Source organism: Pseudomonas sp. B21-028 (genome assembly GCF_024749045.1).
In the GTDB taxonomy this organism is placed as follows: Bacteria; Pseudomonadota; Gammaproteobacteria; order Pseudomonadales; family Pseudomonadaceae; genus Aquipseudomonas.
In genome coordinates this window covers 2,176,607-2,232,832 of the sequence record NZ_CP087184.1, presented here as the reverse complement: position 1 = coordinate 2,232,832, position 56,226 = coordinate 2,176,607, and the positions used below count along the sequence as shown (strand labels likewise).

The 56,226-nt window shown below is 61.5% G+C and carries 56 protein-coding genes and 1 pseudogene (1 of these 57 running past the window's edge); 36 read left to right on the top strand and 21 right to left on the bottom strand.

All coding sequences use genetic code 11. The features are described 5' to 3' along the window. Positions 1-417: the start of a DNA polymerase II gene (locus tag LOY35_RS10185; RefSeq protein WP_258632194.1), read on the bottom strand. It extends 1,947 nt beyond the left edge of the window; 417 of the gene's 2,364 nt are visible here — the first part of the coding sequence; it begins with the start codon at positions 415-417; its stop codon lies off the left edge, out of view. 335 nt (positions 418-752) lie between these two features. On the opposite strand from LOY35_RS10185, the gene LOY35_RS10180 reads away from it, so the two are divergent. The 5 genes from LOY35_RS10180 (at position 753) to LOY35_RS10160 (ending at position 4,703) form a co-directional block, all read left to right on the top strand. Further along, positions 753-1,193, top strand: a complete 441-nt coding sequence (locus tag LOY35_RS10180; RefSeq protein ID WP_041020645.1) for a CBS domain-containing protein — start codon at positions 753-755, stop codon at positions 1,191-1,193. A gap of 70 nt (positions 1,194-1,263) precedes the next feature. After that, a complete protein-coding gene (locus LOY35_RS10175) occupies positions 1,264-1,860 on the top strand; it encodes a paraquat-inducible protein A (RefSeq protein WP_258632192.1) in 597 nt (198 codons plus the stop codon). Beyond that, positions 1,857-2,519, top strand: coding sequence for a paraquat-inducible protein A (locus LOY35_RS10170; protein ID WP_258632190.1), 663 nt, complete (start codon positions 1,857-1,859; stop codon positions 2,517-2,519). The genes LOY35_RS10175 and LOY35_RS10170 overlap by 4 nt, the downstream gene beginning before the upstream one ends. Beyond that, positions 2,500-4,149 (top strand): intermembrane transport protein PqiB, encoded by a 1,650-nt coding sequence (locus tag LOY35_RS10165; protein ID WP_258632189.1) that lies wholly within the window; start codon positions 2,500-2,502, stop codon positions 4,147-4,149. Before LOY35_RS10170 ends, LOY35_RS10165 begins: the two co-directional genes overlap by 20 nt. Before the next feature lie 17 nt (positions 4,150-4,166). Beyond that, positions 4,167-4,703, top strand: coding sequence for a membrane integrity-associated transporter subunit PqiC (locus LOY35_RS10160; protein ID WP_258632187.1), 537 nt, complete (start codon positions 4,167-4,169; stop codon positions 4,701-4,703). 14 nt (positions 4,704-4,717) lie between these two features. On the opposite strand, the gene LOY35_RS10155 is transcribed toward LOY35_RS10160, so the two are convergent. The 6 genes and pseudogenes from LOY35_RS10155 to LOY35_RS10130 all read right to left on the bottom strand — a co-directional run bounded on the left by LOY35_RS10155 (position 4,718) and on the right by LOY35_RS10130 (position 10,831). Further along, positions 4,718-5,347, bottom strand: coding sequence for a glutathione S-transferase family protein (locus LOY35_RS10155; protein ID WP_258632186.1), 630 nt, complete (start codon positions 5,345-5,347; stop codon positions 4,718-4,720). Positions 5,348-5,474: 127 nt separating this feature from the next. Continuing rightward, a complete protein-coding gene (locus tag LOY35_RS28530) occupies positions 5,475-6,188 on the bottom strand; it encodes a pentapeptide repeat-containing protein (RefSeq protein ID WP_258632185.1) in 714 nt (237 codons plus the stop codon). A 12-nt stretch (positions 6,189-6,200) separates the two neighbouring features. After that, positions 6,201-7,295: a DUF1615 domain-containing protein gene (locus LOY35_RS10145; protein ID WP_258632183.1), complete on the bottom strand. Its 1,095-nt coding sequence runs from the start codon at positions 7,293-7,295 to the stop codon at positions 6,201-6,203. Positions 7,296-8,189: 894 nt separating this feature from the next. Next, a complete protein-coding gene (gene hemB, locus LOY35_RS10140) occupies positions 8,190-9,164 on the bottom strand; it encodes a porphobilinogen synthase (RefSeq protein WP_258632182.1) in 975 nt (324 codons plus the stop codon). Between the two features lie 115 nt (positions 9,165-9,279). Continuing rightward, positions 9,280-10,137: a PhzF family phenazine biosynthesis protein gene (locus LOY35_RS10135; RefSeq protein ID WP_258632181.1), complete on the bottom strand. Its 858-nt coding sequence runs from the start codon at positions 10,135-10,137 to the stop codon at positions 9,280-9,282. Further along, a pseudogene (locus LOY35_RS10130) lies at positions 10,134-10,831 on the bottom strand (glutathione S-transferase family protein). Before LOY35_RS10130 ends, LOY35_RS10135 begins: the two are co-directional and overlap by 4 nt. 394 nt (positions 10,832-11,225) lie before the next feature. On the opposite strand from LOY35_RS10130, the gene LOY35_RS10125 reads away from it, so the two are divergent. Next, positions 11,226-11,900: a histidine phosphatase family protein gene (locus LOY35_RS10125; protein ID WP_258632180.1), complete on the top strand. Its 675-nt coding sequence runs from the start codon at positions 11,226-11,228 to the stop codon at positions 11,898-11,900. Positions 11,901-12,125: 225 nt separating this feature from the next. Then, positions 12,126-13,178, top strand: coding sequence for a permease (locus LOY35_RS10120; RefSeq protein WP_258632179.1), 1,053 nt, complete (start codon positions 12,126-12,128; stop codon positions 13,176-13,178). A 162-nt stretch (positions 13,179-13,340) separates the two neighbouring features. Here LOY35_RS10120 and mnmH read toward each other — a convergent pair whose 3' ends face one another. Beyond that, positions 13,341-14,444 carry a tRNA 2-selenouridine(34) synthase MnmH gene (gene mnmH / locus LOY35_RS10115; RefSeq protein WP_258632178.1) on the bottom strand — a complete coding sequence of 368 codons (1,104 nt, stop codon included), beginning with the start codon at positions 14,442-14,444 and terminating at the stop codon, positions 13,341-13,343. Continuing rightward, complete coding sequence (gene selD / locus LOY35_RS10110) at positions 14,444-15,478, bottom strand: selenide, water dikinase SelD (protein WP_047703702.1); 1,035 nt, start codon at positions 15,476-15,478, stop codon at positions 14,444-14,446. Before selD ends, mnmH begins: the two co-directional genes overlap by 1 nt. Before the next feature lie 234 nt (positions 15,479-15,712). Here selD and LOY35_RS10105 point away from each other — a divergent pair, with 234 nt between their 5' ends. Together LOY35_RS10105 and LOY35_RS10100 are read left to right on the top strand one after the other, a co-directional pair. After that, positions 15,713-15,997 carry a hypothetical protein gene (locus LOY35_RS10105; RefSeq protein WP_258632177.1) on the top strand — a complete coding sequence of 95 codons (285 nt, stop codon included), beginning with the start codon at positions 15,713-15,715 and terminating at the stop codon, positions 15,995-15,997. A gap of 90 nt (positions 15,998-16,087) precedes the next feature. Further along, on the top strand, positions 16,088-16,675 hold the full coding sequence (locus LOY35_RS10100) for a hypothetical protein (RefSeq protein ID WP_258632176.1): 588 nt from the start codon (positions 16,088-16,090) through the stop codon (positions 16,673-16,675). Positions 16,676-16,970: 295 nt separating this feature from the next. On the opposite strand, the gene LOY35_RS10095 is transcribed toward LOY35_RS10100, so the two are convergent. The 4 genes from LOY35_RS10095 to LOY35_RS10080 all read right to left on the bottom strand — a co-directional run bounded on the left by LOY35_RS10095 (position 16,971) and on the right by LOY35_RS10080 (position 20,425). Then, positions 16,971-17,687: an alpha/beta hydrolase gene (locus LOY35_RS10095; protein ID WP_258632175.1), complete on the bottom strand. Its 717-nt coding sequence runs from the start codon at positions 17,685-17,687 to the stop codon at positions 16,971-16,973. A 62-nt stretch (positions 17,688-17,749) separates the two neighbouring features. Beyond that, positions 17,750-18,862, bottom strand: coding sequence for a M14 family metallopeptidase (locus LOY35_RS10090; RefSeq protein ID WP_258632174.1), 1,113 nt, complete (start codon positions 18,860-18,862; stop codon positions 17,750-17,752). A gap of 101 nt (positions 18,863-18,963) precedes the next feature. Continuing rightward, on the bottom strand, positions 18,964-19,743 hold the full coding sequence (locus tag LOY35_RS10085; RefSeq protein WP_258632173.1) for an ABC transporter substrate-binding protein: 780 nt from the start codon (positions 19,741-19,743) through the stop codon (positions 18,964-18,966). A 247-nt stretch (positions 19,744-19,990) separates the two neighbouring features. Beyond that, complete coding sequence (locus LOY35_RS10080; protein ID WP_053191523.1) at positions 19,991-20,425, bottom strand: rhodanese-like domain-containing protein; 435 nt, start codon at positions 20,423-20,425, stop codon at positions 19,991-19,993. A 101-nt stretch (positions 20,426-20,526) separates the two neighbouring features. On the opposite strand from LOY35_RS10080, the gene ftrA reads away from it, so the two are divergent. Continuing rightward, positions 20,527-21,486 (top strand): transcriptional regulator FtrA, encoded by a 960-nt coding sequence (ftrA, locus tag LOY35_RS10075; protein WP_258632172.1) that lies wholly within the window; start codon positions 20,527-20,529, stop codon positions 21,484-21,486. Positions 21,487-21,698: 212 nt separating this feature from the next. Here ftrA and cobF read toward each other — a convergent pair whose 3' ends face one another. Together cobF and LOY35_RS10065 are read right to left on the bottom strand one after the other, a co-directional pair. Continuing rightward, positions 21,699-22,454 carry a precorrin-6A synthase (deacetylating) gene (cobF, locus tag LOY35_RS10070; RefSeq protein WP_258632171.1) on the bottom strand — a complete coding sequence of 252 codons (756 nt, stop codon included), beginning with the start codon at positions 22,452-22,454 and terminating at the stop codon, positions 21,699-21,701. Next, positions 22,451-23,029, bottom strand: a complete 579-nt coding sequence (locus LOY35_RS10065; protein ID WP_258632170.1) for a histidine phosphatase family protein — start codon at positions 23,027-23,029, stop codon at positions 22,451-22,453. Before LOY35_RS10065 ends, cobF begins: the two co-directional genes overlap by 4 nt. A 288-nt stretch (positions 23,030-23,317) precedes the next feature. On the opposite strand from LOY35_RS10065, the gene LOY35_RS10060 reads away from it, so the two are divergent. The 11 genes from LOY35_RS10060 to LOY35_RS10010 all read left to right on the top strand — a co-directional run bounded on the left by LOY35_RS10060 (position 23,318) and on the right by LOY35_RS10010 (position 33,412). After that, a complete protein-coding gene (locus LOY35_RS10060; RefSeq protein WP_258632169.1) occupies positions 23,318-24,172 on the top strand; it encodes a MurR/RpiR family transcriptional regulator in 855 nt (284 codons plus the stop codon). A gap of 2 nt (positions 24,173-24,174) precedes the next feature. Next, on the top strand, positions 24,175-24,819 hold the full coding sequence (locus LOY35_RS10055) for an isochorismatase family cysteine hydrolase (RefSeq protein ID WP_258632168.1): 645 nt from the start codon (positions 24,175-24,177) through the stop codon (positions 24,817-24,819). Further along, positions 24,816-26,165, top strand: coding sequence for a glutamine synthetase family protein (locus LOY35_RS10050; protein WP_258632167.1), 1,350 nt, complete (start codon positions 24,816-24,818; stop codon positions 26,163-26,165). Before LOY35_RS10055 ends, LOY35_RS10050 begins: the two co-directional genes overlap by 4 nt. Next, a complete protein-coding gene (locus tag LOY35_RS10045) occupies positions 26,149-26,901 on the top strand; it encodes an N-formylglutamate amidohydrolase (RefSeq protein ID WP_258632166.1) in 753 nt (250 codons plus the stop codon). Before LOY35_RS10050 ends, LOY35_RS10045 begins: the two co-directional genes overlap by 17 nt. Before the next feature lie 59 nt (positions 26,902-26,960). After that, positions 26,961-28,310, top strand: coding sequence for an APC family permease (locus LOY35_RS10040; protein ID WP_258632165.1), 1,350 nt, complete (start codon positions 26,961-26,963; stop codon positions 28,308-28,310). Between the two features lie 124 nt (positions 28,311-28,434). Further along, positions 28,435-29,451: an arginine N-succinyltransferase gene (locus LOY35_RS10035; RefSeq protein ID WP_258632164.1), complete on the top strand. Its 1,017-nt coding sequence runs from the start codon at positions 28,435-28,437 to the stop codon at positions 29,449-29,451. 49 nt (positions 29,452-29,500) lie between these two features. Next, a complete protein-coding gene (astA, locus tag LOY35_RS10030) occupies positions 29,501-30,535 on the top strand; it encodes an arginine N-succinyltransferase (RefSeq protein WP_258632163.1) in 1,035 nt (344 codons plus the stop codon). Between the two features lie 189 nt (positions 30,536-30,724). Next, the gene (locus tag LOY35_RS10025; protein ID WP_258632162.1) at positions 30,725-31,498 is read left to right on the top strand and encodes a hypothetical protein; all 774 of its coding nucleotides are present in this window, start codon (positions 30,725-30,727) and stop codon (positions 31,496-31,498) included. Next, entirely contained in the window at positions 31,495-32,154 is a 660-nt protein-coding gene (locus LOY35_RS10020; protein ID WP_258632161.1) for a transposase, read from the top strand. The genes LOY35_RS10025 and LOY35_RS10020 overlap by 4 nt, the downstream gene beginning before the upstream one ends. A gap of 19 nt (positions 32,155-32,173) precedes the next feature. After that, entirely contained in the window at positions 32,174-32,356 is a 183-nt protein-coding gene (locus LOY35_RS10015) for a hypothetical protein (protein WP_258632160.1), read from the top strand. A gap of 186 nt (positions 32,357-32,542) precedes the next feature. Next, complete coding sequence (locus LOY35_RS10010; RefSeq protein ID WP_258632159.1) at positions 32,543-33,412, top strand: oxaloacetate decarboxylase; 870 nt, start codon at positions 32,543-32,545, stop codon at positions 33,410-33,412. A 148-nt stretch (positions 33,413-33,560) separates the two neighbouring features. On the opposite strand, the gene LOY35_RS10005 is transcribed toward LOY35_RS10010, so the two are convergent. Further along, complete coding sequence (locus LOY35_RS10005; protein ID WP_258632158.1) at positions 33,561-34,790, bottom strand: acyl-CoA dehydrogenase; 1,230 nt, start codon at positions 34,788-34,790, stop codon at positions 33,561-33,563. Between the two features lie 189 nt (positions 34,791-34,979). On the opposite strand from LOY35_RS10005, the gene LOY35_RS10000 reads away from it, so the two are divergent. From LOY35_RS10000 to LOY35_RS09990, 3 genes are all read left to right on the top strand, one after another. After that, positions 34,980-35,909, top strand: coding sequence for a LysR family transcriptional regulator (locus LOY35_RS10000; protein WP_258632157.1), 930 nt, complete (start codon positions 34,980-34,982; stop codon positions 35,907-35,909). A gap of 171 nt (positions 35,910-36,080) precedes the next feature. Next, complete coding sequence (locus LOY35_RS09995; RefSeq protein WP_024779786.1) at positions 36,081-36,479, top strand: MerR family DNA-binding transcriptional regulator; 399 nt, start codon at positions 36,081-36,083, stop codon at positions 36,477-36,479. A gap of 155 nt (positions 36,480-36,634) precedes the next feature. Beyond that, a complete protein-coding gene (locus LOY35_RS09990) occupies positions 36,635-37,534 on the top strand; it encodes a hydroxymethylglutaryl-CoA lyase (RefSeq protein ID WP_258632156.1) in 900 nt (299 codons plus the stop codon). 640 nt (positions 37,535-38,174) lie between these two features. Here the strand turns inward: LOY35_RS09990 and LOY35_RS09985 are convergent. Beyond that, positions 38,175-39,872 carry an AMP-binding protein gene (locus tag LOY35_RS09985; RefSeq protein ID WP_258632155.1) on the bottom strand — a complete coding sequence of 566 codons (1,698 nt, stop codon included), beginning with the start codon at positions 39,870-39,872 and terminating at the stop codon, positions 38,175-38,177. Between the two features lie 210 nt (positions 39,873-40,082). On the opposite strand from LOY35_RS09985, the gene LOY35_RS09980 reads away from it, so the two are divergent. From LOY35_RS09980 to LOY35_RS09965, 4 genes are all read left to right on the top strand, one after another. Next, a complete protein-coding gene (locus LOY35_RS09980) occupies positions 40,083-41,246 on the top strand; it encodes an isovaleryl-CoA dehydrogenase (protein WP_258632154.1) in 1,164 nt (387 codons plus the stop codon). 90 nt (positions 41,247-41,336) lie between these two features. Next, positions 41,337-42,941 carry a carboxyl transferase domain-containing protein gene (locus LOY35_RS09975; RefSeq protein WP_258632153.1) on the top strand — a complete coding sequence of 535 codons (1,605 nt, stop codon included), beginning with the start codon at positions 41,337-41,339 and terminating at the stop codon, positions 42,939-42,941. Positions 42,942-42,954: 13 nt separating this feature from the next. Next, a complete protein-coding gene (locus LOY35_RS09970) occupies positions 42,955-43,803 on the top strand; it encodes a gamma-carboxygeranoyl-CoA hydratase (protein WP_258632152.1) in 849 nt (282 codons plus the stop codon). Further along, on the top strand, positions 43,800-45,749 hold the full coding sequence (locus tag LOY35_RS09965) for an acetyl/propionyl/methylcrotonyl-CoA carboxylase subunit alpha (protein ID WP_258632151.1): 1,950 nt from the start codon (positions 43,800-43,802) through the stop codon (positions 45,747-45,749). Before LOY35_RS09970 ends, LOY35_RS09965 begins: the two co-directional genes overlap by 4 nt. A 28-nt stretch (positions 45,750-45,777) precedes the next feature. On the opposite strand, the gene LOY35_RS09960 is transcribed toward LOY35_RS09965, so the two are convergent. Continuing rightward, a complete protein-coding gene (locus LOY35_RS09960; protein WP_258632150.1) occupies positions 45,778-46,425 on the bottom strand; it encodes a LexA family transcriptional regulator in 648 nt (215 codons plus the stop codon). Between the two features lie 128 nt (positions 46,426-46,553). Here LOY35_RS09960 and LOY35_RS09955 point away from each other — a divergent pair, with 128 nt between their 5' ends. Together LOY35_RS09955 and LOY35_RS09950 are read left to right on the top strand one after the other, a co-directional pair. Next, positions 46,554-46,892, top strand: coding sequence for a DUF6124 family protein (locus LOY35_RS09955; protein ID WP_258632149.1), 339 nt, complete (start codon positions 46,554-46,556; stop codon positions 46,890-46,892). A gap of 484 nt (positions 46,893-47,376) precedes the next feature. Continuing rightward, on the top strand, positions 47,377-48,528 hold the full coding sequence (locus LOY35_RS09950; protein WP_258632148.1) for a M14-type cytosolic carboxypeptidase: 1,152 nt from the start codon (positions 47,377-47,379) through the stop codon (positions 48,526-48,528). Between the two features lie 96 nt (positions 48,529-48,624). Here LOY35_RS09950 and LOY35_RS09945 read toward each other — a convergent pair whose 3' ends face one another. Together LOY35_RS09945 and LOY35_RS09940 are read right to left on the bottom strand one after the other, a co-directional pair. Beyond that, positions 48,625-49,167 carry a cytochrome b gene (locus LOY35_RS09945; protein ID WP_258632147.1) on the bottom strand — a complete coding sequence of 181 codons (543 nt, stop codon included), beginning with the start codon at positions 49,165-49,167 and terminating at the stop codon, positions 48,625-48,627. Then, the gene (locus LOY35_RS09940) at positions 49,164-50,258 is read right to left on the bottom strand and encodes a catalase family peroxidase (protein WP_258632146.1); all 1,095 of its coding nucleotides are present in this window, start codon (positions 50,256-50,258) and stop codon (positions 49,164-49,166) included. The genes LOY35_RS09945 and LOY35_RS09940 overlap by 4 nt, the downstream gene beginning before the upstream one ends. Positions 50,259-50,425: 167 nt before the next feature. Between LOY35_RS09940 and LOY35_RS09935 the strand changes: the two genes are divergently transcribed. Then, positions 50,426-50,932 carry a sigma-70 family RNA polymerase sigma factor gene (locus LOY35_RS09935; protein WP_258632145.1) on the top strand — a complete coding sequence of 169 codons (507 nt, stop codon included), beginning with the start codon at positions 50,426-50,428 and terminating at the stop codon, positions 50,930-50,932. After that, the gene (locus LOY35_RS09930; RefSeq protein ID WP_258632144.1) at positions 50,929-51,681 is read left to right on the top strand and encodes an anti-sigma factor; all 753 of its coding nucleotides are present in this window, start codon (positions 50,929-50,931) and stop codon (positions 51,679-51,681) included. Before LOY35_RS09935 ends, LOY35_RS09930 begins: the two co-directional genes overlap by 4 nt. Positions 51,682-51,866: 185 nt before the next feature. On the opposite strand, the gene LOY35_RS09925 is transcribed toward LOY35_RS09930, so the two are convergent. Then, a complete protein-coding gene (locus LOY35_RS09925; protein ID WP_258632143.1) occupies positions 51,867-52,703 on the bottom strand; it encodes an IclR family transcriptional regulator in 837 nt (278 codons plus the stop codon). 251 nt (positions 52,704-52,954) lie between these two features. Here LOY35_RS09925 and LOY35_RS09920 point away from each other — a divergent pair, with 251 nt between their 5' ends. The 4 genes from LOY35_RS09920 to LOY35_RS09905 are packed head-to-tail and all read left to right on the top strand — an operon-like array spanning position 52,955 to position 55,945. Beyond that, complete coding sequence (locus LOY35_RS09920; protein WP_258632142.1) at positions 52,955-53,980, top strand: ABC transporter ATP-binding protein; 1,026 nt, start codon at positions 52,955-52,957, stop codon at positions 53,978-53,980. Continuing rightward, positions 53,977-54,846 carry an ABC transporter permease gene (locus LOY35_RS09915; protein WP_258632141.1) on the top strand — a complete coding sequence of 290 codons (870 nt, stop codon included), beginning with the start codon at positions 53,977-53,979 and terminating at the stop codon, positions 54,844-54,846. The genes LOY35_RS09920 and LOY35_RS09915 overlap by 4 nt, the downstream gene beginning before the upstream one ends. A 6-nt stretch (positions 54,847-54,852) precedes the next feature. Continuing rightward, the gene (locus tag LOY35_RS09910) at positions 54,853-55,647 is read left to right on the top strand and encodes an ABC transporter permease (protein WP_258632140.1); all 795 of its coding nucleotides are present in this window, start codon (positions 54,853-54,855) and stop codon (positions 55,645-55,647) included. 7 nt (positions 55,648-55,654) lie between these two features. Beyond that, a complete protein-coding gene (locus LOY35_RS09905) occupies positions 55,655-55,945 on the top strand; it encodes a (2Fe-2S)-binding protein (protein WP_041020092.1) in 291 nt (96 codons plus the stop codon). The last annotated feature ends 281 nt before the right edge of the window (positions 55,946-56,226 follow it).

The following is a 56,226-nucleotide window of genomic DNA, read 5'->3' as shown; positions in this document are numbered from 1 at the left end:
GTCCAGCAACAGGCCGTCGGCGCCCGGCGTACCACTGAACCAGACCGGCGCGGTGATGAAGCGCTCCATCAGGTAGCGCTCAGGTGGTCGGATATCGGCCTCGAACACCTCCACGCCCGCACGCCGCAAGGTCGTGTCCAGGCGCATCAGTTGGGCATGCTGGCGGCAATACAGGCCCAGCACCGGTCGATGCTCGAAATCCAGCAGGTCGAGGGGGCGCAGTTCGATGTCCTTCTCCCCTTGCAGCAGGGCTTCGACCTGGCCACGCTGGAGCTGCGGCACGAACGCCACCGACGGCTGCACCGCCAGCCGCACGCGCCGCGGCCCGGCGTCTGTCGCCAGCCAGAATTCGACTTCGGTGCCCGCCGGGGTATCGCGCCAATGCCGGGTCAGGACGAAGCCCTGCTGTAAATCCACCGCGGTAACCTCGAATCTTGCGTGAAGGGGAGATTCTACCGCCATCTCCCAGACAAACAGCGAACCTGTGTGGCGAGGGGATTTATCCCCGCTGGGGTGCAGAGCAGCCCTAAAGCCCGCTAACTCAGTGTGTCAGGTTAATCGCGTCGACTGTTTTGGGGCTGCTTCGCACCCCAGCGGGGCGGTGCGACGTTTCGCTAAATCCCCTCGCCACAATGATAAATTCACCGCCGATGGCGTTTTTGGACGACTGGCCGCCGTTTTACCGCTTGCCCTGCGCCGCCGGGTCTACGATTCTTTAACAACACCTGCAAAAACACCCCCGAGGCTTCCCAATGAAAACCGTCGCGCAGTTGCTCCGGATGAAGGACGAGAAGAACCAGCATGTGCACACCATTTCACCGGACGACATGGTGTTGCAGGCCCTGATGCGCATGGCCGAGAAAAACGTCGGCGCCTTGTTGGTGGTGAAGAACGATGAAGTGCTGGGGATCATCAGCGAGCGTGACTATGCGCGCAAGATGGTCTTGCACGGCCGCTCCTCGGTGGGCACGAAAGTCAGCGATATCATGGTATCCCCCGTGATCACCATCGATCCGCACCAGACCGTCGAGACCTGCCTGAGCATCATGACCGAAAAGCACCTGCGGCATTTGCCGGTGGTGGATGACGGCAAGCTCGTCGGCCTGCTGTCCATCGGTGACCTGGTCAAGGAAGCCATTGCCGAACAGGCGAACCTGATCCAGCAACTGGAGCAATACATTCGCGGCGAATGATCGGCTCGCCAGGTTGCTCATTCCCAACCCACTTCTATATTGAAGGGGTTGTCCCTGCCCGAGCACCCTGATGGCCGACTCCGAGCGACTGATCATTTGCGAACATTGTGATGCGGTGTACGAGCCGGTGGAGCTCGTCCCGCATCAGAAAGCCTCGTGCGTGCGATGTGGCGCGGTGATCCAGCGCTATAACGGCCTGACCATCGAAAAACGCCTGGCCTTGAGCGTGACGGCCGCCGTGTTGTGGGCCTTCGCCAACGTCTACCCGGTGATGAGCATCCGCTTCCAGGGCCTGAGCAACAGCGCCACCCTGTGGGACTCCATCGTGGCCCTGAGTCAGGGGCCCATCACCTTCATCGCCCTGGTGGCGGCGGTGGCGATCATCATCGCGCCGGTCCTGCAATTGGCCCTGCTGCTCTGGGTGCTGGGCCATGCGTACGCCAATCGCCGTGCGCCGGGGTTCAACCTGTGCATGCGCAGCCTGGAAACGCTGCGGCCGTGGAGCATGCTGGAGGTCTGCCTGCTGGGTGCGCTGGTGGCGGTGATCAAACTCGCGGGGATGCTCGACGTGCTGCCGGGCATCGGTCTGTTCGCCCTGGCGGCCTTGAGCCTGCTGATGATCCGTATTGCCGGGCGCGATGTACGCGACCTGTGGAGCAGCCTGTGAACGGCAAACCGCAGGATACCCCGCCTCAGGCCAGTGATCTGGACCTGTGCCTGTGCCACGGCTGCGGCCTGGCCTGCGACATGACCGACGAGCCCCAGACCTGCCCGCGCTGCGACGCCCCCCTGCACCGACGCAAACCCGATGCCCTCACCCGCACCTGGGCCTACATGCTGGCCGCGCTGGTGTTCTATATTCCGGCCAACCTGCTGCCGGTGATGAACACCCGGATGCTCGGGGATGGCGCCGACAGCACGATCATCAGCGGCGTGATCGAATTCTGGCGCAGCGGTGCCTGGGACATCGCCCTGATCATCTTCATCGCCAGCATCGCCGTGCCCGGCATCAAGTTCGTGGTACTGACGCTGCTGCTGGTCACCGTGCAACGGCGCAGCAGCTGGGCCCAGCTCCAGCGGGCCAAGCTGTACCGGCTGGTGGAAGTCATCGGCTACTGGTCGATGCTCGACGTGTTGGTGGTGGCCCTGGTGGCGGCGCTGGTGAAGTTCCAGGCACTGAGCGATATCGAACCGCGACCGGGAATCCTGTTCTTCGGCCTCGTCGTACTGTTCACCATGTTGTCGGCCATGAGTTTCGATCCACGGCTGATCTGGGATACCCCATCACCATCGGAGGAGGCCATGGATGAAATCGCAAGCCACTGACGGGCAACAACCCACGCCGGGTCGCGCCCACGTCACCAGTCGTCGCTGGTCGGTGTCGCTGGTGTGGGTCGTGCCGATCATCGCGGTGCTGGTGGGCCTGTCCCTGGTGATCCACAACTGGCTGCAGGAAGGCCCGACCATCACCATTACCTTCAAGACTGGCGAAGGCCTGACCGCCAACAAGACCGCGGTGAAATACCGTAACGTGGTGATCGGCCAGGTCACGGACGTGCAGTTGAGCGACGACCAGAAGAACGTCACCGCCACGGTCAAGCTGGCCAAGAACGCCGATACGTTCACCCACGAAGATTCGGTGTTCTGGGTGGTCCGGCCGCGCATCGGTGCTGGCGGCATTTCCGGGATCGACACATTGCTGTCCGGGGACTTCATCGGGGCCGACGCCGGGCACTCGAAAGTACGCGCCAAGTCGTTCACCGGCCTCGAGGCACCGCCGCCGATCACCTACGGCGAACCGGGCAAGCGCTTTACCCTGCACTCCCAGGACCTCGGTTCGCTGGACATCGGCTCGCCGGTGTACCTGCGCAAGATCCCGGTGGGCCAGGTGGTGTCCTACGGGCTGGACGCCGACGGCAAGGGCGTCAATATCGAAGTGTTCATCAACGCACCGAACGATGCCTATGTCACCGAAAACACCCGATTCTGGAACGTCAGTGGCGTGGACCTGAATGTCGGCGCCAATGGCTTCGCGGTCAGGACCGAGTCGCTCTCGGCATTGCTGGTCGGCGGCATCGCCTTCAGGGCACCGGAATACAGCCCCAACGACACACCGGCGGCCGAAGACAAGAACTACGAACTGTTCGCCAACCAGCAAAGCGCCCTGGCGCCGCCCAGTGGCAAGGCGCAGTACCTGGCGCTGCGTTTCGACCAGGCGCTGCGGGGTTTGAAGGTCGACGCGCCGGTGGAATTCCTCGGTGTGGAAGTCGGCAGGGTCGTTGCCATCAACCTGGATTTCGACGAGAAACAACGCAGTTTTCCAGTTAACGTCGGCGTGGTGATCTATCCCCAGCGCCTGGGCAAAGCCCACGAGAAACTGCTCAAGACGCTTAATCACGACCCCGAAGACGAAGCCGCCTCGGCCCGCCTGATCGGCAGTTTCGTCGAACGTGGCCTGCGCGCCCAGGCCCGCAGCGGCAGTCTGCTGACCGGGCAGTTATACATTTCCCTGGACTTCTACCCCAAGGCTGAAAAAGTCGCTTTCGACCCCAGCGCTCGCCCCGTCCGCATCCCGACCATCCCCGGCAGCCTGCAACAGTTGCAGGAACAACTGCAGTCGGTGGTCGAGCGGATCAACAAGCTGCCGCTGGAAAGCATCGCCAGCAACCTGGATGGCAACCTCGTAGAGTTGCGCAAAGGCTTGAAGCAATTCAACGGCAAGACCCTGCCAGGCGTGCAGAACACCTTGCAAGACGTCAGCAAGACCCTGCAATCGGCCAATGCCACGCTGGCCGAAGACTCGCCACAGCGCGAACAGTTGACCCAGACCCTCGACGACCTCGGGCGCATGTCGCGCTCGCTGCGTGAACTGTCCGACTACTTGAGCCGTCATCCCGAATCGCTGCTACGCGGGCGCCCCAAGGACGCCCCTCTCACATTCCCGGTGAAAGAATGATCACAGGAGCACGCGCCATGCCGCCGATGCTGAAACTGACCCTGGTCGCCGTGGCGCTGCTGCTTGGCGCCTGCCGCAGCGATCCGATTCATTACCACACCCTGAGCCCGGTCCAACCGACGGGTACCCCCCTCTCCAGCATCGACATCCGGATCGAGCAGGTCAGTGTCCCGCCTCAGGTGGATCGTCCCCAGATGGTCATTCGCCAAGGCAACAGCGGATTGGCAATCCTAGAGACCGAATGGTGGGGCGCGAGCCTGGCGGATGAGCTGCGTAGCAGCCTGGAAGAACAACTGAGCAATCCCGGCGCGCCCAGGGTGTTACTGCGGGTAGACGTACAGCGCTTCGATTCGGTCCCAGGCCAGTACGCCCGCATGGACGTGCAATGGCGCCTGCGCAACCTCAGCGACGAAGCCCACGCCTTCACTTGCCGCAGCCACCTGCAGACGTCTGCCGGAAACAGCCTCGACGAGGTGGTGATGGCCCACCAGAATAATGTCCGGCAGCTCGTCGACCTCGTCGCCCAGGCTGCCACTCGAAAGGCATGTCCATGACCTTTCGGGCACGCCTACGAAGGCCAATGCAGTGACAGCACCGGGGCCACACGCGGATGCTGGTCGATGCACTCCAGCACGGCATGGAATTGCGGTCGCGCACTGAGCATCGCCTCACGCGTTCCGGCCCACTTGGTAATCACCGCAGCCAGAATATCCAGCGCTCCCGGTTCAGCGCCGCTGAAGAAGGGCTGCGCCGGAAACTGATCGGCAAACAACGCCCAGTTGCGATACAAGCGCTGCTTCGTGCCCGAGACCAATTGCTGCCGGGTCGCCTCATCCGCCTCGGCCAGCCAGCGCTCCGGAAAATCGATGATACCGATGGGCGTGTAGCAATTGGCGGCAATGTAGACCAGGCCCCGTATGGCTTGCGCACGCTGGGCCGGGTCGTCGGGCAGCAACTTCGATTCCGGATAGGTCAGCCCGAGGTGGATCAGGATGGCCGCGGCTTCAGTCAGCACCGAGCCGTCCGGCATCTGCAAGGTCGGAACCTGTTTCTGAGGATTCAACGCCTCGAGTGCCTTGGCCGCGTCATTGTCTTCGGTCGAATAGGCATCGACCCGGCGATACGGCACACCACATAGACACAAGGCGATCTCCACCGCCGAAGAACCGGATTGCCGGTAGCCGAATAACTGATACATAAGCCTGCCTCCCGGGAAGGTACAGTCGATAGAACCCTGCGCACGCCCGATGTTCCACTCCATGGACGACCTGCACATCGACCAGCTATCACTGCCGTCGATGTTCATCATCACGTCAATGAAGTTCTCATGATGACTGCCCGACGCAACAATAGCCCCACACAAACCCACTGCATCCCCGGAGCACACCATCATGAAACGCCAAATCATCCTCAGCCTCGCTTTCTCGGTTCTGGCAGCCAACGTATTCGCCGCTTCTTCCCATACGGTCATCGCCGAAGGTGGCTCGGATCGACTGATTGAAAATCGCGTTGCCGAAGGCGGTTCGGATCGCCTGAACCAGAACCGCGTCGCTGAAGGTGGCTCCGATCGCTTGATCGAGAATCGCGTCGCTGAAGGTGGTTCCGATCGTTTGATTGAAAACCGCGTCGCTGAAGGTGGTTCCGATCGCCTGATCGAGAATCGCGTCGCTGAAGGTGGTTCCGATCGTTTGATCGAAAACCGCGTCGCTGAAGGTGGTTCCGATCGTTTGATTGAAAACCGCGTCGCTGAAGGTGGTTCCGATCGCCTGATCGAAAACCGCGTCGCTGAAGGTGGTTCCGATCGCCTGATCGAAAACCGCGTCGCTGAAGGTGGTTCCGATCGCCTGATCGAAAACCGCGTCGCTGAAGGTGGTTCCGATCGCCTGATCGAAAACCGCGTCGCTGAAGGTGGTTCCGATCGCCTGATCGAAAACCGCGTCGCTGAAGGTGGTTCCGATCGCTTGACCCAGAACCGCGCATGACTTGCCGCCCTGCTCTGCCCGACAAAAGCCCGGTCTTATCCACCGGGCTTTTTTCATGGTCGCTGATCGCTACCGTCCCGCCGATCGCGCCATGCACCGCTGATAGCGCTCATCCACGCGCTTGGCAAACCATGCGGTGGTCAGCTTGCGGGTGATTTTCGGGCTCTTGAGCACAATCCCCGGCAACACAGCGCGGGGTAACGGCTTACCCTCGGCCTTTTCGGCCAGTTCAAAAACGCGCTTGTAGAGTTTGCTGTCCTCGAACGCCAGGCTGTCGCCCAGCTCCAACTGATCGCGAATCGTCGGGTTGCGCATTCCCAAGGATTTCCCCAGCGTGCGCACCGCCAATTCCGTGCTGCCGGGCATGATGGAGTCATGCAGGATCAGGTCACCGTCGAGTGCCAGGGAAATGCCTGAGGCACGACTCACTGCATGTTGGAAGGCCGCGTTGCGGCTGGCGTACCAACCGGCATTGAAATCGGCGAAGCGATACAGCGGCTCGGTGTAACTCACCGGATACCCCAACAAATGCGCAATGCCGAAGTACATCCCCCCGCGACGGCTGAACACTTCCTGGCGAATCGAACCCTCCACCGTATAGGGATAATTTCGGGCATTGGCCTGGGCGAAGGCGATACTGACCTGCATCGGCCCGCCGGTGTGCACCGGGTTGAAGCCGTCGAACAGCGTTTTACCCAGCGGCACCATGCCAATGAAATCATCGAAAATGCCGCTCAGCTCCTTCTCGCTGCGCACCGCGGCAAGCCGGTCGCTGTAGCTCTTGCCATTGGATGAACGTACCTGAAGCGCCGCGCTGACCAGAATTTCGGGGATATGCAGCTTCGCCGCACGGTGGTCGATCTCCTGCCGGGCAATCTTGCCCAGTCCCGGCACCGTGGGATCGGCCTGGAACGTCGACTCTTGCTCAGCGACAGCCAGCACCGAACAGATATTCTGCGTCGTAGGCGGGATCTGCTGCGCGGCAAACGCAACATAGATATCCGTGGCCCAACCTTTGCGATCCACGGTCCTGGCCGGCAACAACCGCACGATCTGCGCCTTGACCTCGGCAGGCTGGCGTTCAGGCTCCCGGACCTGACGACTGCCGCAACCAGCCAGGACCAACAGCGCCGGGAGGATGAACAACCATTGATTGAAAGACATAGGGCTCCATCATGTTTGTACTCCAGAGCACCATACGATCAAAAGCGGGGACAGGCTACGTTCGGTCGTCCACACATGAATAAACCGGCTCAATAACCACCGCAAAACCCATGTGGGAGCGAGCCTGCTCGCGAAGACGGCGGCACAAACACCATTGATGCAAGCTGGCCCACCGCTATCGCGAGCAGGCTCGCTCCCACAAGGGGATTGATGGCGAACACAAATCTTGCGAACAACCGGAATCTCTGTGGGAGCGAGCCCGCTCGCGATGACGGCGGCACAGACACCCTCGATGCAAGCTGACCCACCGCTATCGCGAGCAGGCTCGCTCCCACAAGGGGATTGATGGCGAACACAAATCTTGCGAACAGCCAAAATCTCTGTGGGAGTGAGCCTGCTCGCGATGACGGCGGCACAGACACCCTCGATGCAAGCTGGCCCACCGCTATCGCGAGCAGGCTCGCTCCCACAAGGGGATTGATGGCGAACACAAATCTTGCGAACAACCGGAATCTCTGTGGGAGCCAGGCTTGCCCGCGATGACGGCTGCACAGACGCCCTCGATGCAAGCTGGCCCATCGCTATCGCGAGCAGGCTCGCTCCCACAAGGGGATTGATGGCGAACACAAATCTTGCGAACAGCCGGAATCTCTGTGGGAGCCAGGCTTGCCCGCGATGACGGCGGCACAGACACCCTCGATGCAAGCTGACCCATCGCTATCGCGAGCAGGCTCGCTCCCACAAGGGTATTGATGGCGAACACAAATCTTGCGAACAACCGAAATCTCTGTGGGAGCCAGGCTTGCCCGCGATGACGGCTGCACAGACGCCCTCGATGCAAGCTGGCCCACCGCTATCGCGAGCAAGCTCGCTCCCACAAAAGGTTAATGCAGCTCAGATGCCGCTCGATGCCAGGTCCATCGCAAAGTAGGTGAAGATCAGATCCGCCCCCGCCCGCTTGATCGCGCCAAGGCTTTCACGCACCACTCGGGCTTCGTCGATGGCGCCGGCCTGGGCGGCGAACTTGATCATCGCGTATTCGCCACTGACCTGATACGCCGACAACGGCAGGTTCGACGCCTGGCGGATATCACGGATGATATCGAGGTAGGCCCCGGCCGGCTTGACCATCAGCGCATCGGCGCCTTCCTGTTCATCGAGCAGGGATTCGCGCAACGCTTCGCGACGGTTCATCGGGTTCATCTGGTAGCTCTTGCGGTCACCCTTCAAAGCACTGCCACCAGCCTCACGGAACGGCCCATAGAGCGCCGAGGCGAATTTGGTGGAGTAGGCCATGATTGCCGTCTGGCTGAAACCGGCTCCATCCAGGGCCTTGCGAATCGCCTGGACTTGTCCATCCATCGCCGCGGACGGAGCGATGACATCGGCACCGGCGCGGGCCGCGGCCACGGCTTGTCGACCCAGGTTGAACAAAGTCCGGTCGTTGTCCACTTCATGCCCATGAAGCACGCCGCAATGACCGTGATCGGTGTATTCACAGAAACACGTATCGGACATCACGATCATTTCCGGTACCGCGTCCTTGCAGATCGCGGCCATGCGCGACACCAGGCCACGCTCGTTCCAGGTGTCGCTGCCGTCGCTGTCCAGATGATGGGACACACCAAAGGTCATCACTGCCTTGATACCCGCACGGGCATATCGCTCGATCTCGCCGGCCAGTTTCGACTCAGGAATGCGCACCACGCCCGGCATGCTCTTGATCGGCACGAAGTCATCGATTTCTTCTTCGACGAAAATCGGCAGGACCAGGTCGTTCAAGGTGAACTCGGTTTCCTGGAAAAGACCGCGCAAACTGGCATTGCGACGCAGGCGGCGCGGACGTGCTTCGGGGAACTGGCTGGACATGGGACTCCTGGGCAAATGGGGGTCAATCACAGGGGGGACAAAGCTTATGCCCTGGTTGGACAGGGCACAAACGCCACCTGGAAAACAGAGTGTTACCGGCAGGGCAATAATCCGCTCACAAGCTCAACGAACCATTGATGCAGGTCACCACCGCACCACCGATCCAGACATCTTCCGCGATCCGCTCGACATGAATCCGTCCGGCACGTCCCATGGTCAAGCCCTGACTGACCACATAAGACGACGGCGCCAGCCCCTTGCCCAGCATCCACTGGGCAAGCCCGGCATTCAGGCTGCCGGTGGCCGGATCCTCGGGCATGCCATCACCAGCGATGAAGCCCCGCACTTCAAATTGCGCCTCATCACCGTCCACGTCCGGATTCCAAGGTGCAATGACCCCCACCGCCAGATCCAGAAGCTGGTGATAGTCAGGCTTGAGCGCCAGCACTTGCTGACGATCCTTGAGCATCAACGCCAGCCAACCGGCGCCGTTATCAACCCATTGCGCGTCGACAATCGCCTCGGCGGGCAGCCTCAGTCCACTGCGTACCCGCTCCAACAGATCAACGTCCAGCGGACCGGACTTGAGCAACGGCGGAGCCAGGAACGCCAACCCGTGTTCATTGCGACGAATCCTGACCAGGCCGACGCCGCATTCCTGCACGATCTCCCGACCTTTGGGCATGCCACCGGCCTCCAACCAGGCATGACAGCTGCCCAGGGTCGGATGCCCGGCAAACGGCAATTCGGTCGAGGTGCTGAAAATACGAACCCGGTAATCCGCCTCCGGATGTTGCGGCGCCAACAGGAAAGTGGTTTCGCTGAGGTTGGTCCAGTTGGCAAAAGCGATCATCTGCTCATCGCTGAGCCCATCGGCCCCCAGCACCACCGCCAGCGGATTGCCCTTGAGCGGCACATCGCTGAACACGTCCAGTTGCTTGAAATCGAATCGGCGTGTCGTCGCTGTGCTCATTCCGGAATCTTCAAGCCGCGAACCACTGCCGGCCGCGCCAGAAAGCGTTCCAGCACCCGCGTGACGTTGGGGAAGTTCTGGATTCCCACCAGATCGCCGGCTTCATAGAACCCGATCAAGTTGCGCACCCAGGGGAACGTGGCGATGTCGGCAATGGTGTAGCGCTCGCCCATGATCCAGTCGCGTCCTTCCAGGCGACCATCGAGTACCTTGAGCAAACGCTTGCTCTCCTCGACATAACGGTCACGAGGTCGCTTGTCCTCATAGTCCTTGCCGGCGAACTTATTGAAGAAACCCAACTGCCCGAACATCGGCCCGATACCGCCCATCTGGAACATCAGCCACTGAATCGTCTCGTAGCGCGCCGCCGATTCCTGGGCCAGCAACTGGCCACTCTTGTCCGCCAGGTAGATCAGAATCGCCCCGGACTCGAACAACGCCAACGGCTGGTCCCCCGGCCCATGGGGATCGAGAATCGCCGGGATCTTGTTGTTCGGGTTGAGGGAGAGGAATTCAGGGGAAAGCTGATCGTTGCTAGCGAAATCCACCTTGTGGGGCTCGTAGGGCAGGCCGATTTCCTCCAGCATGATCGAGACCTTCACGCCGTTGGGGTTGGCAGAGAGTAGAGCTGGAGCCACTCGGGGTATTGGGCGGGCCATTTCTGGGTGATGGGGAATGGGGTCAGGTTGGGCATGGGGAGCTCCATGGCAAGAGGGAAATGCTGGAGCATAATTCAGGACTGGATGGATGGCATCAGGAAATGCCCCCTGCTGACGCTCACGTTTGCCGGACGGGCTGAAGAAACACGCCAGGGGTGGAAATAAGGCCATTCGCTAAACTCAACACGTCACGCGAATCACTCCGGCCGTTATTAATTTCGCAACATCCTGTCGCTAATGTTTACCCCATCTCACGGAAGAGAGCCGTGGCAGGATCGAACCAAAGGGCTTCAGGAGACTCAGAGCAATGCCCCAAGGAATCGAAGCGGCGTAATGACAAGGAAAACATCCGAAGCCAGGACTTCGTGGTGCCAGGGTTTGTCAGCCTGACTCAATGCCTGACTTGAGACAGCCGAAGAATATATTCCGATGATCAATCCCCTGAAGTTCACCAGACACCTCAAACGCCGTTCATGGCTGGTATTGCCGACATCGCTCGTGGTCTGCGGCCTGGTGCTATCACTGGAATCCAGCGTCAGTCGCGCCCAGCCGGTCGATGGCATCCAGACCCTGGTGTTCCTGCGCCACGCCGAAAAGCCTGCCGGCGGCCTCGGGCAACTCAATTGCCAGGGCCTCAATCGCGCCATCGACCTGGCCACCCTGCTGCCGCAAAAGTTCGGCAAGGCCGACTACGTATTCGCGGCCAACCCGACCCGCAACGTTGAAGAGGGTGAGCGGGACAATTCCTATAGCTATATTCGTCCGTTGATGACCATCAGCCCCAGCGCGATCAAACTCGGGTTGCCGGTCAATATCGAATATTCGGCCAACGATACCAGCGCGTTGGCCGACGAGTTGCTGCACGACAAGTACCACAACGCCACTATCTACACGGCATGGTCCCACGGCTACCTGCCAGAACTGATCAACAAGGTGGCCGGCGAGGCCGTGGGCGAGGAGCAGAGTATTACCGAAGACTGGGAGTCGGGGGATTTCGATTCGCTGTATGTGCTGACCCTGACCTGGCACAACGGCAAGGCCAGCCTTTCCAGCCAGAGCTACAAGCAGGGCCTGGATAACGGGCAGGAAACCTGTCCGACGTAAGCTGCACGGGCGCTTGCTCCCGCCGGGCTTCGCAGGAGCTGGCGAAGCTTGCGATCTCAGGATTCTGATCTTTCGCTTGAGACTTGATTGTCAGTGGAAAGATCGCAACCTCGTTGCACTCGGCAGCTCCTACAGGGCGGAGCCCGGCGAAATCCCCGTCGTCACAGCAAGCTTCCTCGCCACAGGGTATGATGCGCCCACATCCCTGTTGCCCGGACCTTCTCCATGTCTTTATCTTCTGCCGCTCCCGTTCGGGGCTGGTCGTTCTGGTGGAAACCCGCCCTGTTCCTGCTGGTGGCCTGCGTCGGTCTCTACTACGTCAAATGGTCGCCCTACTACCTCAAGGCGTTCGTCGCCGCCGATAACCACAGCATCGGCGGTTCGATCCTCAACGACGCACAAACCGCGCCGCTGATGGCCGCGCTGACCTACGCCAAGGTGTATTTCCTGGCGATCTGGAAAGCGGCGGTGCTGGCGGTGATCCTGGGCTCCCTGTTGCAGGTACTGATTCCCCGTGACTGGTTGTTGCGCCTGTTCGGCCAGGCCGGTTTTGCCTCGACCCTGCGCGGCGGGCTGTTCGCCCTGCCCGGCATGATGTGCTCGTGCTGCGCGGCGCCGGTGGCGGCCGGCATGCGTCGGCAGAATGTCTCGGTGGGCGCGGCGCTGGCCTTCTGGATCGGCAACCCGGTACTCAACCCCGCGACCCTGGTCTTCATGGGCTTCGTGCTGGGCTGGGGCTTCACCGCCCTGCGGCTGGTAGCGGGCATCGTGCTGGTGTTTGGCGTGTCGATGGTGGCCCAGCGCATCGCCCGGCCCGAAGTGTTACCCGAGGCAGCCGTAGAAGCCGTGACCGAGGCCAGCGAGGTCGATACGCAGCCGTTCCTGGCCCGTTGGGGACGGACCTTGTGGCAGTTGTTCTGGAGCACCATTCCCGTCTACGTACTGGCTGTGCTGGTCCTGGGCGCGGCACGGGTCTGGCTGTTTCCCCATGTTGATGGCGCCATGGCCAACAGCCTGGCATGGCTGATACCGCTGGCCATTGTCGGCACGCTGTTCGTGATTCCTACCGCTGCGGAAATCCCTATCGTCCAGACGATGATGACCCTGGGTATGGGCACTGGCCCGGCCGTGGCGTTGCTGATGACGCTGCCGAGCATCAGCCTGCCGTCGCTGCTGATGCTGCGCAAGGATTTCGATGCCCGGGTGCTGGTGACCGTGGCGCTGCTGACCATGTTGGTCGGCATCGTCTGCGGGTTGATCGGGGCGGTGTTGCTTTAAGGCTTCATGACTTGCATCGTTGCCGACTGATACACCGCTATCGCGAGCAGGCTCGCTCCCACAGGGGCCTGGGGTGATCGCAGATGTGCGGGCTACTGCAAATCTGCTGTGGGAGCGAGCCTGCTCGCGATAGCGCCGGCCCGTTCCCATACTGTCCTGAGATCAGGCCGTTCGAGCCACTCGCTCACGCAGATACTCGAGCACAGCCGCCTGCTCTCCCGCAAACTCGATCCGACCGCCCTTCTTTTCCCGCTGGAACACGTACATCGGGTCGTAATACTCGCGCAGCAACCCTTCGATCCAGCCACGATGCAAATCGACGGCACCGCTATCGGCCTGCTCGGCCAGGGCAGCTTCCATGATTGCCAACAGGCGCCGATGGCGGTCGCCCCCCAGGCGCTTGTGGATATTGTCCAGACTCGCCAACAATCGCTCGGAGAACAGCGAGAACCCTTCCTCGCCGTGTACGGCGATAAACTCGGCGCTCAGGTTGATGACGTAATCCCGCAGAATCCGCTCGACCCGCCGTTCCACACTGTCTTCCAGCCAGACCATCGGAACCTGCTGCATGCGCTGGTACAGCGGCAACGGCAAGGCACAGCTGCCGACCATGCGGCTTTCATCTTCCACCACGAATTGCCCGATACCGGCGGCGCGCTTTTTCAGCACATCCACGGCCAGGCGGTTCTCGAAATCGATGTTGGAAGGCTGCCCCGTGGCACGCTTGCCGAAGCTGGAGCCCCGATGATTGGCGTAACCTTCCAGGTCCAGCCCGTTGCCCAATTGGTTCAAGACCTCGGTCTTGCCGGTGCCGGTCATGCCGCCCAGCAAGACGAAATCGCACTGGGCGACCGCCTGTTCAACAGTGTCCAGCAGGAACGTGCGCATCGCCTTGTAGCCACCGCCGACCCTGGGGTATTCGATGCCGGCTTCGTCCTTGAGCCATTGTTGGACGATCTGCGAGCGCAGGCCGCCGCGAAAGCAGTACAGAACACCGTCAGGATGGGCCCGGGCGAAGTCGGCCCAGGCCTGGATGCGTTGCGCCTTGGTTTCGCCGGACACCAGCTGATGCCCCAGGACGATGGCCGCTTGCTGGCCCTGCTGCTTGTAGCAAGTACCGACCCGCTGCCGCTCGATGTCGGTCATCAGCGGCAGATTGACCACGCCGGGAAACGCACCCTTGAGAAATTCGACGGGCGCGCGGGTGTCCATCATCGGCCGATCGTTGAGGAAAATGTCGCGGTAATCGGTAATGTCATTGCTCATCAAGACACCTCGACCGCGCTGGTCTGTCGCTCGACCAACTCACCGATCGGCTCCAGCGCGAGGCCCAATTCAGCAGCCACCTCAAGAAACTCGCCTTCGCCCTGCGCCGTCACGGCGATCAACAGGCCGCCGCTGGTCTGCGGGTCGCACAGCACGCGCTTGTGCAGTTCCTGAACCCGACCGACTTTGCTGGCGTAGCTGTCGTAGTTGCGCAGCGTTCCGCCCGGCACGCAGCCCAGGTCGAGGTAGTACTCGACGCCCGGCAGGCGCGGCACCGCGTCGTAGCGGATGCGTGCGGTCAACTGACTGCCGTCGGCCATTTCCACCAGATGCCCAAGCAAACCGAAACCGGTGACATCGGTCATGGCGGTCACGCCATCGAGCTTGCCGAAGCGGCTGCCGGGCTTGTTGAGGGTGCACATCCAGTCGCGGGCCAGGCCAACGTCGGCGGCGCGCAATTTGCCCTTCTTCTCCGCCGTGGTGAGGATGCCAATGCCCAGCGGCTTGGTCAGGTACAGGCGGCAACCGGCAGTGGCGGTGTCATTGCGCTTCATGTGGCGCTTCTGCACCAGGCCGGTGACGGCCAGGCCGAAAATCGGCTCGGGCGCATCGATCGAATGCCCGCCCGCCAAGGGGATACCCGCCTCGTCGCACACCGAACGACCGCCGCGAATCACTTCCCGTGCGATTTCCGGGGCCAGCACATTGACTGGCCAACCGAGAATCGCAATGGCCATCAGCGGATCACCGCCCATGGCATAGATGTCACTGATGGCATTGGTGGCGGCGATGCGGCCGAAATCGAAGGGATCATCGACAATCGGCATGAAGAAGTCCGTGGTCGACACCACCCCGCGCTCCTCGTCGATGGCATACACCGCGGCGTCATCCCGGGAGGCGTTGCCGACCCACAATTTGGGATCAAGGTTCTGCGCACCGCTGCCGGCCAGGATCACTTCCAGCACCTGCGGCGAAATCTTGCAGCCGCAACCGGCGCCGTGGCTGTACTGGGTCAGGCGAATGGGCTCGCTCATGGGCATACCTCTCATCAGTCAAGGTGAGCGATTCTAGCAGCAACGTCGACGCTTCAGTGCCCATGCCGCAATGGCCGGGGCAACCAGAACCTGAAGATCATCGATAGCAAAGGGTATGTGGCGGTACTATGCCGGGGTAGGTTATCCATTCTGGCCGGGGGCTCTGGCGATGGAATTTTCGTTCATCGCGAGAATCACTTGAACATCAACCCAGTGTTCAACAGGAGACTGCCGATGTCCCTTTCCCCCGCCGCTGCCGACAGCACCCACCTGGATTACGGCCTCGACACGCTGTTCGGCCGGGAAACCAAAAGTATCGACTGCCAGTTCGATGTCAAACGCCTCGATGACGGGGAGCCACCGTGGTTTGCGCTGCACATCCGCCCCCCACTGCCGGATGACCTGGAAAAGGCCCAGATCGTGGTATTCACTGCCGAGGGGCGGCGGATCAGCGGGATTGTCCGGCGCACCGAGCGCCTGGCCGACGACAGCCTGCAACTGGATGTCGAGCCTGACTGACACGTTCGGAGGGCTGCGCAGCACTGGAGTCCGGCGGGATCCCCGTGGGATGATCGGCCCCCGAACACGCCCTCCACGCCGAGAATTTCAATGTCATTGCTGATTAAACATACTGCTGCACTGTTGCTGACAGTCGTTGCCAGTCTGGTTGTCGTGCCTGCCCATTCGGCCCCGACCAAAACCACCGGCGATTTGCCGGCCCAGAAAGTATCGATGCTGGGCGGCAAATTTGTCTTTACCTTGCCCAAGGGTTTCACCGCAACGGCACTGCCTGCCGGCGATGCCGCCCAAGGCACGGCGGGGACGACGGGGACCATGTACAGCAATGCCACCAGCAGAACCGTGGTAATCACGGCTGAAAACATCATCGTCAACGGTGCGAAGGTCAAGGATGACGATGCTGCGTTTCTCGACACCACCATGGCCGGCTTCGCCGCCCAGCGAAGCAAAGCCCTGCCGGACGCCAGGATCCTCAGCGAAAAAAGCCTGACCCAGAAAGGCACTGGCCTGGGCCTGCGTCAACTCGACACCAGCGCCACCCAGGGCGGCGGGCCGACCCTCGACACCACGTTGCTGGGAGCCTCCGGCACACGCGTGGCCGTGGTGCAGATCATCTCCCGGGCCAGTGACAAGAACGGACATGAAGCGCTGGTGAAACAGATCGCCAGCGGCAAGTGATGACGTCGGCGCGGGGTGCCTGAGGGACCGCGTTGGATCATTCGCGAGCAGGCTCGCTCCCACAGAGGGCTTCGGTGCGGCATGAATCCTGGAACCAAGATGTGGGAGCGGGCTTGCTCGCGAAGGCGGTGGGTCTGCCTGCATCGATGTTGGATGTGCCGACGCCATCGCGAGCAGGCTCGCTCCCACAGTGGGTGCCGGGTGTTCACGCGACTCCAACCCACCGCAGCCCCTGTGGGAGCGAGCCTGCTCGCGATAGCGTCAGCCTAGGCAACAATGTTCCAACTTGCAGCCGCTAGGGATTGAGCCGCTCCAGCCAGGCCCGCAGGTCCTGCACTTCCAAGGCGCTGATGGTATGCCCAACGCCCGGGTAGGCATGGAATTCCGGCTCCAGGGCCAGGGTCTTCAGGAGCGTGTCGGCCTCGGTGCCGTCGTGGTAGGGAATGATCGGGTCGGCCGTGCCGTGACCGATGAACACCGCCAGCGACCGCCGCGATTCATCGGGAGTCAGTTCGGCTTGGAGCACGGACAGGACCCGCCCGCCCATCGCGGCGATTCCACCGACCGCGTCGGGGTGTCGCAGGGCGACTTCATAACTCATCATCGCGCCCTGGCTGAAGCCCACCAGATAGACCTGGCTGGCGTCCGTCGGGTACTTGGCCCGGGCCTTTTCGATGAAATCCAGCAGCATCTGGCCGCTGGCCTTCAGGTCCGAGGTGTCGCCGTCATAAGCGCCCTCGCCCTTCTTCGCAAACCACTGGTAATGGCCCGGTTCCATGCTTTTCGGCGCCCGCACCGAGAGGTAGTTGTAGTGCTTGGGCAACTCGTCCTTGAGTTCGAACAGATCCTGTTCGTTGCTGCCGGAACCATGCAGGAATATCACCAGCGGCCGGTCCCTGGCCTGCTCGTCGACCTGGGCCAGATAACTGAGTGGCAAGTCCGTATGCAACGAGGGCTGGGCTTGCAACCCGGACGAGACCAGCAACAGGAACAGGGCGAACACTTTGAACATCGATCTTCCTCCATTATTCGATAGCCCATGGCAAGGGCGTACGGTGAGGTAGACAGCACTTTTCAGTCGTTGGTCAATTTCCCGGTGCGTATCGGTTCACGTCCCGCCACTTTCGCCTGCCAGATGCCCGGCTGGGTATAACGCCCACGGTCCAGGGCGAACAGCACGCCGCTGGTGCCGGCCCGTACCGTCGTGACCCGGTCATTCAACGGGTCCACCACTTCGAACAAGGGATCGCCCCGCTCCACCCATTCGCCCGCTTCGCGCAGGAAGCTCACCACGCCATGGTGCGGCGCGAACAGATACTCGGTGCCCTCGAACGGAAAACCTTCACAGCATTGGGCGGGCACGGACGGCCAGTCACCGCCGATGAAACCCTGCTCGGCAAGAAACCCGAGGATGGCCTCGCAGTTGGCCTGGGCCTGGTCCACCCGCGTGTCGCCCATGCTCCCCAGTTCCAGGGTGGTCGCCAGGTTGGCCGACGGGATCGCTGCCTCGGGAAAGGCCCTGGCCAGGCGCAGCCAGGGGGTGGAACAGGATTCGTCGAACGAACTGCCGCCGGAGTCCTCACACAGCAATGCCACGCCGGCTTTCAACCGCGCGGCCAGGGAACGCCATTGCGGCCACTGTTGCGGCAAGGCGTACAGATGAATCGCCGCCTCGAAATCGCAGTGCAGGTCGAGGGTGATATCGGCATCGCAGGCATGGCGCAGCAGGAGGCGATGCAAGGCTTCGAGCTGCGAAGGGGGTGCGGGCAAATCGTCCAGGACCTGGAGCATGGTCTGGCGGATCAAGGTGATATTGGCCGCCGGATCGTCTCCCAGCCGCTGGCCGACACGTTGCGCCACCGGGGCGCTGAGTTCCACGAAGGAGCGGTTGAAGTTCTTGCCGCTGCCCAACTCGAAACGCCCCATGTGGGCGCTTTGCAGATGCTGATCCAGGCCGATGGGGTTGGCCACCGGCACCAGCTCGATCACCCCCTTGAGCATGCCTTGGGCCTCGAGGGCGTTGAGCCGCTGCTTCAGCTCCCACGCCGTGCGCATGCCCGGCAACTCATCGGCGTGCAGGCTGGCCTGGATGTAGACCTTGCGTGGGCCATGGCCATAACGAAACACACTGAGCCGACGTTCGGTGCCGAGGTGGCTCCATGGCAGGGTATGGTCGATACGTTGCATGAAATCTCCAGATACGAAGGCACTCAGGGCACAGGGTAAAACAATCACCCATGAAAAAGGTGGCCGACCAGGTCAATGGAGGGCCACCTTGGTTTCAACGATCAGTGCCCGTAGATATCGAAGGCGAAGTACTTGTCCTGCACCTTCTTGTACGTGCCGTTGGCGCGGATCTCGGTAATGGCCGCGTTGAATTTCTCGGCCAGGGCCTGATTACCCTTGCCTACGGCAATGCCGGCACCGCCACCGAAGTACTTCGGATCGTCATAGGCCGGGCCCACGAAGGCGAAGCCCTTGCCGGCGTCGGTTTTCAGGAAGCCATCGTCGAGGTTGACCGAATCGGCCAGCATGGCGTCAAGACGGCCAGCGACCATGTCCAGGTTGGCTTCCTGCTGGGAGCTGTAGCGCACCAGGTTGATGCCCGCCGGGACCAGCACTTCAGTGGCAAAGCGGTCGTGGGTGCTGGCCCGCAGCACACCGACCTTCTTGCCCTTGAGTTCGGTCAACGGGTCCTTGATCCCGGAACCTTCCTTCATCACGAAGCGTGCTGGGGTGTGGTAGTACTTGATGGTGAAATCGACGTTTTTCTTGCGATCGTCGGTGATGGTCATGGACGACAGAATCGCGTCGATCTTCTTCACCTTCAGCGCCGGGATCAGGCCATCGAACTCCTGCTCAACCCAGACACACTTGACCTTCATCTGCTCACACAACGCATCACCGATATCGACATCGAAGCCGGCCAGTTTGCCGTCGGCGGTTTTCATCGAGAAAGGTGGGTAGCCGGCTTCGATCCCCAGGCGGATCGGCTTGGCGTCAGCGGCCACGGCCGACAAGGACAACACGGACAGTGCCAGGGCACCGAACATTGCTAGCTTCTTCATTTCTGCTCCTGAGTGCGCAGGTTTTTTTATTGGCGGATCGTAGGCAGCGTTCGGTTGGCAAAAACCGAGGTGGCCGGGAGTCTAGAAGGGCACTCAGAGAGGGAATTGTGTTGAGGCGACAAATAGTTATGAAAATAATCAGACGTGTCTGATGTCCATGAAGTTTGCGAAAAACCTGACAGGTACCAGTGCGTGTGGCGAGGGAGCTTGCTCCCTCGCCACACGGGTATGGATTGCTTGCGAAAACTCAACAGTCGCAACTGACCGCCGTATCCGCCACACGCTCCACCAGACCGGTCAGACGAAAGCCTTCATCAAGCCAGCCCATGACGCCGCCGATCATTTCCTTGACCGGATAGCCCAGGGTTGCCAGCCGGACCGCTGCCTTGTTCGCACCGTTGCAGTGCGGCCCCGCGCAGTAAACCACGAACAGCGTGGTTTTCGGATAAGCGGCCAGCGACTGGGCAGTGAGCGAGCGCGTCGGGATATTGATCGCGCCTGGCACATGGCCGCGCTCATAAGCCAGGGGGCCGCGGACATCCACCAGTACAAAATCGACCTCGCCGGCCTGTTGGCTGGCATGAACGTCGGAGCAATCTGTTTCGAACGTCAGACGACGGCTGAAATGCTGTAGGGCAATGTCGGACGGAGCAGCAGGCACTTCGCTAACCGGACTGGGCATGGTGGGTACTCCAAGGGGGATGAGGGCGTAAGGAGACTTTATCCGGCCTATGCTAACCGCTAAAGTGGCGCACAAGACACTCAGTGGGAATTTTCCGCCAAATGCAGCCTTCCCCCGGCCTGGTCGCGGTCCTTGCCTATGACGGCTTGTGCACGTTCGAATTCGGCGTCGCCGTCGAGATTTTCGCGCTGGCCCGTCCCGAGTTCGATTTCCCCTGGTATGAACACCGGATCGTCGCCGTCGATGACGGCCCGCTGCGCGCCATGGGCGGCTTCCAGGTGCTGGCCGATGGTGGCATGGAGCTGTTGGATACGGCGCGGACTATCGTGATCCCTGGCTGGCGCAGCCGCAGCGAACCACCCTCCGAAGACTTACTGGCAGCACTGCGCAAGGCCCATGCCCGAGGCGCGCGCCTGCTGTCGATCTGCTCCGGGGCATTCGTACTGGCGGCCGCCGGGCTGCTGGACGGGCTGGGGGCCACGACTCACTGGCGCTACACCGATGAACTGGCCGAAAGCTTTCCGGCCATCCTGGTCGATCCGGATGTGCTGTACGTGGACTCAGGCCAAGTCATCACCTCGGCCGGCAGCGCCGCCGGCATCGATGCCTGCCTGCATCTGGTGGCACGGGATTTCGGGGCCCAGGTCGCCAACGCCGTGGCGCGCCGATTGGTGATGCCGACGCAACGCACCGGCGGCCAGGCGCAGTTCATTCCCTCGCCGGTCAGCCGCACCCCGCGCAGCGATCTGTCCGGGGTCATGCAGTGGGCCCGTGAACACCTGCACGAGCCCCTTGGTGTGCGCGAACTCGCCAGCCAGGCGGCCATGAGCGAACGGACATTCCTGCGCCGCTTTACCCAGGCCTGCGGCCTGTCGCCCAAGGCCTGGCTGCAGCATGAGCGTCTGGCGCGCGCCCGGGAGTTGCTGGAAAGCACCAAGGACAACACCGACAACATCGCGCAACTGTGCGGCTATCGCTCGGTGGAAAGCTTTCGCGTGGCGTTCCGCAGCGTGGTGGGGCTGGCGCCGTCGGCGTATCGGGAACGGTTTGGGCGGGGATGAAGCCAGATGATCAGCGATCAAAACTGACGAGCACCGTTGTGGCGAGGGGGCCCATCTGTGGCGAGGGGATTTATCCCCGCTGGGCTGCCCAGCAGCCCCAAATATAACGCAGTTCATCCCAGAACACCGAAGGGTCTGCTTCGCAGCCCAGCGGGGATAAATCCCCTCGCCACAAGACTGGGGTTGCGACACCCATCGTGTGCAGCCAACCCTCAACGCTTGCGCAACAGATAAGTATCCATGATCCACCCATTCGCCTGCCGCGCCGCCTTGCGGGTGCGCTCTATGTCATCGGCCACGTCCCCCAACCGACCGGCGATGAGCAGCTCATCCGGTGTTCCCACGTAGGCGCCCCAGTAAATATGCGTATCGGGATCGCTCACCTGGCGGTACGCATCCTCGGCGTCGAGCATCACCACCACGCTCGCCGCGTCCCCCACTTGCCCCGTCGCCAACCGCCGCCCGGTAGTGATCTCCACCGCACCGCCAATGTTGTTCAACGGCACTTTGTGTTGCGCCGCCAGGGCCTGGACGCTGGTGATGCCCGGAATCACTTCGAACTCGAAGTCGCAACGCCCCGTCTCGAGAAGGGCCTGCAGGATGCGCACGGTGCTGTCGTACAACGACGGATCGCCCCATACCAGGAAACCACCACACTCCCCGTCGGACAGTTCTTCATTGATCAACCTTTCGAACGTCGCCTGCTTCGCGCGGTTCAGATCTTCGACACTGCTGGTGTAGTCCGGGTCGCCACGTGGGCGTTCAGGACTACAGGCCTCGACAAAGCGATAAGGGCGATCAACGATGTAGCGCGTGCAGATGTCGCGCCGCAGGTCCAGCAGTGCGTGCTTGGCGGGCCCCTTGTCCATGAGGAAGAACACATCCACCCGATTCAAGGCCTTCACCGCCTGCATCGTCAGGTAATCCGGATCACCGGCGCCGATGCCAATGATTGAAAGCTTCTTCATCTCCGTGACTCCTGCTCAAGCTCCAGAGTGCGCAACCGCCACAGCCCATTGAAACGCAACTCCAGGGAAGACAGCGGTTCGATGTCGATCCGGCTGAAGCTGGTTGCCGGGCATTGCAACACGTTCATCAGGGCCGCCCGGATCACGAATGGATGGGTGACCGCCAGCAAGTGTCCCGATTCACTTTCCAGGCTTGCCAGCCAGTCCCCGACACGACGGCACAACCGGTCGATAGACTCGCCGCCATGGGGAACGGCATGGGGATCATCGAGCCAGGCTTGCAGTTGTTCCGGTTCGGCCTGGAGCAACTCGTCGATGGATAACCCGCGCCAGCGCCCCAGGTCACAATCGGCCAGGGCCTGAACCACCCGGATTTCGTCGCCGAACAATGCGGCGGTCTGGCGGGTACGCAACTCAGGCCCGCACAGGACATGCCGAACGTTTCGATACCCTTGGCCGGCCTCGGGCCGCCTGGCCAGCCAGTCAACGTCCAGTGATTCGTCCAGCGCGAAACGCGCCTGTTTCTGGGCAACGGTTCGGGCATGGCTGATCAAGGTCAGACGCGTGGCTTGCACGTGGGACACTCACACTGTCGGGGGAAGGATATTGAGATCTTTTCGTGTAGGGCACCTTATATGAAATCAAATATCCGAGACAAAAAGTCGTTATGTCTGACACGGAAAAAAGCATTGACTGACATACCTCTCAGCTCGGCCCAAGGCCACGTCCTACAAGACTTTCGCACCATTCTTGGGCATTTTAAACGAAACGTAAAAACCACTGGACATGTAGCAGGGGCTACATAAATACTGTTTTCAGTAGTTATGTAAGATATCCAACACCCCATCCAGCAAGGAGCACGGATGCCGCCTCTCAGGGACCTTATTACCGATCCCGGCCTGATCCTGACGCCGTCGGAACGCAAGGTCGTACGTGCTCTGCTTGATCATTACCCGCGCAACGGCCTCGGTCCGATGTCACGCCTGGCCGAACATGCCGGCGTGAGCGACCCGACCATCGTGCGTCTGGTCAAAAAACTTGGTTTCGGCGGCTATGCCGAGTTCCAGAATGCGCTGCTGGTCGACATGGACCATCGCCTGCGCTCTCCCCGCACGATGTTGCGGCCTCGGATCAAATTGCAACAGGGCGACACCTGGAGCCAGTATCTGGTGGCCAGCCAGCGCAGTCTTCTGGAAACCCAAGCCCTGACCCAGCCCGAAGACGTGCGCATTCTCATGCAGTGGCTGCTCGACACCCGGCACCAGGTGCATTGTTTCGGCGGTCGCTTCAGCAGCTTCCTCGCCCATTACCTGCTCAATCACCTGCGCCTGCTGCGGGCCGGCTGTTTTGCCCTGGAAGACAACGCCCAACTGCCCGACCGCCTGTTCGATGTGCAACGCCAGGACGTGGTGCTGATCTTCGATTATCGTCGCTACCAGGCCCAGGCCCTTCGTGTCGCCAGCGCGGCCAAGGAACGCCATGCCCGGGTCGTGCTGTTCAGCGACGTTTATACGTCGCCCTTGCGCGAACTGGCCGACCTGATTATCAGCGCGCCGGTGGAATCAGTCTCGGCCTTCGATAGCCTGGTACCGGCGCTGGCCCAGGTCGAAGCCCTGATCGCCTGCCTGACGTTGCAATGTCCTGGCCTGGCCGAACGCCTGGACGGTATCGACACCTTGCGCACCGAGTTCAACACGCACCTGTTGGAGGAAAAATAAGGATGTTCTCGCTCCCTCACCACTCCCCCCGGGATCTGCCGTTCACCCGCGACCACACCGCATTGCTGCTGGTCGACATGCAACGGGCCTGGCTGGAGCCGCAGTTCGATGCTCATCTGGACACCCCCGAGGCCGATTATTTCATCCGCCGCGCCCGCCAGCGTGTGATTCCCAACCAGCAACGCCTGCTCGACGGGGTGCGTATGGCCCGGCAGAACGTGCTGCACACCCACATCGAAAGCCTCACCGCCGATGGCCGCGACCGTTCCCTGGACCACAAGCTGTCGGCCATGCACTTGCCCAAGGGCAGCCCCCAAGCGCAGATCATCACCGAACTGACGCCGCTGGAAAACGAGATCGTGCTGCCCAAGACCTCCTCGGGGGTTTTCAACTCCACCAATATCGACTACGTGCTGCGCAACCTGCAGGTCCGACACCTGATCGTCGCCGGCATCGTCACCGACCAGTGCGTCGACATGGCCGTGCGCGACGCCGCCGACCGCGGGTACCTGGTCACGCTGGTGGAGGATGCCTGTGCCACCTATACCGAACAGCGTCACCTGGCCTGCCTGAACGCCATCAAGGGCTATTGCTGGATCACCGACACCGACACCGTGCTCGGTCGCTTGCAGGAGATGCAACCGTGAGCCGTCTCGAAACCGCAACGCTCGCACCGCTGCCCGTCACCACGCTGGTCAGCACCGACCTGATCGGCGTGACCCGCGGGCGCTCGTTTCCCAGCGATGAATTGCCCCACTACGTCACTGCCGGCTGTGGCTGGGTGCCGGCCAACAGCGCGCTGACGCCCCAGGACATCATTGCGTCGACCAATCCCTGGGGGGCGTATGGCGACCTGCGGCTGGTGCCGGACCTGTCCAGCCGGGTCACCATCGGCAACGGTCCCGACCCCGAGGCCCCGGCGCTGGATTTCATCCACTGTGACGTGCGCGAGACCGACGGCCGGCCCTGGGGCGCCTGCCCGCGCACGCTGCTGCATGACGAAGTGGAACGCTATCGCACCGAACTGGGCTTGCAGGTCTTCGCCGCATTCGAGCATGAGTTCAATCTCAAATCCCCCCAGCCCCAACCCGATCGCCTGGCCTTCAGCCTCCAGGCCCAGCGCCAGCAGGCCGGGTTCGCCGGCTGGCTGCTCAGTGCCCTGCGGGCCGGGGGCGTCGAACCGGAAATGTTCCTGCCCGAATACGGCAAGCAACAGTATGAAATCACCTGCCGCCCGACTCTCGGCGTCGCCGCCGCCGACCGTGCGGTGAACGTGCGCGAAATCACCCGCGAGATCGCCCGGCAGATGGGCCTGCAAGCAAGCTTCGCTGCCAAGACCTCGGCAGATGCCGTGTGCAACGGCGTCCACCTGCACCTGAGCCTGCAAGACCTGGACGGTGATCCGGTGCTCCACGACAGCGCGAGCAGCAATGGCCTGTCCAGCCTCGGCCGGCATTGGGCCGCCGGTGTACTGCAGCATCTGCCAGCCCTGTGTGCGTTGACCGCGCCGACGCCGGTCTCCTACGAACGCCTGCAACCCCATCACTGGAGCGCCTCCTACGCTTGCCTGGGACAGCGCAACCGCGAAGCGGCGCTGCGCATCTGCCCGACCGTGAGCCTGGCAAGCAAGCCGCTGGCGAACCAGTACAACCTGGAGTTCCGCGCCATGGACGCCACCGCTTCGCCGCACCTGGCGATGGCGGCCTTGCTGATCGCCGGACGACTGGGCATCGAACAACGGCTGACGCTCAATGCCGTCACCGATGAAATACCCGACGATTTGACTGAGGAAGAACGCCGGACTCGTGGCATTATCGCCCTGCCGACCACCCTGGCCCAGGCACTGGACTGCCTGCGTCACAGCGGGGCGTTGTTGGATGCCCTACCCGGCCCGCTGGTCGAAACCTACTTCGCCTTGAAGGCCCAGGAACTGGCCTTGACCCAGGCGCTGTCACCTGCCGAGCGATGTGAGCACTATGCGCGAATCTATTGAGTGCGCCGAGTCGGGGCTTTACACCGAGCCGCCCTACCGGCTGATCCGGGAAAACGCCGAGCACCCGTTGATATTGGTGTGCGAACACGCCAGCCGCTTCATCCCCCCCGCACTGAACGATCTGGGCCTGGACGAGACGGCGGCCCATGAACACATTGCCTGGGACATCGGTGCCCTGGCCCTGGCCGAACGCCTGTCCGAGACGCTCGGCGCGACCTTGCTGTCGGCCAACTATTCACGGCTGCTGATCGACTTGAATCGCCCGCTCCACGTGCCGGACAGCATCCCGCCCCAGAGCGAGATCTACCAGGTCCCGGGCAACCAGTCCCTGGACGAAGCCACCCGGCAGTACCGCCAGCAATGTCTGTTCCACCCCTTCCATGACCGGTTGCGCTCGCTGATCGACCAGCGCCTGGCTGACAACCGACCCACGCGGGTGGTGGGCATCCACAGTTTCACCCCGGTGTTCTACGGCCAGCCGCGCGCCCTGGAGGCCGGCGTACTGTTCGGTGACGCCGTGGACTACGCCCAGCGCATCGTCGATGGACTGGACCGGCATTCGCTGCGGGTGGCGGGCAACCAGCCCTACCGGATCAACCCGTTGACCGACATGACCGTTCCGGTCCACGGCGACAGTCGCGGCCTGGACTCGGTGTTGATCGAAGTGCGCAACGACCTGCTGCGTAACCCCGAGGCGGTACGCACCTGGAGCGCCTATCTGGCGCCGTTGCTGTAACGGGCAGCAACGAACGAAGAAAAACAAAATCAACGATCGGCTGAAAGGGAGAACGGCTTGTGGGTATCGAGGCATTTGGCTACAAACAGGAATTGAAGCGCAGCCTGTCGCTGACGGACCTGGTGGTGTACGGGATGATCTTCATGATCCCCATCGCACCGTTTGGCGTGTATGGCTACGTGAACGCCGAGGCACCGGGAATGGTGCCGCTGGCGTACATCATCGGCATGGTGGCGATGCTGTTCACCGCGCTGAGCTACGGCAGCATGGCCCGGGCCTTCCCGGTGGCCGGCTCCGTCTATTCCTACGCACAAAGAGGCCTCAACCCACACGTCGGGTTCATTGCCGGCTGGTTGATGTTGCTGGATTACCTGCTGATCCCGCCGCTGCTCTATGTCTACGCCGCCATGGCGCTGAATCACCTGTATCCGGACATTCCCAAGGTCGGTTTCATCCTGGCGTTCCTGGTGAGCGCGACCTTCGTCAACCTGCGGGGCATCACCTTCACCGCACGGATGAACATTATTTTCCTGCTGGCCCAACTGGTGGTGCTGGGGATTTTCCTGTTCTACGCCTGGAATGCCCTGCATGGCGGGGCCGGCAACGGCCAGATGACCCTGGCGCCGCTGTACGGCCCGGAACACTTCAACTTCGCCCTGCTGATGCAAGCCGTATCGATTGCCGTGTTGTCGTTCCTCGGATTCGATGCCATCTCCACCCTGGCTGAAGAAATCAAGGAGGATCCGGGACGCAGCATCGGCAAGGCAGCGTTGGTGACCTTGTTGGTCATGGGCGCGATTTTCGTGGTGCAGACCTGGATCGCCACGGACCTGGCGGCCGGCATGGGCTTCAAGTCCGCCGACACCGCCTTCTATGAAATCGCCGAACTGGCGGCCGGCAGTTGGCTGGCCACCCTGACCGCCGTTGCCACGGCGCTGGCGTGGGGCGTGGCGGTGGCGATCACCTCCCAGGCCGCGGTATCGCGCCTGTTGTTCGGCATGGCTCGGGACGGCAAGCTGCCCAAGGTGCTGGCCAAGGTTCATCCGAAACACAACACGCCCTACATGAGCATCTATCTGGTGGCCGTGCTGTCGCTACTGATCTGCTACCTGTTCATCAATGCCGTGGACACCCTGACCTCCCTGGTCAACTTCGGCGCACTGAGCGGCTTCATGCTGTTGCACATCACCGTGATCAACCACTACTGGCGCCGCCAGCGTTCCGGGCAACTGGTCCGTCACCTGATCTGCCCGCTGATCGGCTTCGGCATCGTCGCGGCCATCATGTACAACATGGGCGTGGATGCGCAGAAGCTGGGCCTGGTCTGGATTGCGGCGGGCCTGATCTATCTGTGCGCGCTCAACAAGTTCGGCACACACTCCGTCCTGCCCGACCCGGCGGGTCAATGAAATTCAGCGCTGGTCGCGAGGATCGGCCAGCCGCCGCTGTAGTTGTAACCGTTACAACGCGTGGACATCGACAGTGATCGTCAAGCCCGGTGCAGCACCGGGCCCTGGAACAGGAGTGCAATCCATGCTGGCCTTACGTCCAGTTCAGTTAAGCGATCTGCAACAACTGCAGCAACTGGCCCGTGACAGCCTGGTGGGGGTCACCTCGCTTCCAGACGATACCGAGTGCCTGCGGGAAAAAATTCTCGACTCGTGCGCTTCGTTCGAGGCCGACGTGCAAGGCCCGGGCGGGGAAAACTACTTATTCGTATTGCAAGACCTGATCTCCGGGCGCCTGGTGGGCTGTTCCGAAATTCTCGCCAGCACCGGCTGCAACGAACCGTTCTACAGCCTGCGCAACCGACCGTTTTCCAGCGCCTCCCGGGAACTGAACATCCGCCACGGCGTGCCGGCACTGTCGCTGTGCCAGGACCTCAACGGCCAGACGCTGTTGCGCGGCTTTCACATCGACGCCGAACGGGTTCGCACGCCAGAGTCGGAGCTGCTGTCCCGGGCCCGGCTGATGTTCATCGCCGCCCACCCGCAACGCTTCGCCGATTCGGTGATCACGGAAATCGTCGGCTTCAGCAGTGAAGACGGCCAGTCACCGTTCTGGGACGCCATCGGCCAGCATTTTTTCGACTTGCCCTACGCCGAAGCCGAACGCTTGTGCGGCCTGAGGAGCCGGACTTTCCTCGCAGAGTTGATGCCCCAGTACCCCATTTATGTACCCATGTTGCCGCCTGCGGCCCAGGCGTGTATCGGCCAGGTGCATCCTGACGGCCAGGAAGCCTTCGACATCCTGGCGCGCGAGGGTTTCGAAACCAACAGCTACGTGGACCTCTTCGATGGCGGGCCGACGCTGCACGCTCGCATCGCGAATATTCGCTCCATCGCCGAAAGTCGTATGGCTTCGGCCCGGCAAAGCCCGCAGATTGATGCCCGGGGTCGCTATCTGGTGAGCAACGACAGCCTCGGAAATTACCGGGCGATCGTGACGGAGCTGGATGTCGGTATCGAGGGGGCCGTCCCCCTGACGCCCGAGATGCTCGCGGCATTGGAAATCATTGAAGGACAGCAGATCCGGGTGGTTGCCCTATGAACGTCATGCAAAGTCGTGTCCCAGGCCGACACGATGAAGGAGCCGCATCATGATTGTCCGTCCGGTCGCCATCACCGACCTGCCTTCGTTGCTGGACCTTGCCCGTTGCGCGGGCCCGGGATTCACCAGCCTGCCGGCCAATGAAGAACGCCTGGCCCATCGCATACGCTGGGCCCAACGCACCTTTGCCGGGCAAGTCGAGCGGGCCGACGCCGACTACCTGTTCGTGCTCGAGGACGATGACCGGCAAGTGGTCGGTATCAGCGCTCTGACCGGCGCGGTCGGCCTGCGTGAGCCGTGGTACAACTATCGGGTCGGGGTCACGGTCAATTCGGTGCCAGAGCTGGGCATCCAGCGGCAGATTCCCACCCTGTTCCTCAATAACGAGATGACCGGGCAATCGGAAATCTGCTCGTTGTTCCTGCATCCCGCCCTGCGCCGTGGTCATAATGGGCGGCTGTTGTCCCTGGCACGCCTGCTGTTCGTCGCGGAGTTCTCCCAACTGTTCGGTGAAAAGCTGATCGCCGAATTGCGTGGCCATGCCGACGAGCACGGTAGCTCGCCGTTCTGGGACAGCCTGGGACGACATTTTTTCCAGAAAGACTTCAGCTATACCGATCAGTTATCCGGCATGGGCAACAAATCGTTCATTGCCGAGTTGTTGCCGCGTCAGCCGCTGTACGCCTGCCTGCTCACCCAACAGGCCCAGGCCGTGATCGGCAAGGCCCATCCGAACACCGAACCGGCCTTGAGGATTCTCGGCGCAGAGGGTTTCAGCCATAAGGGCTACATCGATATCTTCGACGGTGGCCCGGTGATCGAAGCGCCGGTCTCGAATATCCGCAGCATCCGCGACAGCCAGTCACTGGTCCTGGCCGTTGGTTCACCGAACGAACAGGCACCCGTCTGGCTGATCCACAACCGGCGCCTGGAGAACTGCCGCGTCACCAGCGCCCGAGGCCATCACAACGGTCACAGCCTGATCGTTGACCGTCTCACCGCCAAACGCCTGCAAGTACAGCCAGGTGACACGGTGCGCGCCGTTCCGCTGCTCGGTCAGGGGCGACAGGCCGTGGCGGCGTAGCGAGTACACACCCGTCACCTGCGGCGCCGGGACAACTGGCCGCCAGTCGACAGGATTCGCTACCTGCGCAGAGTAACTCGACAGAAGCGACTTAGTTCATTCGCAATACTTGTCGACAATTCCTTAGTTGCCCCTCCTCCACACAAAATTCATACTTTTGCGCATCGACCCACTGCTGCGGAAACGTTCATGATCAAAAATCTGATTAGCGGAAATTTTTCGCCAGAGTACATAGCGAAAGAAATAAAAACATTAGACATGACCGCGCAAGTCAAGCAACTGATCAGCCACTTGAATACCCAACCGTCGTTTGCCGAGGCACAGTCCCGGCGTGCGACCATCATGAACATTTCCAATCCACACACGGGAACTCTGCTGTTGCATTGCACCAGCATCGGTAATATCAGCATCAGCACAGCCGCACCCAACAATACTCTTTCGCCTCTTTATTCGGTCCCCGGACAGAGCATTCTATTTGCCCTTGACCAACCGTTCGAAGTGCAGCGTTATGCGCGCCATGAGCATCAACTTGAAAAACTCGACAGCGTTATCGTTGACCCGGAAAACCCGCTCATCATTGACGGTAGTCGAACCCTGTTCGACTACGCGCCGGCAGAGCGGGAAGCTACGCGACTAACGGGTCGAATCAACTTGCTGGACAGAAGTGCCGACATCAGCGTGTTCGATCGCGTTTCGCTGCAGAAAATAGCCTGGTTGCCTCACGACGAAAGCGCCGCCCGGTTCCTGGTGAGCCTGGAATTGCTCGAAACACTCCGCGACCCCGGAGGCTCGAAAGTTGCCGAAGAACTGGTCTATCACTATCACCCGGCAGTGGCGTGGAAAGCTTTTCAGATGCTCTATCAGGTCGACCCGCACAAGGCACTGAACTACGTCCCACTGTTAAGAAAACTCAAGAACCCGCGCCTGGATAACCTGCTTTCGCCATTGGAGCAGGCAGCATGAATCTGGAAACATTTATCGCGCGTTTAAATACCCATGACTTGCAGCGGGACAAGAACTGCATCATGGACGACCTGCGTCAGTTGGCTTCAAACCGTTCTTTATTAAGTGAACATCTTTATGCTTCGATCCAGGAGAATGGTTTCAGTACCCGCTCCAGCCTCTACAACGCCTACGCACTTGTACTGCACAGCAATGACTTGTTCACGCTTCGTCTGGGCTTCTGGTCGCCGGTCAATCTGCATGATGAAAGTGAAACCTTTATCTATAACCTGAACCACAGTCATGACTTCGAGATGTATACCGTCGGCTACAGTGGCGATGGCTACACAACAATCATCCGCGAAATACTGGACGATCTGCCACTGCAAGCAGGCAAGGTTCCCCGACTGGAGAAACAGCGCAGCGTCAAACTTTCGCCCGGCGAAGTTTTATATATGCCGCCCCTGAGGGAAATCCATAAGCAGATCGCCCCCCAATCGATGTCCGCATCATTGAGTCTGCTTATTCATCCCGAACACCTGACCCACGCTGACCAAGCCTGGTGTTTTGATGAACATTACGTGCCGCTGTACCCCGGCATCGCTGCGCAAGAGACGGCACTGTTTACACAGATGCTGTCATTGCTCCCCCCTGGGCAGCCGTCCGCTGCCCAATAATCAAAAGAAGGAAGAAACCGTGAATAATCCGATGAAAAATTGGGATGAAACCCCCTTGTTGCGCGCGGCGACCAACGTGGTCGATACCGCCATGCAGCTCACCAGCGAGATCCAATGCACCATTCCGGGGTTCCCGACGCGCTTCAACGTTGGAAACATCCATGAGATCAAGCAAATCTGGAGCCTGCCGGCCCAGGACTGAACAGGTCCCGGATGATCGGTCCTTACCGGGCCGCGGACCTCCCAGGTCTGCGGCCCTGTTTCAATGCGTGACAAACATGGTCCATGCGCATTCGTCATCATCTTTACGCTTACCACGTGATAGCCTTTGGTTCTTTCGGCGTTGACATTTTTGCTCAAGCCCTTCCATTCCATTGGTGGAACTCATATGTCCAGGCTTTCCCATCAAGATTTGCGCCGTAACTTCCGTCAACTCCTGGCTTCCCAGACCTGCTACCACACCGCATCGGTGTTTGACCCGATGTCGGCGCGCATTGCTGCCGACCTGGGTTTTGAAGTGGGCATCCTGGGAGGCTCGGTCGCCTCGTTGCAAGTATTGGGCGCACCGGACTTTGCGTTGATCACCCTCAGCGAGTTTGCCGAACAGGCCACCCGCATCGGCCGCGTGGCCCAACTGCCGGTGATCGCCGATGCCGACCATGGCTATGGCAACGCCCTGAACGTGATGCGCACCATCATTGAACTCGAACGCGCCGGCGTGGCAGCCCTTACCATCGAAGACACCCTGCTGCCGGCCCAGTTCGGCCGCAAATCCACGGACCTGATCGGCGTGGCGGAAGGCGTCGGCAAGATCCGCGCAGCGCTGGAAGCCAGGGTCGATCAGGAAATGGCGATCATCGCCCGCACCAATGCCGGGATCCTGCCGGTGCAGGAAATCATCAGCCGTACCCAGCAATACGAACGTGCTGGCGCGGACGGGATTTGCATGGTGGGTGTGCAGGACTTCGAGCACCTGGAGAAGATCAGCGAGAACCTGACGGTGCCCTTGATGCTCGTCACTTATGGCAACCCACTGCTGCGCGACGACAAACGCCTGGCCGAGTTGGGGGTGCGGGTCACCATCGACGGTCACGGCGCCTACTTCGCCGCGATCAAGGCCACCTACGACAGCCTGCGCGAGCAACGGCAGATCTTCACCCAGGCCTCGGACCTCAGCGCCACCGAACTGACCCACACCTACACCCAGCCCGAGGAATACATCCGTTGGGCCGAGGAGTACATGAGCGTCAAGGAATAACTGCGAAATGTGTGTTCACCACAGATCCCCCGTGGGAGCCGAGCTTGCTCGCGATGGCGGTGGGTCAGCCCACTGAAAGAGTGGCTGTGATACCGCCATCGCGAGCAAGCTCGGCTCCCACAGGGGCTTTATGGTGAATGCCGAGCCTTCAGCGCTCGCTACGCAGCATCTCCCGGGGCACGTACTTGCCGATTTCGAACTTGCCGATGGCGGCGCGGTGTACTTCGTCCGGGCCGTCGGCCAGGCGCAGGGTGCGCTGCATGGCGTACATGTAGGCCAGCGGGAAATCGTTGGACACCCCGGCACCGCCATGGATCTGGATCGCGCGGTCGATGACCTTCAGGGCTACGTTCGGCGCGACCACCTTGATCTGGGCGATTTCGCTTTTCGCGACCTTGTTACCGACGGTGTCCATCATGTAGGCCGCTTTCAAGGTCAGCAGGCGGGCCATGTCGATTTCCATCCGCGAGTCGGCGATCTTGTCGACGTTGCCGCCCAGGCGCGCCAGCGGTTTACCGAAAGCGGTGCGACTGACGGCACGCTTGCACATCAACTCCAACGCCCGCTCGGCCATGCCGATAGATCGCATGCAGTGATGGATACGGCCCGGGCCGAGGCGACCCTGGGCAATTTCGAAGCCGCGGCCCTCACCCAGCAAGACGTTTTCGTATGGCACCCGCACGTTATCGAACAGCACTTCGGCGTGACCGTGGGGCGCATCGTCGTAACCGAATACCGGCAGCGGCCGCACGATCTTGACGCCGGGGGTGTCCACCGGCACCAGGATCATCGAGTGCTGGGCATGGCGCGGCGCGTCGGGGTTGCTCAGCCCCATGAAGATCAGGATCTTGCAGCGCGGGTCGCAGGCTCCCGAGGTCCACCACTTCTTGCCGTTGATCACCCACTGGTCACCCTCGCGTTCGGCGCGGGCGGCCATGTTGGTGGCATCCGAAGAAGCCACGTCCGGTTCCGTCATGGCGAAGGCCGAGCGGATCTCGCCCCGCAGCAGCGGTTCCAGCCAGCGCTGCTTCTGTTCTTCATTGGCGTAACGCACTAGTACTTCCATGTTGCCGGTGTCCGGCGCCGAGCAGTTGAACGGCTCCGGCCCCAACAACGAACGGCCCATGATCTCCGCCAGCGGTGCGTACTCCAGGTTGGTCAGGCCAGCCCCCAGTTCGGATTCAGGCAGGAAAAGATTCCACAGGCCTTCGGCTCTGGCCTTGGCCTTGAGTTCTTCCATGATGGCCGTGGGCTGCCAGCGATCACCTTCGGCCACTTGCCGTTCGAACACCGCTTCGGCCGGGTAGACGTAGGTATCCATGAACGCCGTGACGCGTTCACGCAACTCCTGAACCTTGGGGGAATAGGCAAAATCCATGGGCAGCACCTTCTTGGCAGAGGTTGATTTCAGATCATGAATCGATGCTAGTTCAGCTACGAAAATTTACCTAACCTATTCTCGGCGTGTATTAACATTCATCACCGATATATGTTTCACTGATTCCAATCGCCATCCGACACCTCACGACACGCCCGAGAAACCCTCTAAAAACAAGAGTGCAGCGCCATGAATCTGAGCAAGGTCGATCTCAATCTCTTCATCGTTTTCGATGCGATCTACACCGAAGCCAACCTGACCCGCGCCGGGCAGATCGTTGGCATCACTCAGCCGGCCGTGTCCAACGCCCTGGCGCGCCTGCGGGAAACCTTCAACGACCCGCTGTTCGTGCGCACCGCCCAGGGCATGGTGCCAACGCCCATGGCCCAGAACATCATCGGTCCGGTCCGCAACGCGTTGTCGCTGCTGCGGGTGTCGGTGCAGGAAAGCCGGATTTTCAACCCGCTGCAGGCCGTCAAGACCTACCGCATCAGCATGACCGACCTCACCGAAGGCGTGATCCTGCCGCCCCTGTTCCAGCGCCTGCGACGCCTGGCGCCGACCGTGGCCATCGAGAGTTTCCTGTCCAAGCGTCGTGAAACCACCAAGGAACTGGCCGCCGGCCGGCTCGATTTCGCTGTTGACGCCCCGCTCAATACCGACCCGCAGGTGCGCCACGTCAAACTCATGGAAGACCGTTACGTATGTACCATGCGCAAGGGCCATCCCCTGGCGGGCAAGGAAAAAATCAGCCTCGACGACTATCTCTCCCAGACCCACGTGCATATCTCCAGCCGTCGCAATGGGCTGGGCTATGTCGACCTGGCCTTGGGCAAGATGGGCATCCAGCGCAAGATCGCCCTGCGCTCCCAGCATTACCTGATGGCCTCCCAGGTACTGCAACAGACCGACATGGTCATGACCGTCCCCGAACGGTTTGCCCGTCGTCACGACCTCCATGCCTTCCAATTGCCGGTCAATGATGTGCCGCCGGTGGAGACCCATCTCTATTGGCACGAAAGCACCGACCAGGACCCGGCCAACCGCTGGATGCGCGAGCAGATGATCGAGTTGTGCCAGCAGGTGACGGCCCATGAGAAGAAGCTTGAGCACGTGTAGGAGATCAACGGTGGGAGCGAGCCTGCTCGCGATAGCGGCAGGTCAGTCAACAACGAGGTTGGCCGATCCACCGCTATCGCGAGCAGGCTCGCTCCCACAGGTTTCATTGCTTGACGTGAACGTCAACCTGACATTAGCTTAGCGCCAGCCCCTATCGTTTCGAGCGCGTCCATGAGCAGTCAGACCTACAGCATCTCCGACCTCGCCCGGGAGCTGGACATCACCACCCGGGCCATCCGTTTTTATGAAGAGCAAGGCTTGTTGAGTCCGGAGCGACGGGGTCAGGAGCGCATCTACTCACCGCGGGACAAGGTCAGCCTGAAGTTGATCCTGCGGGGCAAGCGCATCGGTTTTTCCCTGGCCGAGTGCCGCGAGCTGATCGAGCTCTACGACCCCTCCAGCGGCAACCAGAAACAACTGCACAGCATGCTGGCGAAAATCACCGAGCGCCGGGAGCAACTCGAACAGCAACTGCTGGACATCGAACAGATGAAGCTGGAGCTCGACACCGCCGAAGAACGCTGTATCCAGGCACTGGAGCAGACGCTCAAGGGGCAGGAAGCTGTTTAGCTGTCATACCCATTGTGGGAGCGAGCCTGCTCGCGATAGCGGTGTAACCGCCAACATCAATGTTGTCTGACAGACCGCTATCGCGAGCAGGCTCGCTCCCACAGTGGATCGCCTTGACCCTCAATATATTGGCAACCCATTAAAGGTCTATCCCCATGTCCCTTCCCTCCTTTGTACGCCTGATCGAAGTCGGCCCCCGCGACGGTCTGCAGAATGAAGCGCAACCCATCAGCGTCGCCGACAAGGTGCGCCTGGTGGATGCGCTGAGTGCCGCCGGCCTGGGTTACATCGAAGTCGGCAGCTTTGTCTCGCCCAAATGGGTGCCGCAGATGGCCGGTTCGGCTGAGGTGTTCGCGCAGATCCAGCGCAAACCGGGTGTCACTTATGGCGCCCTGGCGCCAAACCTGCGAGGGTTCGAAGACGCGCTGGCGGCCGGTGTGAAGGAAGTGGCGGTGTTCGCCGCCGCGTCCGAAGCGTTCTCCCAGCGCAATATCAACTGTTCCATCAAGGAAAGCCTGGAGCGCTTCGCACCGATCATGGAAGCCGCCCAGCGCAACGGCGTCAGTGTGCGCGGCTACGTGTCCTGTGTGCTGGGCTGCCCTTACGAAGGCACCGTCAAGCCCGAGCAAGTGGCCTGGGTCGCTCGCGAGCTGTATGCAATGGGCTGTTACGAGGTGTCCTTGGGCGACACCATCGGCACAGGCACCGCCGGCGCCACGCGCAAGATGTTCGAAGTGGTTTCGGCGGATGTGCCCCGGGACAAGCTCGCCGGTCACTTCCATGACACCTACGGCCAGGCCATGGCGAACCTGTACGCCAGCCTGCTCGAAGGCATCGCCGTATTCGACAGCTCCATCGCCGGCCTCGGCGGTTGCCCGTACGCCAAGGGTGCCAGCGGGAACGTCGCCACCGAAGACGTGCTGTACCTGCTCAATGGCCTGGGCATTGAAACCGGCGTCGATCTGGACGCGCTGATCGTCGCGGGCCGTCAGATCTGTGACGTGCTCGGGCGCCCGACCGGTTCGCGCGTCGCCAAGGCCCGCGGTGCTCAATAGGTGTTACCGCACCGGCTGTGAAACGAGTAACACGGAAACAATTTGTCAGATCTACCGCGCCACCCTGCTTACCCTAAAAATCCAAGCTACTGATTTATAAAGGTTTTTAAAAGTTGGCACGGCACCTGCTATCTCTTTGGCATAACAAGAATAAAAAAAGCGGCAAACCTAATAAAAACAAGACGAAACGACTCTGACATAACAAAAACAACACGGCAGAGACGCAGCTAACAGATTTTTTTGGAGAAGATGTGCTTTTCAGGGTGCTTCCAGGAGCAACCCGCAACCGGGCAGAGAACAATAAGACTACCTTCAGGTAGGACCCGAATCGGTTGGATCGCTAGGCGAAAAAGCAGATCAGCGCTCAAAAAAATACGTTTGCTCTTGATCCCGGATGGGGATCGCCAAAAACAGCGGTAAAGGGTAACGGCTACCAAAAACAACAACAGGCCGCCCCTCAATAATAAAAAAAGAGCACGCGACGACAAAATTAAAGGGGAGCTTCGGCTCCCCTTTGTGCTGTCTGGCGATTGGCTTTTTTTGTGGGAGCGAGCCTGCTCGCGATAGCGGTCTGTCAGTGACAGCGATGTCGACTGACATGGCCTCATCGCGAGCAGGCTCGCTGCCACAGGGTTTGTGGCTAGGCCTTTTTATCGCGCAGTTCTTCGATGCTGATTTCACGCATGCGGAATTTCTGGATCTTGCCGGTCACCGTCATCGGGAACTCCTCGACGAACTTGAAGTGACGTGGCGTCTTGTAGTGGGCAATGCGTGTCTTGCACCAGGCCTGCAACTCCTGTTCGGTAACACTGTGCCCCGGATGGCACTTGATCCAGGCCACGATCTCTTCGCCGTAGCGCGAACAGGGAATGCCGATCACCTGCACATCGGCCACCGCAGGGTGAGTAAAGAAGAACTCTTCCAGCTCACGCGGGTAAATATTCTCACCTCCCCGGATGATCATGTCCTTGTTGCGTCCGACAATGCGGACGTAGCCCTGCTCATCCATGGTCGCCAGGTCGCCGGTGTGCATCCAGCCGTCCCGGTCGATGGCCTCGGCGGTGCCCTTGGGGTTGTTCCAGTAACCGAGCATCACGCTGTAGCCACGGGTACACAATTCGCCGATGGTGCCACGGGGGACGATGTCGCCGGCCTCATCGACAATTTTGCTTTCCAGTTGCGGCTGGGTGCGGCCGACGGTGGTGACGCGCAACTCCAACTCGTCTGAAGGACCGGTCTGTAGCGACACCGGACTGGTTTCCGTCATGCCATAGGCGATCTGCACCTCGCTCATGTGCATTTCGTTGATCACCCGCCGCATCACTTCGATCGGGCAGGTCGAGCCGGCCATGATCCCGGTGCGCAGGCTGGACAGGTCGAAGTCGTGCCGCTGCGGTTGATCCAGCATGGCGATGAACATGGTCGGTACGCCGTACAGCGCAGTGGCTTTTTCCTCGGCCACGGTGCTCAGGGTCAACAAAGGGTCAAAGGCGTCGTTGGGGTAGATCATGGTACTGCCGTGGGTCAGGCATCCCAGGTTCCCCATGACCATGCCGAAGCAATGGTAGAGCGGCACCGGGATCACCAGCCGGTCATCGGCGCTGAGGCCCAGGCTTTCGCCCACCATGTAGCCATTGTTGAGAATATTGCGGTGACTGAGGGTCGCACCCTTGGGGAATCCGGTGGTGCCCGAGGTGTACTGGATGTTCACCGGTTGCCCGGCCTGCAGGCTGGCCCCGCGTTCGGCCAGTTCTTCAGGCGAAGCCGCCGCGCCCAGGTCCGCCAATTGCGACCAGGGTAGAAAGCCTGACGGTGGCCGGGGATCGAGACTGATCACACCCCGCAGGTCCGGCAAGCGTTCACAGCGCAGCTGGCCGATCGATTGTTCCGCCAGTTCCGGCGCGAGGGTTTGCACCATGGCGTGATAGTCCGAGGTCTTGAACGCCCCGGCGCACACCAACCACTGGCACCCGGACTGCTTGAGTACGTATTCCAGCTCGGAGCTGCGGTACGCCGGGTTGATGTTGACCAGGATCACGCCGATCTTCGCGCTGGCGAACTGGCTGATGCACCACTGGGCGCAATTGGGGGCCCACACGCCGAGACGATCACCGGATTTCAAGCCCAGCGCCAGCAAGGCCCGGGCGTGCAGATAGACCGCTTCAGCCAGTTGCCGCCAGGTATAACGCAGCGCTTGATGGCGAACCACCAACGCCTCGTTATCGGGGTAACGGGCCACGGTCTGATCGAAAGCCTGGCCGATGGTCTGCGTCAACAAGGCCTTGGCCTGGGAGCCACGGGTGTAGCTGAGCTGCGAATGCGAACCGGGTTGATCCATGACGCCCCCTCTTGTCTTTATTAGTGGGTTGCTACGCTTGAACCTGTGAAACAAAGCCCACAGGGTCACGCTGTCAGCCGCATCTACTCTGGACCAAGTTGACGTTAACGTAAAGGTGATTGACAGCCATTTGTTGCAGGCTTACGTTAACGTAAAGGTGAGAGCGCTCCTGTCCCTCTCCACACCCGATAAAAAAGCCAAAGGTGTCCCATGAGCTACCCATCCCTGAATTTTGCCCTCGGTGAAACCATCGACATGTTGCGCGACCAGGTGCAGGCCTTCGTCAAGGCCGAGCTGGCGCCACGGGCGGCGCAGATTGATGTCGACAACCTGTTCCCCGCCGACATGTGGCGCAAATTCGGCGACATGGGCCTGCTGGGCATCACCGTACCGGAAGAATACGGTGGCGCCGGCCTGGGCTACCTGGCCCACGTGGTGGCGATGGAGGAAATCAGCCGCGGGTCGGCCTCGGTCGCCCTCTCCTACGGTGCCCACTCCAACCTCTGTGTCAACCAGATCAACCGCAACGGCAACCACGAGCAGAAAACCAAATACCTGCCGAAGCTGATCAGTGGCGAACACATCGGCGCCCTCGCCATGAGCGAGCCGAACGCCGGTTCCGACGTGGTTTCCATGAAGCTGCGGGCCGACAAACGCGGCGACCATTACGTGCTCAACGGCAGCAAGACCTGGATCACCAACGGTCCCGACGCCAACACCTACGTGATCTACGCCAAGACCGACCTGGAAAAAGGCCCCCACGGCATCACCGCGTTCATCGTCGAGCGCGACTGGAAAGGCTTCAGTCGCAGCAACAAGTTCGACAAGCTCGGGATGCGCGGCTCCAACACCTGCGAGTTGTTCTTCGACGATGTCGAAGTGCCGGAAGAGAACATCCTCGGTGTGCTCAACGGCGGCGTCAGGGTGTTGATGAGTGGCCTGGACTACGAACGGGTGGTGCTGTCCGGCGGTCCCACCGGGATCATGCAGGCGTGCATGGACCTGATCGTGCCCTACATCCACGACCGCAAGCAGTTCGGCCAGAGCATCGGCGAATTCCAGCTGATCCAGGGCAAGGTGGCCGACATGTATACCCAGCTCAATGCCAGCCGGGCTTATCTGTACGCGGTGGCCCAGGCTTGCGAACGCGGCGAAACCGCCCGCAAGGACGCCGCCGGGGTGATCCTCTACACCGCCGAACGCGCCACGCAGATGGCCCTCGATGCCATCCAGATCCTGGGAGGTAATGGCTACATCAACGAGTTTCCGGCTGGCCGTCTGTTGCGTGACGCCAAGCTGTACGAAATTGGTGCCGGCACCAGTGAGATCCGTCGGATGCTGATCGGTCGCGAACTGTTCAACGAGACGAAATGAATGTCGTTAGTGGCAAGCTTCAAGCGGCAAGAAAGCCGCGCCTTTACTTGTCGCTTGTAGCTTGAAGCTCAAAGCTGCTACGGAGTAGCCATGATTCTGCACACCCAGCTCAACCCACGTTCGCCGGAGTTCATCGCCAACCGCGACGCCATGCTCGAACAGGTCGGGGCCTTGCGCACCCTGCTCGCGCAAGTCCAACAGGGCGGTGGCCCCAAGGCCCAGGAGCGGCACACCTCACGGGGCAAGTTGCTGCCTCGGGAGCGCATCAACCGGTTGCTGGATCCTGGCTCGCCCTTCCTGGAGATCAGTCCGCTGGCGGCCTACGAGGTGTATGGAGAAGACGTCCCCGCCGCGGGGGTGATCGCCGGCATCGGTCGCGTGGAAGGCATCGAATGTATGATTGTCGCCAACGACGCGACGGTCAAAGGGGGCTCCTATTATCCCCTGACCGTGAAGAAACACCTGCGTGCCCAGACCATCGCCCAACAGAATCGCCTGCCTTGCATTTACCTGGTGGACTCCGGCGGCGCCAACTTGCCGCGCCAGGACGAAGTGTTTCCGGACAGGGAGCACTTCGGCCGGATCTTCTTCAACCAGGCCAACATGAGTGCCCAGGGCATCCCGCAACTGGCAGTGGTCATGGGTTCGTGCACGGCCGGCGGAGCGTACGTTCCAGCAATGGCCGATGAAGCGATCATGGTCCGCGAACAGGCAACCATCTTCCTGGCCGGCCCGCCGCTGGTAAAAGCCGCCACCGGCGAGGTGGTCAGCGCCGAGGACCTGGGCGGCGCCGATGTGCATTGCAAGATTTCCGGCGTGGCCGATCACTACGCCGACAACGACGAACATGCCCTGGCGCTGGCTCGCCGCAGCGTCGCCAACCTCAACTGGCGCAAGCTTGGCGACGTGCAGCCGCGCACCCCGATCGCCCCGCTGTATGCGAGCGACGAGCTGTATGGGGTGGTGCCGGCCGATGCCAAGCAGCCTTTCGATGTCCGGGAGGTGATCGCACGCCTGGTGGACGGTTCGGTGTTCGATGAATTCAAGGCACTTTTCGGCACCACACTGGTGTGCGGCTTTGCCCATCTGCACGGCTACCCCGTCGCGATCCTGGCGAACAACGGCATCCTGTTCGCCGAAGCCGCGCAAAAGGGTGCGCACTTCATCGAACTGGCCTGCCAGCGCGGCATCCCGTTACTGTTCCTGCAAAACATCACCGGCTTCATGGTCGGGCAGAAATACGAAGCCGGCGGCATCGCCAAGCACGGCGCGAAACTGGTCACCGCAGTGGCCTGCGCCCGGGTGCCGAAGTTCACGGTCATCATTGGCGGCAGCTTCGGCGCGGGTAACTACGGTATGTGTGGACGGGCCTACGACCCACGTTTCCTGTGGATGTGGCCGAATGCACGGATTGGCGTGATGGGCGCCGAGCAGGCCGCCGGTGTGCTGGTGCAGGTCAAGCGCGAACAGGCTGAACGCAGCGGCCATCCGTTCAGCGCCGCCCAGGAAGCCGAGATCAAACAACCGATTCTCGATCAGTACGAAGAGCAGGGTCACCCCTACTATTCCAGCGCGAGGCTGTGGGACGACGGCGTCATCGATCCGGCCCAGACCCGCGACATAGTGGGCCTGGCCTTGTCCGCGTCATTGAACGCACCTATTGAACCGAGCCGCTTCGGCGTGTTCCGGATGTAACCGGGGAATGCCCATGGACCACTTCAACACCCTCGAATTGCTGACCGATCCGCGCGGCGTTGCCACCCTGTGGTTGAGCCGCGAGTCGAAGAACAATGCGTTCAACGCCGAAATGATCCGCGAGCTGATCCTCGCATTGGACCAGGTCAGCAGCGATCAAAGCGTGCGCTTCCTGCTGATCCGCGGCCGTGGCAAACACTTCAGCGCCGGCGCCGACCTGGCCTGGATGCAGCAGTCGGCCGAGCTCGACTACCACACCAACCTCGACGACGCCCGGGAACTGGCGGAGCTGATGTACAACCTTGCCAAGCTGAAGATTCCGACGCTGGCTGTCGTTCAAGGCGCGGCGTTTGGCGGCGCGCTGGGGTTGATCAGCGCCTGCGACATGGCCATTGGCGCCGATGACGCGCAATTCTGCCTGTCGGAAGTGCGCATTGGCCTGGCGCCAGCGGTGATCAGCCCGTTCGTGGTGCAGGCCATTGGCGAACGGGCCGCTCGACGTTACGCCCTCACCGCTGAACGTTTCGGCGGGCAGCGTGCGAAAGAGATTGGTTTGCTGTCGGAAAGTTACCCGCCCGAGACGCTGGACGATCAAGTCGAACAATGGATCGATAACCTGTTGCTCAACAGCCCGGCGGCCATGCGTGCCAGCAAGGAGCTGCTGCGCGAAGTCGGCAACGGCGCCCTGACCCCGGCGCTGCGACGTTACACCGAGAATGCCATCGCCCGCATCCGCGTCAGCCCGGAGGGCCAGGAAGGCCTGCGCGCCTTTCTGCAGAAGCGGCCGCCGAACTGGCAGGCCGAGTCGTCCCCTGCCCCATCGAAACCTGCCTTATCAAAACAGAAGGAGCCCCGTCGATGAGCGCCCCGGTCCTTACCACCGTGCTGGTGGCCAATCGCGGTGAAATTGCCTGCCGCGTGATGCGTACCGCCAAGGCCATGGGCCTGACCACGGTAGCGGTGCACAGCGCCACCGACCACGACGCCCGCCACAGCCGCGAAGCCGACATCCGGGTCGACCTGGGCGGCAGCAAGGCGGCCGACAGCTACCTGCAAATCGACAAATTGATCGCCGCCGCCCAGGCCAGTGGCGCCCAGGCCATCCACCCTGGTTACGGTTTTCTTTCGGAGAACGCAGGGTTCGCCCGGGCCATCGAAAATGCCGGACTGATTTTCCTCGGTCCGCCCGCCTCGGCCATTGATGCCATGGGCAGCAAATCCGCGGCCAAGGCTTTGATGGAAACCGCCGGCGTGCCCCTCGTGCCCGGTTACCATGGCGAAGCCCAGGATCTGGAGACGTTCCGCGCCGCCGCCGAGCGCATCGGCTACCCGGTGCTGCTCAAGGCTACCGCCGGGGGTGGCGGCAAGGGCATGAAAGTCGTCGAGGACGTCAGCCAATTGGCCGAAGCGCTAGCCTCGGCACAGCGCGAGGCGCAATCGTCGTTCGGCGACTCGCGGATGCTGGTGGAGAAATACCTGCTCAAGCCACGTCACGTCGAGATTCAGGTGTTCGCCGACCAGCACGGCCATTGCCTGTACCTCAACGAACGCGATTGTTCGATTCAACGCCGTCACCAGAAAGTCGTGGAAGAGGCACCCGCCCCTGGTCTGCCCCCTGAGCTGCGACGGGCCATGGGCGAAGCCGCCGTGCGCGCGGCCCAGGCGATTGGCTACGTCGGCGCCGGCACGGTGGAGTTTCTGCTGGATTCACGGGGCGAGTTTTTCTTCATGGAAATGAACACCCGGTTGCAGGTCGAGCACCCGGTCACCGAAGCGATCACTGGACTGGACCTGGTGGCGTGGCAGATTCGCGTTGCCCAAGGCGAGCCGCTGCCGATTACCCAGGAACAAGTCCTACTGCGGGGCCACGCTATCGAAGTTCGGCTGTATGCCGAAGACCCGGCCAACGACTTCCTGCCGGCCACCGGGCGCCTGGCGCTGTACCGCGAATCTGCCGCAGGACCGGGACGACGGGTCGACAGCGGCGTCGAAGAAGGCGATGAGATCTCGCCCTTCTATGACCCGATGCTCGGCAAGCTGATTGCCTGGGGCGAGGACCGTGAACAGGCGCGGTTGCGGCTGTTGAGCATGCTCGACGAGTTCGCCATCGGCGGGTTGAAAACCAACATCGGCTTCCTGCGCCGCATCATCGCCCACCCGGCCTTCGCCGCGGCGGAGCTGGACACCGGATTTATCCCACGCTACCAGGCGCAATTGCTGCCAGAACCTGGTGAACTGGATGACGACTTCTGGTTCGCAGCCGCCCAGGGTTTCGCCTTGGGTCTGACGCCGCGGGTACGCTCCGACGACGCAGGTTCCCCGTGGTCCGCGACCACCGGCCTGCGCTTGGGACTGCCAAGGGAAACCACCTTGCATTTGAGCTGCGAAGGCCAGGATCGAGCGCTGACACTGGACGTTAAGGCCGCGGCCGCCGAACTTCGCGGCGAGCACCTGGTGATCGAACACAACGGCCTGCGTCGCAGCCACCGGGCCATTCGCCAGGGCGACAGCCTGTATCTGCAATGGCAGGGCGATCTGCGTCGCGTCGAGCTGTATGACCCGCTGGCCGCCGCCGAAGCCAGCCACAGCCACCAGGGGGGCCTGACCGCGCCCATGAACGGCAGCATCGTGCGGGTGTTGGTGAGCCCCGGCCAAACAGTAGAGACTGGTGCGCAACTGGTGGTTCTGGAAGCGATGAAAATGGAGCACAGCATCCGTGCGCCCAAAGCCGGTGTGATCAAGGCGCTGTATTGCCAGGAAGGGGAAATGGTCAGCGAGGGCAGCGCACTAGTGGCATTCGAAGAATAGGCATCGGCCCGTCCAAGGGCCGATCCGGTTAGAACCTGATAGTCGCCTGCACGACCACACCGATGATGCGGCATTGCTCGGTGTACAGGGTCTTCGGGTAAGTCGGATTGAGCGGAATCAGGTATTGCTGCCCGCTCTCTTCGATCAATTTGCGAAAGGTTGCGTCGCTGCTACCCGGCAACTGCGCGACCACCAGCTTACCGGGCACGGCTTCGATGGCCGGGTCCACCAGGATCGACATGCCCTCGGGAATGCTCAATCCGGTCGGCGCGGTCATCGCATCGCCCATCACCACCAGCCAGAACGCATCGCCTAGGGCGTGGTAATCCGTCAACTCATAATGCGCCTGGCTGTAGCGCTCGGGATCGACTTCGCGGATTTCGCCAATGTCGTGCCAGTCACTCACCGGGTAGCGAAAGTAGGGGTTGTACTTCTGCGCCAGGGTCATGCCCTCTTCGGTCGAGGTATCCGGCTCGCGGATCACCATCGCCACTTCAAGGAACTCCATCCCCAACGCCTGCAGGACCCGGTTCATGTCTTCGACACTGGGCTCCCGGCGCTTGGTCAGCCAATGGCCGACGCCGCCCTGTGACATGCCCAGACGCTCTGCGAGCACCACTTGCGTGACGCGCAGTTCCTTCATTTTGGCCTTGACCAACTCTATCCATTTATCCATGAGCGGCACGATACGTGGATGACTCCGACCATCAAAACACATATTGTAGTATTTAAATTGTCGTCACAATTACGATGCGTACTATTCTGGATTGAGGATTTCAGCCCACTACGGAGAACCTCGACACCATGGATACTTTCAACAAAGACGAGCCCAGCAGCCCTTCCCACACCCCGTTCCCCTCGCTCCAGGATTGCCCGGCCGCCCAACGGGCCCTGGACTATTACTTGAAACCGGGTGTGTCGGATGAACAGGAACACCGCTTCTTTGACGTGAACCGCAATATCAACGGCGAAGAAGCCCTCGTGCACGCGTGCGACCTGCTGCGCTGCGCGGCAGCGACCGCTCACGAGTCCGCCAACCGGTTACAGGGTTCGAGCCGTGACCTGGCATTTTCGGTGGTGCACATGATTGATCTGGCCAAAGTCATGCTGGACCGGTCCCTGGACGGCTACCCCACTCGTTAAACAGCGTAGTCAACGGGAATGGCTCCGCGGATACGGAAGTCAGGAAATAATTTTCCAATGGTTGCAATAAAAACATTTGACTTGCAAATGATAATGATTATTATTGCATCAACTGATCGCGAGATCGGTCGATAGTCCAGAAGGCCTTAGGTCGGACTTCTGGAGTATCTCCTCATCAGGCTAATCACGGTTTTTGACCCGGCTCCTTGCCGGGTCTTTTTTTGCCGATTTTTCGGTTCATGGCGCCAGGTCGATGAATTTCCTGACGGGGTTGCCGATTCGATGACGGCGATGATTTTCCATTTTCCACAACCCGCCATACAGGCAGAAACTATCGACAGCGAGCACTTGAGAATCAGCTGCGGACTCTCTAAGCTGCTTCTGCGTCCAGGGAGGACGCCCCCAGTTTTTGTGATGCAAATCGTCCCGATCCGCCCTTTCTTGCGTGTAAAGTAACGGCCATGGAAATCCTCTCAAAGGAATCGTGACCGTGGCTAAATTGTCTTTTGATATCAGCGCCAATTTCGACAGCGGCAATATCCAGGTCGTGGACATCAGCAACCCGTTGCAATCACTGCTGAAAATCCGCCCCGACACCCGCAGCGCCCACTTCCAGTGGTTCCACTTCAAGGCCAGCGGTCTGCATGTGGGCCATGAATATTCCTTCCGCCTGCTCAACGCCAGTCAATCGACCTACAGCAAAGGGTGGCCGGGTTATCAGGCCGTTGCCTCCTACGATCACGTCAACTGGTTCCGTGTCCCCACTCAGTTCGAAGGCGACTCCCTGCGTTTTTACCTTGAAGCCGAACAGCCCCACGCCTGGTTTGCCTATTTTGAGCCCTACAGCCGCGGACGCCATGACTGGCTGATCGAACAGGCGCAGCACAAGGCCGGAACCGAGCTGCTGGCCACCGGTAAAAGCGTCGAGGGACGTGATATCCAGTTGCTGCGCAAGGGCAGCGGTGCCGAAGGCCGGCGCAAGGTCTGGATCATCGCCCAGCAGCATCCCGGCGAGCACATGGCCGAGTGGTTCATGGAAGGCGTGATCGAACGCCTGCAGGATCAGGACGACGGCCAATTGAATCGGTTGCTGACCAAGGCCGATCTCTATCTGGTGCCGAACATGAACCCGGACGGCGCGTTCCATGGACATCTGCGTACCAACGCCATGGGCCAGGACCTCAACCGCGCCTGGCAGGACGCCAGCCCGGAGATCAGCCCCGAGGTATTCTTCGTACAGCAGCAAATGGAAAAATATGGCGTCGATCTCTTCCTCGATGTTCATGGTGACGAGGAAATTCCCCACGTCTTCACCGCGGGTTGCGAAGGCAATCCCGGCTACACGCCACGCCTTGCCAAGCTCGAAGAGCGCTTTCGCAGCCACCTCAAGCACCAGACCAAGGACTTCCAGACCACGCATGGCTACACCCGCGATGAACCGGGCCAGGCGAACATGACCTTGGCCTGCAACGCGGTCGGCCAGAAATACGACTGCCTCTCCCTTACCCTGGAAATGCCCTTCAAGGACCACGACGACCACCCCAACCCGCAGACCGGCTGGTCGGGCAAGCGCTCGATGCAACTGGGCAAGGATGTGCTGAGCACGGTGGCGGATATGGTCGATGAGTTGCGCTGACACCGTCTGACCCGTTCAACTGTGGCGAGGGTATTCAGCGAAACGTCGCACCGCCCCGCTGGGGTGCGAAGCACCCCTCTGTGCCCTATCGAGGACTCAAGCTCGATCGCGCCCGCGCAACATGCTGTCCAGCACCTCATCCCGCCGCACCCAGCCGTGAAACAGTGCCGCCGCCAGATGCACCAGCACCGTCAGGAACAGCAGGTAGGCCAAGTACCCGTGGGCCTTGCGCATTAACGCGAAAGCCTGGGCATTCGCCGGCAGGATCGAGGGCAGTTGCAGCGAGCTGCTGAGCATCACCGGGTCCCCCGCCGCAGAAATCATGCCCCAACCCAACAGTGGCAAGATCAACATCAAGGCGTACAGCAGGACATGAGAGGCCTTCGCCGCCAGTACCTGCCAGCCCGGCAGATCCTTCGGCAATGCCGGTGGGCGCGTGGTAAAGCGCACCGCCAGGCGCACGATCACCAGCAACAGAATCGCGATGCCCAGGGGCTTGTGCAACTGGAGCAGCCACTCATGACGCTCGGACACCGAGGCCACCATGCCCGCGCCAATGAACAGCATGGCGATGACCATCAATGCCATCAGCCAATGCAGCAGCCGGGCCAGGGGTGCGAAGTGACGGGGGGTGCTCATGGGCGGGACTCCTGGGTGGCGGGCAACTGGCTCACTTCGCTGGTACGCCGCAGATAGGAACTGGCATACGCGGCGGAGCGCGCGGCCAGCAGCGGGTCTTCGGAACCTTCGATACCACTGGGCAGGATCAGCGGGTCATAGTTGATGTCACGGCATTCGCCGTTGTCCTGCGCCTGGGTACTCTCCAGCACCAGCGTGCCGGCGTTGAGCACCTTGCGATCGGTGGGCCAGGGCTTGCTGGCGTCATTCACCGGATCGCCAGGATTGGCCAGGGTGATGTTCAACCGCCAGCGCAACGGTCCGGCGGCGAGACGCTTGGTCAGGTCCTGCTCCAGGTAATCAGCGCCCTGGGCGGGTGGCGCATCCGCCGCGTCCGCGGTCAGCGGAACCACGCCCCAGCGCACCGCCTGACGTTGCCCGGCCGGGTTGACCAGGTAAAACGCATTGATGCCGTTGTAGGTTTCAGTGGCATAACTGGCCGACGGCTTGGCGGTCTTGATCCATTGCAGGAACGGCACAGCCTCCGGGTGAGCGGCAAAGAACGCTGGCACCGCCGTCGGGTTCGGTTTCCCCGTGGCGGGGTCCGGTGACTGGGCCTGCTGGAACTGGTAAAACGCCTCAGGCGTGCCCACCGGGAACACCGGCATGCTGTTCATGCCGGTACGCCACTGCTGGCCGTTGGCCTGGGTGAAGCGCAGCGCCAGGCTGCGGATCGGTACGCTGCCGTCCGGCGCGTACGGGTTACCGCTGGGCAAGGCGAAACGCCCGACGACCGGCGTTCGTGCGTCCATGAACACCTGGGCGCTGGAATAGGCTCGCGCCTCGCCGCTGCTCTCGAAATAACCGGCGACACAAACGCCCTTCGAGTGATTGCGCCGGAAGCCCGGATGAATCCCATTGTTCTTTTCCAGCACATTGACCAGCGCTTTGGGCGTCAGGCGCTGTGGGTCAAGGGTGCCATTGACGTAGGCAAATGCCCCCGCCAGTGCGGCAACAATGATTGCAATGCCACCCAGGCGCAGCGTCAGGCTGACGGCACTCAACGGCGGCCGACCCGATGCGGGGCCAGGTGAAGAGGAAGGATCAACCATGACGAAGCTCCAAGGCTCAAGGCCATTTGAGGAAAGGACCCGTCAGACGAAGGCCTGAAGGTTTTATTCCCAAGCTTCGTATTTATTTTTCCTACGCTGGAATAATCTCGTTCGGGGATCGTCTTTCCAGTCTCACTCAGCGACGGCTCACCGGACGCCAAAGGCCCATGAACGAACTCGACGAACAGTTGCGCATGCTCATCCCCCGACTACGGCGGTTTGCCGTGTCGCTGACGCGCAACCCCAGCAATGCCGACGACCTGGTGCAGACGTGCCTGGAGCGGGCCTTGTCAAAATGGGACGACAAGCGTCCGGACGGCGATCTGAGGGCCTGGCTGTTTTCCATCCTGTACCGGCAATTTCTCGATGCTCACCGCCGTTCCCGACGCTACGCCCGCATGCTGGAGTTTTTCACCGGCCGCGACGAGACGCACCCCTCGGCCGAGCGCAGCGTGATCGCCCAGTCGTCCCTGCAGGCCTTCGACCAACTCACCACCGAGCAGCGAGCGCTGTTGCTGTGGGTGTCGGTGGAAGGCTTGAGCTACCAGCAAGTCGCCGACATCCTCGGCGTGCCGACCGGCACCGTGATGTCACGGCTGTCCCGTGCCCGCCAGGCCTTGCGCCAACTCAGCGAAGGCGAAATCACCCGCCCTACCCTGCGGATACTCAAATGATCAGCATGCCCCCCAGCGACCGCGACCTGCACGCCTACGTTGACCGCCAATTGAGCGAGGCCGACCAGCACCTGATGGACACCTACCTCGGCAGCCACCCCGACGTCGCTGCCCGGGTCCGGGCCTGGCAACAGGACGCGTTGCGCCTGCGCACCGCCCTGAGTGGTGCCTTGCAACAACCGGCCAACCCGGCGCTCGACCCGGCCTTGATCCGCCAACGGCTCAAACATCGCTCACGCCGACACCTGGCCAGCGCCGCGATGCTGTTGCTGGCCGTCAGCGTGGGGGGCCTCGGTGGCTGGCAGGCCCGTCAAATGACCCTCCTCAGTGCCGCCCAACCCATGGCTGATGCGCTGCAGGCCTATCGGCTGTTTGCCCAGCAAGGCATCCTGCCGGCCGATTACCAGAGCGGTGACGAAAGCAGCATGCAGGGCTGGCTCGACCGTTACTTCAGCCACGCCAATCGCCTGCCGGATCTTTCCGGCGCCGGCTTCAGGCCGGTCAGCGGCCGCTTGCTCAGCACCGAGCAAGGCGCGGCGGCGATGATCGTCTACCAGGACGAAAGCGGTCAGAAGATCAGCTTCTACGTGCGCCCACCGGGGCCCAGGAATTTCCTGCTGCCCCGTGGCAGCCGGCGCGACGGCGAATTGCAGGCCGAATACTGGTCCGGGCCGGGGTACAACTATGCAATGGTGATCCCCAGCGACATACCGGCCGCCCAAAGGCTCAAGCAGACCCTGGATTTCTGACCCCCACCGCCGTCTTCGCGAGCAAGCCCGCTCCCACACTGGAGCTGCGGATGGCCGCAGCATCGGTGTCCGACGCCGTACCTGTGGGAGCGAGCCTGCTCGCGATGGCGGTAGGTCAGTCAGCGAGGTGTCGACTGATCCACCGCTATCGCGAGCAGGCTCGCTCCCACAAAGGACTCGGAACTTCACCCCTGCCCAAACACCTGCGAAGGCCGACGCAGCAGTGGGTCGAACGGGTTGATCCGTGGGCCGATCAAGGCCGCCTCGCGCTTGAGCATCTCCACCACCGTCGGCAGGCGATCCGGGCCCAGGCGGTCGCTGATGGTCGCCACGCTCAAGGCCGCCACGGCACGGCCGCCGCGATCCAGGATCGGCACCGCCACCCCCGCCATCCCCTGCAACACGCCGGTGTTGCGTCCGGCGTAGCCCAGGTTGCGCACGTTCTCCACTTCCGAGCGCAGGAAGACTTCGTCGTACAGATGGAAATCCTTGAGCCGCGGCAAGTTGTAGTGAATCACCGTGTCGCGCTCCTCCTCGGGCAGGAATGCCAGGATCGCCAGGCTGCCTTGGCCCACGCCCAGCGCCACCCGGCCACCGATATCACCGGTAAAGGTGCGGATTGGGAACGGCCCCTCACTACGATCCAGGCAGATCGCATCGAAGCCGCTGCGCGCCAGCAGGAACAACGAGTCCCCCAGGGACGCCGACAACCGCAGCATGGCCGGTCGTGCCAGTTCACGCAGGTTGCCGGTGTTGCCGGCACGAGCGGCCAGGGCGAAAAAATCCAGGCTCAGGCGATAGCGTTTGCTGCGCCCATCCTGCTCGACCATGCCCTCGTCCATCAGGCTGCGTAGCAGGCGATGGGTGGTCGGCTGAGACAGGCCGATGCGCTGGGCCAATTGCGTTACCCGTTCCCCACCTTCAGCGGTGTCTCCCAGGCTGCGCAACACCGCGAACAATCTGGAAACGGCGCCAACGCCGACTTCACCTTTCTCAATATTCCGATCAGTGGAATTAATCATTCAATTCATTACTCATCAATTCACTGATCGAATGAAACTGAAAATAGTCATCGCCTCAGTGAAATAGGCCATTGAGCCCATCCTATTCTTCGTCCTACTCTGAGTCCATACAGGGGCGATTCGAACAACAGCGGCAGCCGATCCAGATCGAGCGCCAACGCACCGAGTGTCCTGCGTCACCCCTTCGTATCTGCCCTTACAAAAAAGCGCGCCTCACGGCGACGCATAACAATCTCAGGTGGAGCGCAATCATGGCTTTCGTGCAACTTGAAAACTTGAGTAAACGCTACGGCGACATCGACGCCGTGGTGGCCACCAACCTCGCCGTGGAAAAGGGCGAATTCGTCTCGCTGCTGGGCCCTTCCGGTTGCGGCAAGACCACCACCCTGCAAATGATCGCCGGCTTCGTCGACGTCAGCAGCGGACACATCCTGCTGGATGGCCGCGACATCACCCACGCCAAACCCGCCAGCCGCGGCCTGGGCGTCGTGTTCCAGAGTTATGCGTTGTTCCCCCACATGACCGTCCGGGACAACGTCGCCTTCGGCCTGCGCATGCGCAAGGTAGCGGGCAGCGAACTCCAGCAACGGGTGGACCGGGTGCTGAAGCTGGTGCGCCTGGACCGGCATGCCGAGCGCTATCCCCGAGAGCTCTCGGGCGGCCAGCGTCAGCGCGTGGCACTGGCCCGGGCGCTGGTGATCGAACCGCCGGTGCTGTTGCTCGACGAACCGCTGTCCAACCTCGACGCCAACCTACGCGAAGAGATGCAGTTCGAAATCCGCCGCATCCAGCGGGAAGTAGGCATCACCACGTTGATGGTCACCCACGACCAGTCCGAAGCGCTGTCCATCAGCGACCGCGTCGTGGTGATGCAGGCCGGACGCATCACCCAGATCGATACGCCCTACACCCTTTACGAACACCCGCGCACCACCTTCATTTCCGGCTTCGTTGGCAAGGCCAACCTGCTGCCTGGCGAACGTGACGGCGCGGGCGGCGTTCAAGCCTGTCAGTCGGGCCAGGGCGAACTGACCCTGAGCCTGCGCCCGGAAAAGATCGACCTGTGCGCCGCTGGCGCGGGCCGCCTGCAAGGCACGATCGCCAGCCGCTTCTTCCTCGGCAGCCAATGGTTATATGGCGTCTCGACCAGCCTGGGTGAGCTCTGCGTGGTGCGCCGAAATGACGGCAGCGCGCCGATGAGCGAAGGCACGGCGGTGGGCCTGGACTGGGATCCGGCGCTGCTGCGGGTGCTGAGTGTCGATGAGGTGCCGGCATGAAGCTGCTGGACGGAATGCGCCGGGGCCGACAAGGCTACCTGATGTCCGCACCGGCCCTGGCCCTGTACCTGGGTTTGCTGGTGATTCCCCTGGGGCTGACGCTGGTGCTGTCGTTCAACGTTTTCGACTACGGGTCGGGCATCGACAGCCGTGCGTACACCCTCGATCACTACATCAGCCTGCTGGGCGATTCGTACTTCTACGAGATCTTTTTGCGCACCTTCTGGATCAGTGCCCTGACCACGATTTTGTGCGTGCTGATCGGCGTGCCCGAAGCGTACGTGCTCAGCCGCATGGGTGCGCCATGGCGCTCGATTTTCCTGATCCTGATTCTCACCCCGTTGCTGATTTCGGTGGTGGTCCGGGCCTTCGGCTGGAGCCTGCTGCTGGGCGCCGACGGGTTGGTCAACCAGACGCTGCAAGCGTTCGGTGGCGCGCCGATGAAGTTGCTCTATACGCCATTCGCCGTGGTCATCGCCCTGGTCCACGTGATGCTGCCGTTCATGATCATTCCGGTCTGGACCTCGCTGCAGAAACTCGATCCGGCCGCCGAACAGGCCGCGTTGTCCCTGGGGGCCAGCCAGTTCACGGTGATCCGCAAGGTGGTGCTGCCGCAGATCATGCCCGGCGTGCTGTCCGGCACCCTGATTGTGTTCGGCCTGGCCGCCAGCTCCTTCGCCATTCCCGGGCTGCTCGGCGGACGCCGCTTGAAGATGGTCGCCACGCTGATCTACGACCAGTACCTGTCGGAACTCAACTGGCCCATGGGCGCGGCCATCGCCATTGCGCTGTTGCTGCTCAACCTGCTGATCATGCTGTCGTGGAACCGCATGATCGAAGGCCGCTACAAGAAGTCACTGGGGTAACTCATCATGTCCAGGAACGGTCCTTTCGCCCTGTTGTTTCACGCTTTGATCGTGGCGTTCATGCTGGCGCCGCTGGTGGTGGTCTGCCTTGTCGCCTTCACCCCGGAAAACACCCTGAGCCTGCCGACCACGGAGTTCTCCCTGCGCTGGTTCCGCGCCGTGTTCGAACGCGCGGATTTCGTCGATGCGTTCTACAACAGCCTGGCCCTGGCGTTCTGCGCGGCCTCGCTGGCGACGTTGATCGCGGTACCGGCGGCGCTGGCAATCACCCGCCTCGAATTTCCCGGCCGGGATTTTTTCAATGGCTTGTTCTTGTCGCCGATCATCATTCCACACCTGGTGCTGGGTGTGGCGCTGCTGCGGCTGTTTGCGCTGATGGGGGTCAATGGCAACTTCACCTGGCTGATCTTCGCCCACGTGCTGGTCATTACCCCTTATGTGTTGCGTCTGGTGCTGGCGTCGGCCATCGGCTTGGACCGCAGTGCCGAACAGGCCGCGCAATCCCTGGGCGCCGGGCGCTTCACGCTGTTCCGACAGATCACCCTGCCGATGATCCTGCCCGGGGTCGCCGGGGGCTGGTTGCTGGCGTTCATCAACAGTTTCGATGAAGTCACCCTGTCGATCTTTGTCACGTCACCGGCGACCCAAACCCTGCCGGTGCGCATGTATGTGTACGCCACCGAATCCATCGACCCGATGATGGCGGCGGTGTCGGCGCTGGTCATTGCGCTTACCGCAGTGACCATGATTCTGCTCGACCGGGTCTACGGCCTGGATCGGGTTCTGGTGGGCAAACAATGAGGGCACCATGGCGCTGCTGAAACGACTGGCCGAAGGCGACCGCCCGGCCTTGGACTTTACCCTCGACGGCCAGCCGGCCAGCGGTCTGTTGGGCGATACACTGCTGACCGCCGTACTGACCTGCGGCGAACACCTGCGCGGCAGCGATTTCAGCGCCGAACCCCGGGCGGGGTTCTGCCTGATGGGCGCGTGCCAGGACTGCTGGGTCCGCCTCGGCGACGGCCGCCGCGTCCGCGCCTGCGCCACCCTGCTCGAAGCCGGCCAGCAAATCACCCGCGAACCGGGACGACAGGTATGAATAGCTCACTTATTCCCTATGGGAGCAACCTGCCTGCTGCCATCGTCGCTGAATGGACCACCGCTATCGCGAGCGGGCTCGCTCCCACAGGGGAGTTGCGGTGGTCACAGAATCGGCGTTCCGCACCGATCCACTGTGGGAGCGGGCTTGCTCGCGAAAGCGATCTTCCCGCCGCCATCGTTGCTGAATGGACCACCGCTATCGCGAGCAGGCTCGCTCCCACAGGGGTTCTGCGGCGGTCACAAAATCGACGTTCCGCACCGATCCACTGTGGGAGCGAG

Coding starts and splice junctions, on each gene's coding strand:
- LOY35_RS09980 (WP_258632154.1), top strand. CDS start 40,083: ATGAGCTACCCATCCCTGAATTTTGCCCTCGGTGAAACCATCGACATG.
- LOY35_RS10095 (WP_258632175.1), bottom strand. CDS start 17,687: ATGTTCAAAGTGTTCGCCCTGTTCCTGTTGCTGGTCTCGTCCGGGTTG.
- ftrA (WP_258632172.1), top strand. CDS start 20,527: ATGCAGCCTTCCCCCGGCCTGGTCGCGGTCCTTGCCTATGACGGCTTG.
- LOY35_RS09905 (WP_041020092.1), top strand. CDS start 55,655: ATGGCGCTGCTGAAACGACTGGCCGAAGGCGACCGCCCGGCCTTGGAC.
- LOY35_RS09985 (WP_258632155.1), bottom strand. CDS start 39,872: ATGGATCAACCCGGTTCGCATTCGCAGCTCAGCTACACCCGTGGCTCC.
- LOY35_RS09915 (WP_258632141.1), top strand. CDS start 53,977: ATGAAGCTGCTGGACGGAATGCGCCGGGGCCGACAAGGCTACCTGATG.
- LOY35_RS10080 (WP_053191523.1), bottom strand. CDS start 20,425: ATGCCCAGTCCGGTTAGCGAAGTGCCTGCTGCTCCGTCCGACATTGCC.
- LOY35_RS28530 (WP_258632185.1), bottom strand. CDS start 6,188: ATGAAAAAAGCCCGGTGGATAAGACCGGGCTTTTGTCGGGCAGAGCAG.
- LOY35_RS09995 (WP_024779786.1), top strand. CDS start 36,081: ATGAGCAGTCAGACCTACAGCATCTCCGACCTCGCCCGGGAGCTGGAC.
- LOY35_RS10135 (WP_258632181.1), bottom strand. CDS start 10,137: ATGAGCACAGCGACGACACGCCGATTCGATTTCAAGCAACTGGACGTG.
- LOY35_RS10145 (WP_258632183.1), bottom strand. CDS start 7,295: ATGTCTTTCAATCAATGGTTGTTCATCCTCCCGGCGCTGTTGGTCCTG.
- LOY35_RS10055 (WP_258632168.1), top strand. CDS start 24,175: ATGTTCTCGCTCCCTCACCACTCCCCCCGGGATCTGCCGTTCACCCGC.
- LOY35_RS10165 (WP_258632189.1), top strand. CDS start 2,500: ATGAAATCGCAAGCCACTGACGGGCAACAACCCACGCCGGGTCGCGCC.
- LOY35_RS10120 (WP_258632179.1), top strand. CDS start 12,126: ATGTCTTTATCTTCTGCCGCTCCCGTTCGGGGCTGGTCGTTCTGGTGG.
- LOY35_RS09910 (WP_258632140.1), top strand. CDS start 54,853: ATGTCCAGGAACGGTCCTTTCGCCCTGTTGTTTCACGCTTTGATCGTG.
- LOY35_RS09965 (WP_258632151.1), top strand. CDS start 43,800: ATGAGCGCCCCGGTCCTTACCACCGTGCTGGTGGCCAATCGCGGTGAA.
- LOY35_RS10160 (WP_258632187.1), top strand. CDS start 4,167: ATGCCGCCGATGCTGAAACTGACCCTGGTCGCCGTGGCGCTGCTGCTT.
- LOY35_RS10125 (WP_258632180.1), top strand. CDS start 11,226: ATGATCAATCCCCTGAAGTTCACCAGACACCTCAAACGCCGTTCATGG.
- LOY35_RS10010 (WP_258632159.1), top strand. CDS start 32,543: ATGTCCAGGCTTTCCCATCAAGATTTGCGCCGTAACTTCCGTCAACTC.
- mnmH (WP_258632178.1), bottom strand. CDS start 14,444: ATGAGCAATGACATTACCGATTACCGCGACATTTTCCTCAACGATCGG.
- LOY35_RS10105 (WP_258632177.1), top strand. CDS start 15,713: ATGTCCCTTTCCCCCGCCGCTGCCGACAGCACCCACCTGGATTACGGC.
- LOY35_RS09955 (WP_258632149.1), top strand. CDS start 46,554: ATGGATACTTTCAACAAAGACGAGCCCAGCAGCCCTTCCCACACCCCG.
- selD (WP_047703702.1), bottom strand. CDS start 15,478: ATGAGCGAGCCCATTCGCCTGACCCAGTACAGCCACGGCGCCGGTTGC.
- LOY35_RS10060 (WP_258632169.1), top strand. CDS start 23,318: ATGCCGCCTCTCAGGGACCTTATTACCGATCCCGGCCTGATCCTGACG.
- LOY35_RS10045 (WP_258632166.1), top strand. CDS start 26,149: ATGCGCGAATCTATTGAGTGCGCCGAGTCGGGGCTTTACACCGAGCCG.
- LOY35_RS10035 (WP_258632164.1), top strand. CDS start 28,435: ATGCTGGCCTTACGTCCAGTTCAGTTAAGCGATCTGCAACAACTGCAG.
- LOY35_RS09920 (WP_258632142.1), top strand. CDS start 52,955: ATGGCTTTCGTGCAACTTGAAAACTTGAGTAAACGCTACGGCGACATC.
- LOY35_RS10180 (WP_041020645.1), top strand. CDS start 753: ATGAAAACCGTCGCGCAGTTGCTCCGGATGAAGGACGAGAAGAACCAG.
- LOY35_RS09990 (WP_258632156.1), top strand. CDS start 36,635: ATGTCCCTTCCCTCCTTTGTACGCCTGATCGAAGTCGGCCCCCGCGAC.
- LOY35_RS10155 (WP_258632186.1), bottom strand. CDS start 5,347: ATGTATCAGTTATTCGGCTACCGGCAATCCGGTTCTTCGGCGGTGGAG.
- LOY35_RS09970 (WP_258632152.1), top strand. CDS start 42,955: ATGGACCACTTCAACACCCTCGAATTGCTGACCGATCCGCGCGGCGTT.
- astA (WP_258632163.1), top strand. CDS start 29,501: ATGATTGTCCGTCCGGTCGCCATCACCGACCTGCCTTCGTTGCTGGAC.
- LOY35_RS09940 (WP_258632146.1), bottom strand. CDS start 50,258: ATGGTTGATCCTTCCTCTTCACCTGGCCCCGCATCGGGTCGGCCGCCG.
- LOY35_RS09930 (WP_258632144.1), top strand. CDS start 50,929: ATGATCAGCATGCCCCCCAGCGACCGCGACCTGCACGCCTACGTTGAC.
- LOY35_RS09975 (WP_258632153.1), top strand. CDS start 41,337: ATGATTCTGCACACCCAGCTCAACCCACGTTCGCCGGAGTTCATCGCC.
- LOY35_RS10175 (WP_258632192.1), top strand. CDS start 1,264: ATGGCCGACTCCGAGCGACTGATCATTTGCGAACATTGTGATGCGGTG.
- LOY35_RS10025 (WP_258632162.1), top strand. CDS start 30,725: ATGATCAAAAATCTGATTAGCGGAAATTTTTCGCCAGAGTACATAGCG.
- LOY35_RS10020 (WP_258632161.1), top strand. CDS start 31,495: ATGAATCTGGAAACATTTATCGCGCGTTTAAATACCCATGACTTGCAG.
- LOY35_RS10100 (WP_258632176.1), top strand. CDS start 16,088: ATGTCATTGCTGATTAAACATACTGCTGCACTGTTGCTGACAGTCGTT.
- LOY35_RS10090 (WP_258632174.1), bottom strand. CDS start 18,862: ATGCAACGTATCGACCATACCCTGCCATGGAGCCACCTCGGCACCGAA.
- LOY35_RS09960 (WP_258632150.1), bottom strand. CDS start 46,425: ATGGATAAATGGATAGAGTTGGTCAAGGCCAAAATGAAGGAACTGCGC.
- LOY35_RS10000 (WP_258632157.1), top strand. CDS start 34,980: ATGAATCTGAGCAAGGTCGATCTCAATCTCTTCATCGTTTTCGATGCG.
- LOY35_RS10085 (WP_258632173.1), bottom strand. CDS start 19,743: ATGAAGAAGCTAGCAATGTTCGGTGCCCTGGCACTGTCCGTGTTGTCC.
- LOY35_RS09925 (WP_258632143.1), bottom strand. CDS start 52,703: ATGATTAATTCCACTGATCGGAATATTGAGAAAGGTGAAGTCGGCGTT.
- hemB (WP_258632182.1), bottom strand. CDS start 9,164: ATGTCCAGCCAGTTCCCCGAAGCACGTCCGCGCCGCCTGCGTCGCAAT.
- LOY35_RS10005 (WP_258632158.1), bottom strand. CDS start 34,790: ATGGATTTTGCCTATTCCCCCAAGGTTCAGGAGTTGCGTGAACGCGTC.
- LOY35_RS09935 (WP_258632145.1), top strand. CDS start 50,426: ATGAACGAACTCGACGAACAGTTGCGCATGCTCATCCCCCGACTACGG.
- cobF (WP_258632171.1), bottom strand. CDS start 22,454: ATGAAGAAGCTTTCAATCATTGGCATCGGCGCCGGTGATCCGGATTAC.
- LOY35_RS09945 (WP_258632147.1), bottom strand. CDS start 49,167: ATGAGCACCCCCCGTCACTTCGCACCCCTGGCCCGGCTGCTGCATTGG.